Source organism: Roseivivax isoporae LMG 25204, assembly GCF_000521865.1.
GTDB lineage: Bacteria > Pseudomonadota > Alphaproteobacteria > Rhodobacterales > Rhodobacteraceae > Roseivivax > Roseivivax isoporae.
On the sequence record NZ_JAME01000004.1, the window covers coordinates 111,121 to 166,811 of the forward strand.

Annotated in this window: 50 protein-coding genes and 1 pseudogene (2 of these 51 only partly in view); 26 read left to right on the forward strand and 25 right to left on the reverse strand. The window is 70.9% G+C overall.

The window, feature by feature from the left end; all coding sequences use genetic code 11:
• Positions 1-94 carry the 5' end (the start) of a TRAP transporter substrate-binding protein DctP gene (gene dctP, locus RISW2_RS03650; protein ID WP_043766774.1) on the reverse strand. Its footprint begins 917 nt before the window's first position, so the window shows 94 of its 1,011 coding nt (coding positions 1-94); the start codon lies at positions 92-94; the stop codon falls past the left edge of the window.
• A 154-nt stretch (positions 95-248) separates the two neighbouring features.
• On the opposite strand from dctP, the gene RISW2_RS23415 reads away from it, so the two are divergent.
• A complete protein-coding gene (locus RISW2_RS23415) occupies positions 249-1,613 on the forward strand; it encodes a nitroreductase family protein (RefSeq protein WP_051491774.1) in 1,365 nt (454 codons plus the stop codon).
• A 7-nt stretch (positions 1,614-1,620) separates the two neighbouring features.
• Here the strand turns inward: RISW2_RS23415 and RISW2_RS03660 are convergent, their stop codons facing one another.
• Genes RISW2_RS03660 through RISW2_RS03690 form a run of 7 tightly spaced genes read right to left on the reverse strand, consistent with a single transcriptional unit; the run spans position 1,621 to position 9,255 of the window.
• Positions 1,621-2,514 carry a polysaccharide deacetylase family protein gene (locus RISW2_RS03660; protein ID WP_043766777.1) on the reverse strand — a complete coding sequence of 298 codons (894 nt, stop codon included), beginning with the start codon at positions 2,512-2,514 and terminating at the stop codon, positions 1,621-1,623.
• 1 nt (position 2,515) lies between these two features.
• Positions 2,516-3,520, reverse strand: coding sequence for an asparaginase (locus tag RISW2_RS03665; protein WP_043766779.1), 1,005 nt, complete (start codon positions 3,518-3,520; stop codon positions 2,516-2,518).
• 1 nt (position 3,521) lies between these two features.
• Entirely contained in the window at positions 3,522-4,913 is a 1,392-nt protein-coding gene (locus RISW2_RS03670) for a dihydroorotase (protein ID WP_043766783.1), read from the reverse strand.
• Positions 4,910-6,295: an MmgE/PrpD family protein gene (locus RISW2_RS03675; RefSeq protein ID WP_051491775.1), complete on the reverse strand. Its 1,386-nt coding sequence runs from the start codon at positions 6,293-6,295 to the stop codon at positions 4,910-4,912. The genes RISW2_RS03670 and RISW2_RS03675 overlap by 4 nt, the downstream gene beginning before the upstream one ends.
• Entirely contained in the window at positions 6,292-7,665 is a 1,374-nt protein-coding gene (locus tag RISW2_RS03680; RefSeq protein ID WP_043766786.1) for an FAD-dependent oxidoreductase, read from the reverse strand. The genes RISW2_RS03675 and RISW2_RS03680 overlap by 4 nt, the downstream gene beginning before the upstream one ends.
• Before the next feature lie 41 nt (positions 7,666-7,706).
• Positions 7,707-8,399 (reverse strand): isochorismatase family protein, encoded by a 693-nt coding sequence (locus tag RISW2_RS03685; RefSeq protein ID WP_043766789.1) that lies wholly within the window; start codon positions 8,397-8,399, stop codon positions 7,707-7,709.
• A complete protein-coding gene (locus RISW2_RS03690) occupies positions 8,389-9,255 on the reverse strand; it encodes an isocitrate lyase/PEP mutase family protein (RefSeq protein WP_043766792.1) in 867 nt (288 codons plus the stop codon). Before RISW2_RS03690 ends, RISW2_RS03685 begins: the two co-directional genes overlap by 11 nt.
• A gap of 225 nt (positions 9,256-9,480) precedes the next feature.
• Between RISW2_RS03690 and RISW2_RS03695 the strand changes: the two genes are divergently transcribed.
• Entirely contained in the window at positions 9,481-10,134 is a 654-nt protein-coding gene (locus RISW2_RS03695) for a GntR family transcriptional regulator (protein ID WP_043766795.1), read from the forward strand.
• 13 nt (positions 10,135-10,147) lie between these two features.
• Here the strand turns inward: RISW2_RS03695 and RISW2_RS03700 are convergent, their stop codons facing one another.
• A complete protein-coding gene (locus tag RISW2_RS03700) occupies positions 10,148-11,209 on the reverse strand; it encodes an AbrB family transcriptional regulator (protein ID WP_043766797.1) in 1,062 nt (353 codons plus the stop codon).
• A 28-nt stretch (positions 11,210-11,237) separates the two neighbouring features.
• On the opposite strand from RISW2_RS03700, the gene RISW2_RS03705 reads away from it, so the two are divergent.
• Genes RISW2_RS03705 through RISW2_RS03725 form a run of 5 tightly spaced genes read left to right on the forward strand, consistent with a single transcriptional unit; the run spans position 11,238 to position 16,525 of the window.
• Positions 11,238-11,954 (forward strand): GntR family transcriptional regulator, encoded by a 717-nt coding sequence (locus tag RISW2_RS03705; RefSeq protein WP_244437500.1) that lies wholly within the window; start codon positions 11,238-11,240, stop codon positions 11,952-11,954.
• Positions 11,951-13,357, forward strand: a complete 1,407-nt coding sequence (gene tcuA / locus RISW2_RS03710; RefSeq protein ID WP_051491777.1) for an FAD-dependent tricarballylate dehydrogenase TcuA — start codon at positions 11,951-11,953, stop codon at positions 13,355-13,357. Before RISW2_RS03705 ends, tcuA begins: the two co-directional genes overlap by 4 nt.
• On the forward strand, positions 13,347-14,453 hold the full coding sequence (gene tcuB, locus RISW2_RS03715; RefSeq protein WP_043766801.1) for a tricarballylate utilization 4Fe-4S protein TcuB: 1,107 nt from the start codon (positions 13,347-13,349) through the stop codon (positions 14,451-14,453). Before tcuA ends, tcuB begins: the two co-directional genes overlap by 11 nt.
• Complete coding sequence (locus tag RISW2_RS03720; protein ID WP_043766804.1) at positions 14,450-15,529, forward strand: isocitrate/isopropylmalate dehydrogenase family protein; 1,080 nt, start codon at positions 14,450-14,452, stop codon at positions 15,527-15,529. The genes tcuB and RISW2_RS03720 overlap by 4 nt, the downstream gene beginning before the upstream one ends.
• A 39-nt stretch (positions 15,530-15,568) precedes the next feature.
• The gene (locus RISW2_RS03725) at positions 15,569-16,525 is read left to right on the forward strand and encodes a D-2-hydroxyacid dehydrogenase family protein (RefSeq protein WP_043766806.1); all 957 of its coding nucleotides are present in this window, start codon (positions 15,569-15,571) and stop codon (positions 16,523-16,525) included.
• Here the strand turns inward: RISW2_RS03725 and RISW2_RS03730 are convergent.
• The 3 genes from RISW2_RS03730 to RISW2_RS03740 form a co-directional block, all read right to left on the reverse strand.
• On the reverse strand, positions 16,522-17,607 hold the full coding sequence (locus RISW2_RS03730; protein ID WP_043767004.1) for a 4-oxalomesaconate tautomerase: 1,086 nt from the start codon (positions 17,605-17,607) through the stop codon (positions 16,522-16,524). The two genes, RISW2_RS03725 and RISW2_RS03730, sit on opposite strands and share 4 nt — an antisense overlap.
• Positions 17,608-17,619: 12 nt before the next feature.
• Positions 17,620-19,626, reverse strand: coding sequence for a tripartite tricarboxylate transporter permease (locus tag RISW2_RS03735; RefSeq protein ID WP_043766809.1), 2,007 nt, complete (start codon positions 19,624-19,626; stop codon positions 17,620-17,622).
• Between the two features lie 100 nt (positions 19,627-19,726).
• Entirely contained in the window at positions 19,727-20,827 is a 1,101-nt protein-coding gene (locus RISW2_RS03740; RefSeq protein ID WP_043766812.1) for a Bug family tripartite tricarboxylate transporter substrate binding protein, read from the reverse strand.
• Positions 20,828-21,003: 176 nt separating this feature from the next.
• Between RISW2_RS03740 and RISW2_RS03745 the strand changes: the two genes are divergently transcribed.
• The gene (locus tag RISW2_RS03745; RefSeq protein WP_043766815.1) at positions 21,004-21,669 is read left to right on the forward strand and encodes a response regulator transcription factor; all 666 of its coding nucleotides are present in this window, start codon (positions 21,004-21,006) and stop codon (positions 21,667-21,669) included.
• A complete protein-coding gene (locus RISW2_RS03750; protein WP_043766818.1) occupies positions 21,666-23,048 on the forward strand; it encodes a sensor histidine kinase in 1,383 nt (460 codons plus the stop codon). The genes RISW2_RS03745 and RISW2_RS03750 overlap by 4 nt, the downstream gene beginning before the upstream one ends.
• 19 nt (positions 23,049-23,067) lie before the next feature.
• On the opposite strand, the gene RISW2_RS03755 is transcribed toward RISW2_RS03750, so the two are convergent.
• The 5 genes from RISW2_RS03755 to RISW2_RS03775 all read right to left on the reverse strand — a co-directional run bounded on the left by RISW2_RS03755 (position 23,068) and on the right by RISW2_RS03775 (position 28,673).
• Positions 23,068-24,021 carry an ABC transporter ATP-binding protein gene (locus tag RISW2_RS03755; RefSeq protein WP_043766821.1) on the reverse strand — a complete coding sequence of 318 codons (954 nt, stop codon included), beginning with the start codon at positions 24,019-24,021 and terminating at the stop codon, positions 23,068-23,070.
• The gene (locus tag RISW2_RS03760; RefSeq protein WP_043766823.1) at positions 24,018-25,004 is read right to left on the reverse strand and encodes an ABC transporter ATP-binding protein; all 987 of its coding nucleotides are present in this window, start codon (positions 25,002-25,004) and stop codon (positions 24,018-24,020) included. Before RISW2_RS03760 ends, RISW2_RS03755 begins: the two co-directional genes overlap by 4 nt.
• 1 nt (position 25,005) lies before the next feature.
• The gene (locus tag RISW2_RS03765; RefSeq protein WP_043766826.1) at positions 25,006-25,914 is read right to left on the reverse strand and encodes an ABC transporter permease subunit; all 909 of its coding nucleotides are present in this window, start codon (positions 25,912-25,914) and stop codon (positions 25,006-25,008) included.
• Positions 25,914-26,921 (reverse strand): ABC transporter permease subunit, encoded by a 1,008-nt coding sequence (locus tag RISW2_RS03770; RefSeq protein ID WP_043766829.1) that lies wholly within the window; start codon positions 26,919-26,921, stop codon positions 25,914-25,916. Before RISW2_RS03770 ends, RISW2_RS03765 begins: the two co-directional genes overlap by 1 nt.
• A gap of 159 nt (positions 26,922-27,080) precedes the next feature.
• Positions 27,081-28,673, reverse strand: a complete 1,593-nt coding sequence (locus tag RISW2_RS03775; RefSeq protein ID WP_043766832.1) for an ABC transporter substrate-binding protein — start codon at positions 28,671-28,673, stop codon at positions 27,081-27,083.
• Between the two features lie 397 nt (positions 28,674-29,070).
• Here RISW2_RS03775 and RISW2_RS03780 point away from each other — a divergent pair, with 397 nt between their 5' ends.
• The 9 genes from RISW2_RS03780 (at position 29,071) to RISW2_RS03820 (ending at position 39,987) form a co-directional block, all read left to right on the forward strand.
• Entirely contained in the window at positions 29,071-31,890 is a 2,820-nt protein-coding gene (locus tag RISW2_RS03780) for a xanthine dehydrogenase family protein molybdopterin-binding subunit (RefSeq protein ID WP_043766835.1), read from the forward strand.
• On the forward strand, positions 31,887-32,456 hold the full coding sequence (locus tag RISW2_RS03785) for a (2Fe-2S)-binding protein (RefSeq protein WP_043766838.1): 570 nt from the start codon (positions 31,887-31,889) through the stop codon (positions 32,454-32,456). The genes RISW2_RS03780 and RISW2_RS03785 overlap by 4 nt, the downstream gene beginning before the upstream one ends.
• Positions 32,453-33,754 carry a c-type cytochrome gene (locus tag RISW2_RS03790; RefSeq protein WP_043766841.1) on the forward strand — a complete coding sequence of 434 codons (1,302 nt, stop codon included), beginning with the start codon at positions 32,453-32,455 and terminating at the stop codon, positions 33,752-33,754. Before RISW2_RS03785 ends, RISW2_RS03790 begins: the two co-directional genes overlap by 4 nt.
• 66 nt (positions 33,755-33,820) lie before the next feature.
• Positions 33,821-35,524 carry an ABC transporter ATP-binding protein gene (locus RISW2_RS03795; protein ID WP_043766844.1) on the forward strand — a complete coding sequence of 568 codons (1,704 nt, stop codon included), beginning with the start codon at positions 33,821-33,823 and terminating at the stop codon, positions 35,522-35,524.
• Positions 35,525-35,599: 75 nt separating this feature from the next.
• Positions 35,600-36,421 carry an ABC transporter ATP-binding protein gene (locus tag RISW2_RS03800; protein WP_051491778.1) on the forward strand — a complete coding sequence of 274 codons (822 nt, stop codon included), beginning with the start codon at positions 35,600-35,602 and terminating at the stop codon, positions 36,419-36,421.
• Positions 36,418-37,401, forward strand: coding sequence for a FecCD family ABC transporter permease (locus RISW2_RS03805; protein ID WP_043766847.1), 984 nt, complete (start codon positions 36,418-36,420; stop codon positions 37,399-37,401). The genes RISW2_RS03800 and RISW2_RS03805 overlap by 4 nt, the downstream gene beginning before the upstream one ends.
• Positions 37,398-38,444, forward strand: coding sequence for a FecCD family ABC transporter permease (locus tag RISW2_RS03810; protein ID WP_043766849.1), 1,047 nt, complete (start codon positions 37,398-37,400; stop codon positions 38,442-38,444). The genes RISW2_RS03805 and RISW2_RS03810 overlap by 4 nt, the downstream gene beginning before the upstream one ends.
• A complete protein-coding gene (locus RISW2_RS03815) occupies positions 38,441-39,400 on the forward strand; it encodes an ABC transporter substrate-binding protein (RefSeq protein ID WP_156943776.1) in 960 nt (319 codons plus the stop codon). Before RISW2_RS03810 ends, RISW2_RS03815 begins: the two co-directional genes overlap by 4 nt.
• A gap of 107 nt (positions 39,401-39,507) precedes the next feature.
• The gene (locus RISW2_RS03820) at positions 39,508-39,987 is read left to right on the forward strand and encodes a hypothetical protein (protein WP_043766852.1); all 480 of its coding nucleotides are present in this window, start codon (positions 39,508-39,510) and stop codon (positions 39,985-39,987) included.
• Between the two features lie 63 nt (positions 39,988-40,050).
• On the opposite strand, the gene RISW2_RS03825 is transcribed toward RISW2_RS03820, so the two are convergent.
• A complete protein-coding gene (locus tag RISW2_RS03825) occupies positions 40,051-42,219 on the reverse strand; it encodes a TonB-dependent siderophore receptor (RefSeq protein WP_051491779.1) in 2,169 nt (722 codons plus the stop codon).
• 71 nt (positions 42,220-42,290) lie between these two features.
• Complete coding sequence (locus RISW2_RS03830; RefSeq protein WP_051491780.1) at positions 42,291-43,229, reverse strand: helix-turn-helix domain-containing protein; 939 nt, start codon at positions 43,227-43,229, stop codon at positions 42,291-42,293.
• 205 nt (positions 43,230-43,434) lie between these two features.
• On the opposite strand from RISW2_RS03830, the gene RISW2_RS03835 reads away from it, so the two are divergent.
• Genes RISW2_RS03835 through RISW2_RS03855 form a run of 5 tightly spaced genes read left to right on the forward strand, consistent with a single transcriptional unit; the run spans position 43,435 to position 46,312 of the window.
• A complete protein-coding gene (locus tag RISW2_RS03835) occupies positions 43,435-43,866 on the forward strand; it encodes a hypothetical protein (RefSeq protein WP_043766854.1) in 432 nt (143 codons plus the stop codon).
• Positions 43,863-44,528, forward strand: coding sequence for a MotA/TolQ/ExbB proton channel family protein (locus RISW2_RS03840; protein WP_043766856.1), 666 nt, complete (start codon positions 43,863-43,865; stop codon positions 44,526-44,528). Before RISW2_RS03835 ends, RISW2_RS03840 begins: the two co-directional genes overlap by 4 nt.
• 25 nt (positions 44,529-44,553) lie before the next feature.
• Entirely contained in the window at positions 44,554-44,910 is a 357-nt protein-coding gene (locus RISW2_RS03845; protein WP_043766860.1) for a biopolymer transporter ExbD, read from the forward strand.
• Entirely contained in the window at positions 44,907-45,308 is a 402-nt protein-coding gene (locus RISW2_RS03850) for an ExbD/TolR family protein (RefSeq protein WP_043766862.1), read from the forward strand. The genes RISW2_RS03845 and RISW2_RS03850 overlap by 4 nt, the downstream gene beginning before the upstream one ends.
• Positions 45,308-46,312, forward strand: a complete 1,005-nt coding sequence (locus RISW2_RS03855) for a TonB family protein (RefSeq protein WP_043766866.1) — start codon at positions 45,308-45,310, stop codon at positions 46,310-46,312. The genes RISW2_RS03850 and RISW2_RS03855 overlap by 1 nt, the downstream gene beginning before the upstream one ends.
• Before the next feature lie 18 nt (positions 46,313-46,330).
• Here the strand turns inward: RISW2_RS03855 and RISW2_RS03860 are convergent, their stop codons facing one another.
• Positions 46,331-46,789, reverse strand: a complete 459-nt coding sequence (locus tag RISW2_RS03860; protein WP_051491781.1) for a hypothetical protein — start codon at positions 46,787-46,789, stop codon at positions 46,331-46,333.
• A 191-nt stretch (positions 46,790-46,980) separates the two neighbouring features.
• Here RISW2_RS03860 and RISW2_RS03865 point away from each other — a divergent pair, with 191 nt between their 5' ends.
• Together RISW2_RS03865 and RISW2_RS25795 are read left to right on the forward strand one after the other, a co-directional pair.
• Positions 46,981-48,201, forward strand: a complete 1,221-nt coding sequence (locus RISW2_RS03865; protein WP_043766869.1) for a GTP-binding protein — start codon at positions 46,981-46,983, stop codon at positions 48,199-48,201.
• Positions 48,198-48,434, forward strand: a pseudogene (locus RISW2_RS25795) (DUF6525 family protein); the annotation flags it as partial. The gene RISW2_RS03865 and the pseudogene RISW2_RS25795, both read left to right, overlap by 4 nt.
• A gap of 77 nt (positions 48,435-48,511) precedes the next feature.
• On the opposite strand, the gene RISW2_RS03870 reads toward RISW2_RS25795, so the two are convergent.
• Both RISW2_RS03870 and RISW2_RS03875 read right to left on the reverse strand, forming a co-directional pair.
• Complete coding sequence (locus tag RISW2_RS03870) at positions 48,512-49,507, reverse strand: Gfo/Idh/MocA family protein (protein ID WP_043766872.1); 996 nt, start codon at positions 49,505-49,507, stop codon at positions 48,512-48,514.
• Positions 49,508-49,517: 10 nt separating this feature from the next.
• Positions 49,518-51,131: a GMC family oxidoreductase gene (locus tag RISW2_RS03875; protein WP_043766875.1), complete on the reverse strand. Its 1,614-nt coding sequence runs from the start codon at positions 51,129-51,131 to the stop codon at positions 49,518-49,520.
• Positions 51,132-51,276: 145 nt separating this feature from the next.
• Between RISW2_RS03875 and RISW2_RS03880 the strand changes: the two genes are divergently transcribed.
• Complete coding sequence (locus RISW2_RS03880) at positions 51,277-52,983, forward strand: ABC transporter substrate-binding protein (protein WP_043766879.1); 1,707 nt, start codon at positions 51,277-51,279, stop codon at positions 52,981-52,983.
• 13 nt (positions 52,984-52,996) lie between these two features.
• Here the strand turns inward: RISW2_RS03880 and RISW2_RS03885 are convergent, their stop codons facing one another.
• The 3 genes in view from RISW2_RS03885 to RISW2_RS03895 are tightly spaced (at most 17 nt apart) and all read right to left on the reverse strand, a layout consistent with a single transcriptional unit that may run on beyond the window.
• The gene (locus RISW2_RS03885; protein ID WP_043766883.1) at positions 52,997-54,124 is read right to left on the reverse strand and encodes a Gfo/Idh/MocA family protein; all 1,128 of its coding nucleotides are present in this window, start codon (positions 54,122-54,124) and stop codon (positions 52,997-52,999) included.
• A 17-nt stretch (positions 54,125-54,141) separates the two neighbouring features.
• A complete protein-coding gene (locus RISW2_RS03890; RefSeq protein WP_043766886.1) occupies positions 54,142-55,656 on the reverse strand; it encodes a sugar ABC transporter ATP-binding protein in 1,515 nt (504 codons plus the stop codon).
• A protein-coding gene (locus RISW2_RS03895; RefSeq protein WP_051491782.1) for an ABC transporter permease crosses the window boundary here: on the reverse strand, positions 55,653-55,691 show its final stretch. It continues 930 nt past the right edge of the window; 39 of the gene's 969 nt are visible here — the last part of the coding sequence; its start codon lies beyond the right edge, outside the window; its stop codon occupies positions 55,653-55,655. The genes RISW2_RS03890 and RISW2_RS03895 overlap by 4 nt, the downstream gene beginning before the upstream one ends.

A 55,691-nucleotide genomic window follows, 5' to 3' on the forward strand; every position in this document is an offset into this window, starting at 1 on the left:
AGTGGCCCCAGTTGAGCCGGAATTCCTGCGCCTGGGCCGCGCCTGCGCCGAGCGCCGTCGCGAGGAGCGTTGTCGTGACCAACCTGTTGAGCATCTAGTGACCTTTCATTCTGATGGGGTGCCCGTTTGCGGGTTCTTGGAGCGGTCCGGCCTCGGGGGCCGATCCTGCAATCTGCGATCTGTTAACAGTTTACATTAGAGCCCCGCCCTGTCAATAAATGCAAGAGCCAAGCGCAAGGGAAATCGTGATGCATCCGCAAACCCCCGGTGCCGCCCAACATTTTGGCACCGATGCCGAGGTCCAGGCGATCCTCGACCGCCTCGCCGCCCGCCATTCCTGCCGGGCCTTCGACGGGCAGCCCATGGACCAAGAGGTGATCCGGCGCATCGTGCTGGACGGCACGCAGGCGCCGTCGTCCTGCAACCAGCAGCAATGGCATTTCGTCGTGGTCACCGACCGCGACACGCTCCGCCAGGCCCGCGACATCGCCGGCGGAAACCCGCATTTCGCCGAGTGCAGCGCCCTCATCTACCTCACCTTCCAGAAGGGCTGGGCGCACCGGAACTACTCGGTCGTGCAATCGGTGGGCGCGGCCGCCTACCACATGCTCCTGAGCACGCATCTGCGCGGCTATTCCGGCATCTGGAACGCCGGGGTCGGCGAACATGCCGAGTTGCGCGAGATGCTGGGCATCCCGCAGATCTTCGAGATCCTGGGGGCACTCGCCATCGGCCGCGCCGCCGAGACCGCGCCAGGACTGAAGGCGCCGCGCCGGCCCGACGACACCATCCTGTCCTTCGAGCGGTTCGATCGCCCCGCGCACACCGTCTACCCGGTGAAGCCCGCCGACAGCTACCCGGCCGACCGCATCGCCAACCACGACAACCCTTTCGCCGAATGGGATCCGGTGCGCTGGAGCTGGGACCAGCTCGGCGACCTGCGCGGCTATTCGGTCTGGGCCAAGTCCCCGACGGCGGGCGTGTTCGTCTCGGCCCGGCACGGCGCGGCGACCGCGCGCGAGATGGATGTCCTCGGGCCCGTGGCGCCCGGCGCCCGGGTGGCCGAGATCATGCCGTGGGGCGGGACCACGACGGTCGACCTGCTGCGGCATTTGCCCGAGGACGTGCGGCTCGACGTGGTCGAGCTGTCCGACCACAACCTGTCCTTCATCCGCGAACGGCTCCGGCAGGAAGGCCTGACGCGCGAGGGCACGGCTTTCCTGCGCGCGGACGGCGGCCGTCTGCCCTTCGAGGACGGCAGCCTCGACATCGTGTACTTCCCCCAGTCGCTGGAGCAGGTGCCGGATCTCGGCGGCATCCTCGACGAGGCGCGGCGGGTGCTGAGGCCCGGTGGCACGCTTCTTGCCGGCGTGCGCAACATGACCTCGCGCTACGGCCGCGAGTGGCGCGCGGTGGAGAGCCGGGGGCAGGTTCCGCTGCAGGGGCCTTTCGTTCCGCTTGCGGCCCGCACGGTCCGCGATGCCGTCGCCGCGCGGTTCGCGATCGAGGACGAGGCGGGGATCGGCCTCGCCGCGGGTCACGAGGCCGACCTGGTGCGGGGCTGGGGACGTCATCGCCGCCGCATCTACGTCGTGCGCGCGCGCAAGGACTGACGGGCGCTCAACTGCCCGGCACGATGCCGGGCGCGAGGCCCGCGCAATGATCGTGCACGCCGCCGACCGTGGTGATCCAGAGCGCGTCGCGGTGCTGCAGGATGTGGGTCAGTGCCCGGCGCAGCGCCCTGAGGCGGTAGGGCTGTCCGAACACGAAGGGGTGCGTCACGAGCGTGAAGACCAGCGGCCGCGTGCGCGACTGGTGCAGCATCTCGTCGAACTGGTCGACGATCATGCGCTCGAAGGACATGGCGCTTTCCTGCCGGAAGACCATCGAGGGCGAATCGTTCAGCTCGACCGAATAGGGCACCGACATGATCCGCCCCGCGCGCGTGCGCATCCAGAACGGCTGGTCGTCGGCGGGCCAGTCCAGCATGAAGCGGTAGCCCGCCTCGGCGAGGAGGTCGAGCGTCACCTCGCTCTGGGCGAAGTACGGCCCCATCCAGCCCTTGGGCTGGTAGCCCAGATGCGCGATCAGCTCCTCGGTCGCCTCCGCGATCAGCGTGCGCTCCTCGGCCTCCGGGCGGTCGTCCTGCCGCTCGCCGTTGGTGCGCCCGTGGCCCACGACCTCGTCGCCGCGCGCCACGATCCGCTCGAGGATCTGCGGATGGGCGGCGAGCAGGCCGGAATTGGTGTTGTGCGAGGCGGGCAGGCCCAGCTCGTCGAGGAGGTCGAAGAGATACCATTGGCCGACGCGGTTGCCGTAGTCGCGCCAGGCATAGTTGCGGTGGGTCTGCGGCGCGCCGAGGACGGCGCTGTCCGATCCGAGACCCTCGCGGTAGCCGAAGATCTCGAGGTTGTTGCAGAGGCAGAAGGCAAGGCGCTTGCCGCCCGGCCAGGAATAGTCCGGGCGGTCGGGCAGGGGGATGTAGTCGTAGCGGCCGTGCGTGCGCAGTTTCATGTCAGACCTCGTCGAAATCCTGTTGCAGGCGCTCGGGATCGGCGGTGCGCGTCAGGCCGAGCATGAGAAGGATGCGCGCCTTGTGCGGCGGCAGGTCGCCGCCGGCGATCCACCCGCCACGGGCAAGCGCGTCGCGCCGGGCGACGCGGCCGCTGCCGGCGCGGCTGCACTGGACCACGGCCACGCCCTGCCGCGCGGCATCCGCCAGCGCGTCGCGTTCGGCGGGCGAGGTCATGCCGGGCGCGAAACCTGCGGAGACGAGGCCGCTTGCGCCGGCCGCAAGGCAGGCGCGCGCCATCACGTCGTCGCCGCCCGCCACCGCGTAGAGGACGTCGACCCGCGGCAGCGCCTCGATCCGCGCCGGATCGAAGCGGAGCCCCGCGCGGTCCGGGCGGCGACGGAACACCACCCGGTCGGCGTCGACCACGCCGATCGGCCCGTACGCGCCCGACACGAAGGCCTGCAGCCGGTACGTCGAGCGCTTGGAGACGTCGCGCGCCGCGTGGACCTCGTCGTTCAGCACCACCAGCACGCCGCGGTCGCGGGCCTCGGGGGCGATCACGGTCCGGAGCGCGGCGGCGGCGTTCGAGACCGCGTCGCTGCCGGCGGTATGCAGGGGACGCTGCGCCCCGACCAGCACCACGGGCCGGTCGCTCTCTACCGTCAGGTCGAGGAAGAAGGCGGTTTCCTCCAGCGTCGCCGTCCCGTGAAGGATCATCACCCCGGCAAGCTCCGGATCGGCATCGAGCGTCTCCTGCACGGTGCGGGCGAGGGCCAGCCAGTCATCGGGGCCGATCTTGCTGGACCCGACCTCGCGGAACGGAACCGGGCGAAGATCTGCGAAGGCGGCGAGCTCGGGCATCTCGGCCAGGACCTCGGCGGCGGCAAGCTTGGTGCCGGTCTCGGGATAGTCGAGCGTGTCGAACGGCCCCGACACGACGGTCGAGATCGTGCCGCCGCACCCGATCAGCGCGACCCGCGGCAGCGATGTCCCGGGAGCCGCCATCTCAGTGCCTCAGCGTGCGGTGCTGGTAGCGGCCTGTCCCGGCCGCGTCCGGCACGAGCGCGCCCGCGCGCACCACGCCCCGGCCCCGCACGAAGGTGTCGGTGACCTTGCCCTGGAACGTCCAGCCCTCGTAGATCGAGTAACCCGCCGAGGACACCACGTCCTCGCGCCGCAGGGTGTACTCGGCATCGAGGTCGACCAAGGCCAGGTCCGCGTCGAGCCCGACGGCGATCCGCCCCTTGCGGTCGGACAGGCCCATGAGTCGGGCGGGGGTCTCGCACAGCAGCGCGACGATGCGTTCGAGCGGCAGGCCGCGGTTGCGGTATCCCTCGGTCAGCATGACCGGAAGCAGCGTCTCCATGCCGGGGCAGCCGGGCGAGGCCTTCCAGATGCCGCCGTCCTTCGAGGTGATGTCGCGGTGCACGTGATCGGTGGCGACGGTGTCGATGTCGCCGTCGTGGATCGCCTGCCAGAGCCGCTCGCGGTCTTCCGGGTGCCGCAGCGGCGGGTTTATCTTGCCGACGACGCCGCCCTCCCACGTCACGTCGTGCGTCAGGTAGTGCGGGCAGGTCTCGAGGTGCACCACGTCGCCCGCCAGTCGCCGGGCAAGCGCGGCCTCGAGCGCCGCGGTCGAGGACGTGTGCACGACGTAGAGCGGCGCGCCCGCCTGGTTGGCGAGGTAGGCTGCGCGCTGCACGGCGTCGCCTTCGACGAAACCCGGACGCGTCGCGTCCCACGCGGCCAGCCCGCCCGTCCCCTCGGGATCGGCGCCCATCACGCGCGCGCGGAAGGTCCAGGCGACCTCGATGCTTTCGGGGTGGGGATTGACCATGCCGCCATGCTCGGCCGCAAGCTCGGCCAGCCGGTACAGGAACCCGTCGTCGATGTCGGGCAGGCCCAGCCGTTCACCCTCGCCGCCCCGGTTGTTCATGAAGGTCTTCAGCGTCGGGGCGCCGTATTCGGTGATGTAGCGCGGGACCTCGGCCAGCTGCTCCTCGGTCGACACGATGGGGTGGTAGCCGAAGTCGATGCGCGATCCTGCCTCGGTGACCGCCACGACCTCGTCGAAGATGCCGGAATAGGGTCCGGTCGACATGAGGTAGGGGATCATGCACGTCACGCCGCCAAGTGCCGCCGAGGCGGATTCGCGGTCGGCATCCTCGGGCACCTGCGGGCGCGAGATGTCCTTGCCGTGTCCGAGGTGCAGGTGCGCGTCGATGACGCCGGGAAGGATCACCCGGCCGTCGGCCGCGACCGTTTCGTCGGCCTCGGCGCCGTGTCCGGGCGCCAGGATGGCGGAAATCCGTCCGTCGGTCACCGCGATGTCGCACCGCGTGCGGCCGGTTCCGGGCAGGATCGCCTCGCCCCCGGTGATCAGCAGGTCGTGTCTCATGTCTGTGCCTCCTTCGCGGAAATGCCGGCCAGCAGCGTGCGCACCTCGCCCAAGTCATCGAGACGGGCCAGGTGGCGCAGGGCGTGGGCAAGCCGCTCCGCGGCTTCGGGATCGGCAAGGTCGCCGAGGTTGTCCATGAACTTGCCCCGGACCGCGTCCTCGGAGGGCGGACGCGAGGCATTGCCGTAGACGTCGTCGATCCGGCGCGTGAGGACCTCGCCGCCGACGGTCTCGATCTCGAGCAGCGCGTCGAACCGTTCCGGAAAGCGGCTGTCCGCAAGCGGGCGCCATGTCGACCGCGCGGCGACTTCGAACACGGCAGCCTCCGGCGTGCGCTCGAAGCTCTCGAGTCCGACGCGCCCCTCGACGATCTGCATCGCGACGACGACCGGAAGGCTCCACCGCGCGGCATGCCCCGAGGCGCGGCATTTCGCTTCCCACGGCGCGCAGACGATCGGCGCAGCCCCTTCCGGCACGTGCAGGCGGATCGCGGCGATCCCGTCCGCGCCCGGCCGTCCGGCGGTCAGGTCCCGCGCAGCCTCGACGAATGGATGGATGTAGTGGCAGCACGGCACGAACTTGTAGGCCACGTCCGGCAGGTGCCACCGCCGGCCGAGGTCGGCGACATGCCCGGCAAGACGTCCCGCGCCCTCGGCGTCGCCCGCGAAGACGCGGAAGAGGCCGAACGTGTCGTCGAACGGCCGGTCGGGCCCGGTCAGGCCGGCCGATGCCAGCTCTGCCGCGGTGATGCCCGCATGGGCGGCCCAGCCCGGATGCATCGACTTCACCGTCGCGCCGTTCGACAGGAACGCGAACACGCCCGAAGCCTGGCTGAGCGCGATCCCGACCGCGTGCGCGACGCCCTCACGGTCGAGGCCCTTGAGCGTGGCCGCGATCCCGGCCGCGCAGAGCGCGCCGCCCACCGAGGTCAGCTGGAACCCGCGGGCCTGGAACCCGCCGGCGGCCGAGAGGCCGAGGCGGATCAGCACCTCGTACCAGACCGCGTAGGCGCGCAGGGTCGCGCAGCCGCTCCGTCCCTCGGCCTCGGCCACCGCGAGCGCGGTCGCGGCCAGCACCGCGGACCCGTGCGCGATGGCCCCGGTATGGGTGTCGTCGTATTCGAGGCTGTGCATCAGGCCGCCATTGACCAGCGCGGCATCGGCCGGGCGCGCCCGGTGCCCGGTGCCGATCATCGAGCTCCGGCCGGCATCCGCCGCCACGGTGGCGGCGTGCCGCACCCACGGCGCCCCGGCCGAGCTGCGGGCCGCCGCGGCGGCCACGCCCACGATGTCCAGGAGGTGGCCGGACGCTGCCGCATCGACCTCGGGCGGAAGCGTGTCGATGGCGTCGAGCGCGGTCAGCAGGTCCTGCAACAGGCTCATGGTTCCGCCTTCGCGAGGTCCCGGGCGGCGGCGAGCGCCGCGAGGCGGCCAAGCGCGACCGCCGTCAGCAGGCCGTTCCCCGAGGCGTAGCCGTTCGCTCCGGCCCGCCCGCTGATGCCGGCCGCCGCGCCGCCGCCGGCAAAGAGGCCGGGGATCGGCGATCCGTCCGTGCGCAGGACCCGGCCATGCGCATCGACCTTCAGGCCGCCCTGCGTGTGGAAGAGCGCCGGCACCGTGCGGCAGGAATAGAACGGCGCCCGGAGCGGCGCGTGACCGAAGGCGGTGCGGCCGAACCTGTCGGGGCGCCCGGCTTCGGCGGCGGCGTTGTAGTCCGCGACGGATGCCTCCGCGGCGTCACCGTCGAGGCCCTGCGCCCGGGCGACGTCCGCGACGCTGTCGCCCGTCTTGAGGCCGCCATGCGCGTGCAGCTCGGCGAACTCCTCCTCCTGCATGGCGATCTCGAAGATCCGCTGGTCGAAGACCGCATATGCGTAATCGCCCTGCGCCAGGACGTGCCTGGCAAAGCCCGAATACCCGAGGCTCTCGTCGCCGAAGCGGGCGCCGTCCCCGCCCAGAAGGACGCCGCCCTTCTCGATCGTGGTCCAGGACAGGATGCTGCCGTGCGGGTCGGCCACCGCGGCATAGCCCTGGTAGGCCGCCATGTTCACGAGTGCGGCGTCGAGGGCCTCGCCCCATTCGACCGCCTCGCCGTCCGAACCGGGGGCGCCGAAATACTGCGCGCCCGCGATCTCGGGCGTGAAGCGTTCCACGAGTGTGCGGTTCGCGCCGAAGCCGTTGAGCGCGAGCAGGGTCGCGGCGGCCCGGAACTCGACCTCGGCGCCGTCGCCGGTGTCGATCACTGCGCCGGCCACGCACCCGTCCTCGACGATCAGGCGGCGGACGGTGTTCCCCACCGCGAGGGGGATGTCGCGTTCCTCGACCGCGCGCACGAGGTCGTCGACCAGGTCCCGGCCCCGGCGGGATTTCGGCGCGTGCAGCCGCGGGACCGAATGGCCGATGTGCTTGTAGGCGGTGACCAGTTCGATCCGCGCCTTGACCGCGTCCACCAGCCATTCGACCGTCTCGGCCGACACGGCGGTCATGCGGCGCACGAGGTCCGGATCCTCGGTCTCGCCCGCGATCGACATGAGGTCGCGGAAATATGTCTCGGCGTCGTCCTCGATGCCGGCCTCCTTCTGGAACCGGGACCCCGCCGCCGGGACCGACCCGGTGCTCAGGGCCGAGTTCCCGCCGGGGCGATCGGTCTTTTCCACGATGGCCGCGCTGAGGCCGGCATCCGTGGCCGCGATGGCGGCGCAGAGGCCGCAGGCGCCCGCCCCGATAACGAGAAAGTCGACGTCATTGGCCATGTCGGGTCTCCTGCTGATGTGGGGGTCCGGTCGCGGCGGTCTCAGCCGACCTGCGCCAGGGCCTCGATCACGCCGTCCGTGGGCATGACGTCCGCGTATTTCGAGGCCATGTCGAACAGGTTCACCGCGTGGGACGTGCTCGAGCGGTCGTAGACCGCGTCCTGCGGCACCGTGACGTGGAAGTTGTAGGCGAAGGCATCGACCACCGAGCCCCGCACGCAGCCGCTGGTCGTGCAGCCCGTGACCACCAGCGAATCCGCGTTCAGGTCGATGAGGTAGCTGGCCAGCGGCGTGCCGAAGAAGGCGCTCGGGTGCTTCTTGGGCAGCAGGATGTCGTTGCCGGAAGGCGCCACGTCCGGCACGAACTCGTAACCCTTGGCCGAGACGCCCATCAGAGCCGGCACCTTCTCGGCGAGCCGGCCGGTATCGAAGCTCTCCTTCGGCGCGACGTAGGGGTAGATGACCGGCCAGCCATTGGCGCGGAAGACCTTGAGCAGCTTCGCGATGTTCGCGACCGCGTCCCAGCCGACCTGGCCGCAGGAGGTCGGGAATTCCTTCACCGCCTCGAAGAACGGCTTCGGTTCGGTGCCGACCGTGCGGTACTGGACGTCGATGATCAGGAGGGCAGGGCGCTTGCCGAGGCCGGTCGGGGCCCCGAATCCCGCGGCCTCGTAGGCCCGCACTTCGTCTTCGCCGATGATGCCGTCCCAGGGGCGGCGGGTCTCAGTTGTCATTGTATCGTTCCTCGAGCGCGTCCCATGTCGCCTTGTTCACGGTGGTCTGGCGTTCCTCGAACGAGGCCAGCCGGTCGCCCACCCGGTCGAGCGAGCCGTCCACCTTCAGCGCGCCCAGCACCTCGCGCGAGGCGCGCAGCGCCGCCTGCAGCGCGGCGTTCGCGTAGAGCACGAAGCCGAAGCCGTTCTCGGCCAGCACCGCGCGTCCGGGATCGGGGGTCCGGCCCCCGAACACGATGTTGGCCACCTGCGGCACGGGCAGGTCGCGGCCGATCCGGGCCAGTTCGTCGAAATCCTGCGGCGCCTCGACAAAGGTCATGTCCGCGCCGGCCTCGATGTAGGCATGGGCACGGTCGATGGCCGCATCCAGCCCCTCGACCGCCCGAGCATCGGTGCGCGCGATGATCATCAGGTCGTCGTCGAGCCGGCTGTCGACGGCGGCCCGCACCTTCTGCACCATCTCCGACCGCGCGATCACGGCCTTGCCCGAGAAGTGTCCGCACTTCTTTGGAAAGACCTGGTCCTCGATCTGGATGGCGGAGGCGCCGGCGCGTTCGAGCAGGCGCACGGTCCGCACCGTGTTCACCGCGTTCCCGAATCCCGTGTCCGCGTCGACGATGATCGGCAGGTCGACCGCGTCGGCCATGTCGGACACCGCCTTTGCCACCTCGGTGACGGTGGTCAGCCCGACATCCGGTGCCCCGAGCGACATGTTCGCGATTCCGGCGCCGGTCGCGTAGACCGCGTCGAATCCGAGGTCCTCGATCACGCGGGCAAACATCCCGTTCGCCGCTCCGGGGACGCTGATGGCCCGGCGCTCCGCGGCAAGGGCTTTCAGTCGTGTCGTGTTCTTCATCTGGGCTGTCCGTCCATTGTGTCGCCACGCGGCGGTTCGGTGCGATTGTCCCATCGGATAGCGGACGGCTCCGGCAACTGTCAACAGTTTACCGAAAACCGATTACAAGATCGACATGCCCGGCCGGATGGTGCTATTCAACTGCAAATAGTGAAAAATACCGCGCGCGCCCGTAGGTCACCCGGGGTGTCCGCCCCCCTTGAACCACATGAGGCAGAGTGCCGTATGGACAAAATCGTCGGAACTTCGCTGGCGTCCGAAGCTTTTGATCGCGTTGTCGAGGCCATCATTTCCGGCGAGTTCGAGCCGGGCCAGAAGATCTCGGAGGCCGACCTCGCCCGCCGGCTCGGCATCAGCCGCGGACCCGTGCGCGAGGCACTGCACCGGCTCGAGGGGCGCCTCGTGTCCCGTGTCCCGCGCATCGGGGTGCGGGTCATCAAGTTCGGCTCGCACGAGCTGCGACAGCTCTTCTACCTGCGCGAGGCGCTCGAGGGCATGGCCGCCCGGCTGGCCGCGGAGTTCGCGCCGGACGATTTCGTCGAGGAGCTCGAGTCGCTCCTGCACCGCGATTCCGCAGAGATCGCCCAATCCGGTCAGAGCGTCTATCGCCAGCGCAGCGCGGACGAGGATTTCCATTCCGCCATCGCGGGGGCGTCGAACTGCGAGAACATCCAGCGGATCCTGCTGAACGAGGTCTACTACCAGCTTCGCATCCACCGGCTGCGGTCCTCGCAGAAGCCCGGCCGCGCCGACCAGGCGCTGAAGGAGCATTTCGAGATCATCGCCCAGCTCAAGGCGCGCAATCCGGCCGCCGCCGAGGAGGCGATGCGCGCCCACGTCCGGGCCGCCCGCGAAAGCAGCCTGGCGGATCTTTCCTGACCCGAATGACGCCTCATTCCCGGCGTCGCAAGCGGAGGACGGCGGCGACGATCGGTGCGCCGGTGATGACGAGGATGATCCGGGTGAGGTGGTGCACCACGATGAACCCGAGATCCGCCCCAGCGACGATCGCGAGCACCGTCATCTCGGCCTGGCCGCCGGGCGCGAAGGACAGGAAGCCCTCGACGGGCGTCGCGAACCCGGCGAGGACGACGATCTCGGTCACCACGAAGGCGAGGACCGCCAGGATCAGCACGTAGACGACGCCGGCCAGGACATCCTTGCGCAGCTCGTGCAGGGTCACGCCCACGTAGCCCACGCCGATGCCGATCCCGATGAAGAACTGCGCGGCGAGGATCGCCTCCCGCGGCGGGCGCTGGTCGATCAGGCCCGCGAGGGACAGCGCCGCGGTCAGGAGGAGCGGGCCGATGATGGTCGCGCCGAACAGGCCGATGCGCTCGCCCCCCTTCCAGCCCACGAGCGCGGCCACCGCCATGAGCGCCATCTGCTGAAGCGGCAGGTCCGAGGCTGGCGCGCCGATCGGCTGCGTGAGCGGCCGGTCGAAGAGGTGCACCAGGAGGAACGGCACCACCGTCACGATCACCAGCACGCGGGTCGCGTGGATCAGCGACAGCGCCCGCACGTCCGCGCCGGCCTCCTGTCCGAAGACCACCATGTCCTGCAGCCCGCCGGGCATCGCCGCGTAGTACGAGGTTGCCATGTCGAACCCGCAGACCTTGCGGAAATAGGGCACGCCGATCGCGCCGATGACGATGACGTAGAGCGGCACGAAGGCGACCGAGGCCGCCATCGCCGGCAGCTGGCCCAGCACCTCCGGCGTGACGGAGGCGCCCACCGCCACGCCGAGGATCGTGCGTGCCGCCTTCGACACCGGCCCCGTGCCCCTCAGCGGCGCGCCGAGCAGCGCGGCGATGAGGCAGGCCGACATCGGGCCGAAGAGGAACGGCAGCGGCAGGTCGAGCACCCAGAACAGCGCCGCACCGCCAGCGGCAAGGCCGAGGGTCGCGAGGCGCCGGGTGCCGGTCGGGGCGGGGGTGGGGGCGTGTTGACTCATGTGTATCCAAGAGTATACACATGCACACATGAATCAAGACAAAGAATCCATGGCGCGCGTGCAGGACGGTGCGGGCGGGGCCTCGCAGGGGGAAAGCGTCTACGTGGCGCTCCTGAACGACGTGCGCTCGGGCGTGCTGGCGCCGGGCGCCCGCCTGCTCGAGACCGAGATCGCGCAGCGGCTCGACGTCAGCCGGACGCCCGTGCGCGAGGCGATCCGCCGGCTGGAGGCGGACGGGCTCGTCAGTCACATGCCGCGGGCGGGCGCCACCGTGCGCCGGCTCTCCTACCCGGAGATCATGGAGCTCTACGAGATGCGGACCGTGCTCGAGGGCACCGCGTCCCGGCTCGCGGCCCGCAGCGCGTCGGAGGTGGAGCTCGACGAGCTGCAGAGCATCAACGACGAGATGGGTGCCTGCGGTGGGGACGGTGCGCGGCTCTTCCAGCTGAACCAGCTCCTGCACCGCACGCTCATCGACGCCGCGCGCAACCGCTTCCTCGTCAAATCGGTGAACGCGATCCACACCACGCTGCTGATCCTCGGGCCCTCGACGCTCGGCCGGCCCGACCGCGCACCCGAGGCGGTGATCGAACACCAGGCCGTGCTCGACGCGCTGCGGTCCCGCGACGGCGACGCCGCCGAGGCGGCCATGCGCCGCCACATGGAGGCCGCGCAGCGGACCCGCCTGCGCATGCTGCGCGATATCGGCATCCTCGACGACAGCTATCCGGAAGACGCCCTATGACCGACGATCTGAACCGCCTGTCCGCCACCCGATGGGACGTGGTGGTCGTGGGGGGCGGCAATGCCGCCCTCTGCGCCGCCATCGAGGTCGCCGAGACCGGCGCCAGCGTGCTGATGCTCGAAGGCGCGCCCGAGACCTATCGCGGCGGCAACTCGCGCCATACGCGGAACTTCCGCTGCAAGCACGACGCGCCCCTGTCGGTCCTCACCGACGCCTACGAGGAGGACGAGTTCTTCGACGACCTGATGCGCGTCACGAAGGGCAAGACCGACGAACACCTCGCCCGGCTCGCGATCCGCAAGTCCGAGGAGGCGCTGCCGTGGATGGAGGCGCACGGGGTGCGGTTCCAGCCGTCGCTGTCGGGCACGCTGTCGCTCGGCCGGACCAACGCCTTCTTCCTCGGGGGCGGCAAGGCGCTGGTGAACGCCTATTACAACACTGCCGCCGATCTCGGCGTGCGCGTGGTCTACGAGGCGCAGGTGCGTCACGTGGGCATCGAGGGGCGCCGCTTCACCCATGTCGAGGTCGAGAAGGACGGCGTCACGCACCGGATCGAGGGCCGCGCCATCGTGCTGGCCGCCGGCGGCTTCCAGGGCGACATCGACTGGCTGGCCCGCGCCTGGGGCGAGAGCGCGCGCAACTTCCTGATCCGCGGCACGCCCTACAACAAGGGTGTCGTGCTCCGCGACATGCTCGACCAGGGTGCGGAAAGCGTCGGCGACCCCACCCAGTGCCACGCGGTCGCGATCGACGGCCGCGCGCCGAAATACGACGGCGGCATCGTCACCCGGCTCGACTGCGTGCCGTTCTCGGTGGTGGTGAACCGCGACGGCGACCGCTTCTATGACGAGGGCGAGGACGTCTGGCCCAAACGCTACGCGATATGGGGCCGCCTCGTCGCCGCCCAGCCCGAGCAGGTCGCCTACTCGATCATCGATTCCCGGTCGATCGACCTTTTCATGCCCTCGGTCTACCCGCCCGAAAGCGCGGACACGATCGACGGGCTGGCACAGAAGCTGGGCCTGCCCGGCGCGAAGCTGCGCGAGACCGTGGAGCGGTTCAACGCGGCCTGCACCGACGGAAGCTTCAGCCCGCAGGAGCTCGACGGGCTCGCCACCACGGGGATCGAGCCGGCCAAGACCAACTGGGCCCGCCCGATCGCCGAGCCGCCGTTCTACGGCTACGTGCTGCGCCCCGGCGTGACCTTCACCTACCTTGGCCTGCGCGTGGACGAGACCGCGCGGGTCACCGGCCCCGAGGGCCGTTACGACAACATCTGGACCGCCGGAGAGATGATGGCCGGCTCGATCCTGGGGCAGGGCTACCTGGCCGGGTTCGGCATGACCATCGGCACCGTGTTCGGCCGCATCGCAGGCCAGGAGGCCGCAGCCCATGTCGCTTGACGTCACCCTTCAGACCGACCCCGAAAGCTTCGGCGCGGACGCCACCGACGAGGCGCGGCGCCAGGTCGAGATCTGCAATGCCTGCCGCTATTGCGAGGGCTACTGCTCGGTCTTCCCCGCGATCACGCGGCAGAAGGTGTTCGCCTCGGGCGACATCACCCAGCTCGCGAACCTCTGCCACAATTGCCGCGGCTGCTACTACGCCTGCCAGTACACCGAACCGCACGAATTTGCGCTGAACCTGCCGCGCGCGCTGGCCGAGGTGCGGACCGAGAGCTGGGACCGCCTCGCCTGGCCCGGCGGTCTCAGCGAGACGTTCCAGAAGAGCGGGGTCGCTCTCGCCGGCGCGCTCGTCGCGGGCTTTGCCCTCATGTTCTTCGCCATCTCGGCCCTGCCGAGCGGCGGAGAGGGGTTCTACGCGCATCTCGGCCACACGGCCATGGTGGCGATCTTCGCCCCGGCCTTCCTGCTGCCGCTTGCCGCCATGGGGGTGAGCCTGACGCGGTACTGGCGCGAGGTCGGCGGCACGCGGGTCACCTGGGCGGACCTCCGCGAGGCCGGCGCCTCGGCCGGCCGGCTCCGGAACCTCTCGGGCGGCCAGGGACAGGGCTGCAACTTCGAGGAGGGCGACCGCTACACGGACCGGCGGCGACAGATGCACCAGCTCGTGCTCTACGGCTTCCTTCTGTGCTTCGCCTCGACCTCCTCGGGCACGATCATGCACTATGTCTTCGGCATGGAGGCGCCCTATGCCTGGTACGCGCTGCCGAAGCTCCTCGGCGTGCCCGGGGGCGTGATGCTGACCGTCGGCGCGCTGGGGCTCGCCTGGCTCCGGACCAAGGCCGATCCGGAGCTCGGCGCCCCGGACGTGAAGGGTGGCCAGATGGGTTTCGTGCTGCTCCTCGCCTTCGTGGGCCTGTCGGGGCTCGTTCTTTATGCCGCGACCGGAACCGCGGCGGTGCCGCTCCTGCTCGCCCTGCATCTCGGCAGCGTGCTCGCGCTCTTCCTGCTGATCCCGTATTCCAAGATGGCGCACGGCTTCTACCGTTTCGCGGCGCTCGTCCGCGAGGCCCAGATCGCGCGGGCCGCGTCATGAGCGGCGCAAGGCTCCTGATCCTCGAGGGCGACGGCATCGGGCCCGAGATCGTGGCGGCGACGCGCACGGTGCTCGACGCCTGCGACGCGGCCTACGGCCTCGCGCTGCGCCTCGAGACGGCGGAGATCGGCTTTTCCGCCCTCGACGCGCACGGCACGACCATTCCCGACACCGTCGTCGCGGCTGCGCGCGCGGCGGACGGCGTGATCCTCGGCCCCGTGTCGCACAACGACTATCCCCCGGTGGCCAAGGGCGGGCTCAATCCCTCGGGCGTGCTGCGCAAGTCGCTCGACCTCTATGCCAATATCCGTCCCGCCCGCACGCCCGAAGCCCTCGGTTTGCCGGGTCGCGCAGTGGACCTCGTGACGGTGCGGGAAAACACCGAGGGCTTCTATGCCGATCGCAACATGTTCGAGGGCCCGGGCGAGTTCCGTCCCGATCCGGACATCGCGCTCGCCATCCGCAAGATCAGCCGCCGGGCCTGCCGCCGCATCGCCGAGGCCGCATTCGCCCTGGCCGAAACGCGCCCCGCCCGCCACGTGACCGCCGTGCACAAGGCGAACGTGCTGCGGATCTCGGACGGGCTGTTCCTCGAGGAATGCCGCGCGGTGGCGGCCGACCATCCGGACCTGCGCTACGACGAGGTGCTGATCGACGCGATGGCGGCGCATCTTGTGCGTGACCCCGGCCGCTACGACGTGATCGTCACCACCAACATGTACGGCGACATCCTCTCGGACCTTGCCGCCGAGCTGTCCGGCAGCCTCGGGCTTGCCGGGTCCCTCAATGCGGGTGCCGATCACGCCATGGCGCAGGCGCAGCACGGCTCGGCCCCCGACATCGCTGGGCAGGGAAAGGCGAACCCGGTGTCGCTGATCGCCTCGGTCGCGATGCTGCTCGACTGGCTGGCCCAGCGGGGCACGCTGCCCGAGGGCGCGGCCGCCGCCGCCGCGATCCAGGCGGGCATCGCCGCGGCGCTCGCCGATTCCGCCACGCGCACGCCGGACCTGGGCGGGACCGGTACCACGACCACTCTGGCGGACGCCGTCGCGGACGGTGTGCGCCGCGCCGCGTAACGGCCGGTCGCGCCACGGTGCGGATCACGGGACGGGAGGATGCAGATGCGGATCGCGGTTCTGGACGACTGGGCCGGCGTGGCACGCGGGATGGCCGTGTGGGAGACGCTCGGGGACGTCACCTTTTTCACCGACCCTGTGCCGCGGGACCGGCTGGCCGAGACGCTGGCCCCGTTCGAGGCGATCTGCCTCATGCGCGAGCGCACGCCGTTCCCGCGCGAGGTGATCGAGGCGCTGCCGAGGCTCCGCCTCCTGGTCACGACCGGGCCGCGCAACGCCGCGATCGACCTCGACGCGGCGAAGGCGCGCGGCATCGTCGTGTCCGGGACGCAGTCGCGCAAGACCTCGACGTCTGAACTGACGCTCGCCCTGATCCTGCACCAGCTGCGCGGGATCGGAAGCGAGGCCGCGCGGCTTGCCGGCGGCGGATTCCAGGGTCCGCCGGGCCGCGACCTCGCGGCGCTGCGCGTGGGAATCGTGGGCCTCGGCAACATCGGCCGGCAGGTCGCGACGCTGGCAAACGCCTTCGGCTCCGAGGTGGCGGCATGGTCGCCCAACCTGACCGAGGCGCGCGCCGCGGATGCGGGCGTCGCAGCGGCCCCCTCGCTCGCGGCTCTCGCCGCGCGCTCGGACGTGCTGACGATCCACATGGTGCTGTCGGAAACGAGCCGCGGCCTTGTCGGCGCGGAGGCGCTGGCGCGCCTGCCCGCGGGGGCGCTCGTTGTGAACACCTCGCGCGCGGGCCTTCTTGAGCGCGAGGCGCTCTTCGACTGGCTCGACCGCGATCCCGAGGCGCGTGCCGCCATCGACGTGTTCGAGGCCGAGCCGCTGCCGCCCGCCGATCCCTGGCGCGGCGCCGCCGCCCGGTTCGGTGACCGGCTCCTGCTCACGCCGCACCTTGGATATGTCACCCGGGCGACGTGGCAGCTGTTCTACGAGCAGACGGTCGAGGCGGTGGCGGCCTACCAGGCCGGCACACCGATCCGGACGCTCTAGGCCCAGACGCGGGCCGGCACCATCAGCGACCCCTTCGCGAGAAGGCGCGCGGTCCGCAGGAGGCCCGCGGTCTCGAGCCGGAACGCGCCGTCGTCGATACCGTAATCGGCGGTGACCTCGATCCGCCCGGAGGCATGTTCGATGGTGACCAGCGCCTCGCCCGGCGCCGGGCGGTCGACGAGGCCGTCCGACACCGTGCCCGGGATCAGGGTGCAGGAGGCGAGGCATTGCGCGCCGGTCACGGCCATGGACGGGTGCGTCTTCCACGGCATGAAGTAGCGCGCGGTGACCGTGCCGCCTTCGCGGGCCGGCGCCAGGATGCCGAATTTCGGCATCACCGATTTCGTCACGTCGCCAAGCCCCATGCGCCGTCCCGCCTCGATGCGGATCGGCTCCATCCGGGCGTAGAAGTCGCTGTTGGCGTCGAGCTCCGCCGCGCTCTCGTAGCCGGTCAGGCCGAACGCGTCGGCGCGGGCGATGACCATGGGCATCGCCACGTCGAGGCAGGTGACCTCGATGCCGTCGATCTCGTCCCGCAGGTTCCCGGTCGGAAGCAGGGCCCCGGTCGCGTTGCCCACCACGTCGCGGAAATTCAGCATGACGGGCGCCGCCGTCCCCGGCACGCCGTCGATCGCCGCGTCGCCGTCGTAGTCCACGGCCCCGCCGGGCGTGCGCACCACCGCCTCGACCCGGGCCTCGGTGTTCACCGCGCGGATCCGCACCCGCGTCTCGTCGCCCTGCGGTGCCACGAGGCCCATCTCGATCGCGGCCGGGCCGACGCCCGACAGGATGTTGCCGCAGGTGGGCTTGAAGTCGACGAGCGGCTCGTCGACCGCGACCTGCGCAAAGAAGTAGTCGACATCCGCCCAGTCGTCGTCGGACTTCGACAACATGGCGACCTTCGTCGTCACGGCCGCCCCGCCGCCGATGCCGTCGATGTTGAGCGGATGGCCCGCCCCGATCGCCGCGATCAGCACGCGCGCGAGCGTGTCGCGGTCCTCGGGCAGGTGGTCGCGGCGGATATAGGGCCCGCGGGACGTGCCGCCGCGCATGAAGAGAAACGGGATTTCGGTCTGGGTCATGTGGGTCTCCATTCAGCCGAACGGCCAGGGCAGGCTGACATAGGTCTGTAGCAGGCCTTCGGGGAACCTCAGGTTCAGCGCGTCCGACAGGAGCAGCACGAAGGCCGCCGCGCCGGCGGTCAGCAGGATCGTGCGCAGCGGACGGGTGCGCGCGCGGATGGTCAGGAACAGCACGAAGAACACCACCATCGCCGCGAAGAACCCGAGCAGGGCCGACAGCGCGACGAGCGAGGCGATCCAGAACATGCCCGACCAAAGCGATCCCGCCTCGGAATCGCTGGCATACTCGCCGAGCACCTCGGTGTCCTGCGAGACGTTGTGGCGGTTGCCCTTGGTGACGAGCTGCCAGGTCAGCAGCGCGACGGACAGGAAGCCCGCGCTCGCCATGACCAGGGGAAAGACGCGGCCGAGGAACGAATGCTGGAGCGAGTCCACGAAGGCCGCCGCGAAGCAGGCGCCGGCGAAGAGGGCGAACAGGATTTGCGGCATGCGCACCCTGAGGCCCGCGCGCCCCTCGGACGGCAGGTCGTCGATGTCGGCGCGCAGTTCGTCGCCGGCGGTGTCGTCGACCCGGTTCCGCATCCCGAACCAGACCGACAGCAGGATGAAGGCCAGGAGGATGAGGCATCCCGGACGCAGGATGAATTCCCAGCCGTAGAACTGCACCGCCTGGTAGAGATAGGTCTCGGACTGCGCGGCGAGCACGAACCCGATCAGCAGGGCGGGCCGCGGCCAGCCGAAGCGCCGCATGAACACCCCGATGACGCCGATCACCAGGAGCGCGACGAGGTCGGCCAGCGACCGCGTCGCCTGGAACGCGGCAAAGCTGATGACCGCGATCATGAAGGGCGCAAGCTGCGGGAACGGGATAGTCGTCAGGCGCGCGATGGGCTGCGCGAGGATGATGCAGAGCCCCGCGCCAAGGACGTTGGCCAGCGCCAGCGACCAGATGATGGTGTAGGTCACGTCGAGGTTCGTGGTGACCATCGAGGGCCCGGGTTCGATGCCGATCAGCACCATGCCGCCCAGGAAAACCGCCATCGAGCCCGAGCCCGGGATGCCGAACATGAGCGTCGGCAGCAGGCCGCCGCCTTCCTTGGCGTTGTTCGCGCTCTCGGGCGCGATCACGCCGCGGATGTCGCCCTTGCCGAAGTTCTCTGTGTTGCGTTCGGACTGCATGGCGTGCCCGTAGGCCAGCCAGTCGACGACGGAGCCCCCGAGGCCCGGGATGGCGCCGATGATGGTGCCGAGCCCGGCGCAGCGCAGGCTGAGCCACCAGTTCTTCCACCAGTCGCGCAGGCCCGTGAACCAACCCGCGCCGAGCCCGCCCTCGGACGAGATCGACTGGTCGCGCCGCAGGAGGTCCACGATCTCGGGCACCGCGAAGAGGCCGAGGCCGACGATGACGAGCGGGATGCCGTCATAGAGGTAGTCGGTGTTGAAGATCATGCGGAACTCGCCCGTCGCCGGGGCGCCGCCGATCGACCCGATGACGAGCCCGAGCCCGCAGGCCCCGAGGCCCTTGGCAAGCGAGCGTCCGGCAAGGACGCCGACCATCGACAGGCCGAACACCGACAGCATGAACAGCTCGGCCGAGGTGAAGAGCAGGATGAGGGGCCGCGCGATCAGCACGAAGCCCGTGAGGACGATGGCGCCCACGAGCCCGCCGAAAAGCGAGGAGACGAACGCGGCGGACAGTGCCCGCGCGGCGTGGCCCTGCCGCGACAGCGGAAAGCCGTCGAGGACGGTGGCCTGACTGGCCGACGAGCCGGGGATGCCCATGAGGACGGAAGCGAAGGTGTCCGAGGTGGGGATGACCGCGACCAGCCCGATGAGCATGGCGAGCGCGGAGGTCGGATCCATGCCGTAGATGAACGGCAGCAGGAGCGACAGGCCGGCGATGCCGCCGAGACCGGGAAAGACCCCTACCGAGAGGCCGAGCGTGACGCCGACCAGCATGTAGAGGAGGTGCTGCAATGTCAGGAGGTCCGACAGCGCCGAAAGCATCGCGTCGAGCATGGGCTATACCTCTTTTGGACAGGGATCGACCCGCGTGCTGCCGGCGGCAGACGCGCAAGCGGGCGGCCCCGGATTCCGGAGCCGCCCGAAGGTACGGACGTCAGTCGAGGGTGACGTCGTACTCGCTGGTCAGCAGGTCGACGACCGACCGGCGCACCTCGTCGCTGACGCGCGTGCCCTGCTCGTAGAGGTTCTGCGCCGAGTCGCCGGTGGCCAGCTGGTAGTCCCCGATGGCCGGGCCCTTCTGTTCCTGGAATTCGGGATCGTCCTGGATGTCCACGAAGGCCTGCTTGTAGGCGTCGATGATCGCCTGGTCGGTGCCCTCGGGAAGGAAGACCATCTTCTGAGCCGGGAACCCGGCCACGAAGAACGCCTTGTAGGCCTCGAACTCGGCGCCCGACGGTGCCTCGCCGTTGATCGCCTCGTAGGCCTCGACGTAGGACGGCAGGTCCGGGAAGGTCGGGTCGCGGACGATGTTGCCCTCGTCGTCGAGCGCGCCCCACGAGAAGAGCGGTACGGCCGAGCCTTCGTCGACGAGCGGCTGCACGTTCTGCAGGTAGCCGGACGAGGTCTGGTAGTCGATGTTGACCTCCCCGCGCTCGAAGGCGAGCCGGCCGTCACCGCGGCCCTGGAAGCCGAAGACGTGCCGCACGTCGAGGCCCATCAGCCGGAAGCCGAGGAGCGGCACGAGGTCGAGCGACGTGGCGCCCTGGCTCGCATAGACGAGGTCCTGGCCCGCCAGCTTGTCGATCTGGTCGGCGCTTTCCACGCCGGTGTCGGGGGTCGTGTAGACGACGCCGCCGGTCGGCGTCGCCATGACGACGTTCCAGTCGGCATATTCGTAGCGCACGCGCGGATCGCCGAGCAGGTAGGGAAACTGCGTCGAGCCGGACGTGCCGAGGATGGTCAGGCCGTCGGGCCGGGCGCGTGCCGCGAAGAGGTTGGCGCCCTTCGTGGAGCCGCCGCCGGGCTCGTTCACGACCTGGACGCTCGGATTGCCCGGCAGGTGCTTCTGCAGGAACGGGGCGAGGAAGCGCGCCCAGGTGTCGGACCCGCCGCCGGCCGAGAACGGGATCATGAACTCGATCGTCTCGCCCTCGAAGGTGACGTCCTGCGCCGACGCGGGCAGCGCCGCCGTGAGCGCGGCACCGGCAACGCCGAGAGCCATCGCGGCCCGGCGGGTGAATCTGGAGACAGTCATGTCTTTCCTCCCATTCGTGGTCATTAAGGTCCCGATCCGGCCCTCCTGCCGGACGGTGGACGGCGCCCCGCAAGGGGACGGCCGTCGACAAGGCGCCCTGTTAGCATGGTAACCTGTCCGATTGCTGTCACCCGAAAATTCTTTCACTCTGCGGGCGCCACAAGGAGGAGCGGGCAGTGCGGGTCGTGATCGCCGAGGACAACAGGGACCTGTCGGATGCCATCGCCCGCGTTCTGAGGCAGGCCGGCCACGCGGTCGACCAGGTCTTCGACGGGATCGAGGCGGACGAACACCTGGCGGGGGCGGGCGCGGACCTGCTCATCCTCGACATGAACCTCCCGCGGCTGTCGGGGCTCGAAATCCTCGCCTCCCTGCGCCGGCGCGGGCATCTGGACCCGGTCCTCATCCTCACCGCGCGCAGCGGTCTGTCGGACCGTGTCGCGGGGCTCGACGCGGGCGCGGACGATTACATGGTGAAGCCGTTTCCCATGGAGGAGCTGCTGGCCCGCATCCGCGCGCTGTCGCGGCGGCGGTCGCAGATCGCGCCCACGGTGGAACGGCTCGGGGCGCTCGAGCTCGACCGCGGATCGGGGACGCTCAGCCGTGACGGCACGGTCATCGACCTCGCCCCGCGCGAGCGCGCGCTCTTCGAGCTGCTTTTCGACCGCGTGGGCTCCGTCGTCACGAAGGCGCAGATCGTCGACACGCTCTATGGCCACGGCGCCGAGGTCGAGGCGAACGCGGTCGAACTCGTGGTGTCGCGCCTCCGGCGCAAGCTCGGCGACGCGGGCGCGATCCGCACCCTGCGGGGTCTCGGATACCTCCTGGAACGGCCTGCATGAACGCGCGCCGCGTCCCGTCACTGCGCACGCGCCTCTTCGCGACGATCCTGAGCGCGCTGCTCGTGACGGCGATCTTCGCCTCGGCGGTGCGACTGTCGATCGCGCGCGAGATGTCGATGCGCCTCTACGACAACACGCTCGAGGTCGTGGCGCTGACGATCTCCCGGGACACGATCCTGACCGATGGCGACATGCTGGCCGAACAGCTGCTCGACCGCCTGGTGCAGTCGCTCGGGGACCCGGTCTACTACCGGATCATCGGCCCCGGCGGACGCTTCGTCACCGGCTATTCGCGGGGTCCCGACGGCTCGCCCGCCCGCGGCACCGAACTGCCGACGGGCGAGGCGGTGTTCTACGACGGGACCTATTTCGGCGACCCGGTCCGGGGCGTCGTCCTGCGCGAATTCGTGGCCGACACCGAGCTTCAGGGCTGGACGACCGTCGAGGTGTGGCAGACGGTGACGCAGAGGCACCATCTCGCGGTGCGGCTCCTGAGCCAGACGCTCATGATCCTCGCGGGCGTCATGGCGGTGGTGGCGGCCGCGCTCGCGGTCGGCATCTGGTACGGTCTCGGCCCGCTGCATGCCCTGTCCGAGGCGGTGTCCCGGCGCAGCCCGCGCGATCTCGCGCCGATCAGCGGTCCGGTGCCCCGAGAGCTCGACGCCCTCGTGGCCGCGCTGAACGGGCTCATCGCCGAGATGCGCGAGGCCATCGACAAGCGGGACGCCTTCATCTCGGATGCCGCGCACCAGCTGCGCAACCCGATCGCGGCGGTCGCGGCGCAGCTCGACGCGGGCATTGTGGCCACGACCGACGCCGACCGGCGCGAGATCCTCGCCGAGGCGCATCGCGCCATGGCGCGCGTGCGCCGCATGACCACGCAGCTCCTGAGCCTCGAGGCGCTCGACGGCGCGGCCCGCATGTCGACCCGGACCGCCGATCTCGCGCGGCTCGCGGCCGAGGCGGCGGCGGGCGCCGCGCCGCGCATCCTCGCCGCCGGCGGCGACATCGACTTCGACGCGCCCGAGGACGGGCTGGCGGTGACCGAGCGCAACGGGCTTCTGACCGAACTTATCGACAACCTTCTCGACAATGCCTGCAATTACGGTCTGCGCCGCGGCGGCCGGATCTCGATCCAACTCGCGAAGGTCGGCGGCAGCGCGCGACTGGCCGTGACGGATGACGGCCCGGGGGTTCCCGAGGAGGAGCGTGCACGGATCTTCGAGCGTTTCCACCGCGGCACGGAGGACGGTAACCGGGGCAGCGGCCTCGGCCTCGCCATCGCGCGCCGCATCGCCGCGACGCATGACGGCACGCTCGAACTGGAGCCGAGCGCCACCGGTGCGCGGTTCGTGGTCGTCCTTCCCCTTGCCGCGTAGCCGCGGGCGGCGACGGCCGCTAGTTCTCCGGAAAGAAGCAGGCGGCGGGGTGGGGCGTGCCTTCGAGCTGGGGGCGTTCGGCGGTGCACTTGTCCTGCGCCTTCCAGCAGCGCGGGGCGAAGGGGCAGCCGGGCGGGACGGCGAGCGGCGAGGGCAGCTCTCCGGCCAGCTTGATGCGCTGCTTGGCGCGGCGCGGGTCGGCGCTCGGCGTCGCGGACAGGAGCGCCTTGGTGTAGGGATGGCGCGGGGCGGCGAAGACCTGGTCCTTGGGGCCAGTTTCGACCGGGCGGCCGAGATACATGACGACGATGTCGTCCGCCACGTGTTTCACCACCGACAGGTCGTGGCTGATGAACAGGTAGGCCAGGTCCATGCGCTCCTGCAGGTCGAGGAGCAGGTTCAGGATCTGGCTCTGGATCGAGAGGTCGAGGGCCGACACCGGCTCGTCGAGGACGAGGAGCTTCGGCTCGAGCATGAGCGCGCGCGCCACGGCGATCCGCTGGCGCTGGCCGCCCGAGAACATGTGCGGGTAACGGTCGTAATGTTCCTTGCGCAGGCCGACGAGGCGCATCATCTCGCGCGCCTTGGCGGCCCTGTCTCCGGCCGACAGGTCGGGGCGGTTGATCTTCAGCGGCTCCTCGAGGATCGCCCCGACCCGCTGGCGCAGGTTGAGCGAGCCGTAGGGGTCCTGGAACACGATCTGGACATCCGCGCGCAGCTCGCGCCACCGGTCGCGCGTCACGGTCTTGCCGCCGATGGTCAGCGTGCCCGAGGTCGGCTCCTCGATCATGGTGACCATGCGGGCGAGCGTGGACTTGCCGCAGCCGCTTTCACCCACGACGGCGAGCGTCTTGCCGGGCTCGATGCTGAAGGACGTGCCGGCCACGGCGCGCACGATGCCCGGCTGCGAGAAGAGGCCACCGCCCACGTGATATTCGCGGGTGAGGTCCTCGGCGATGACGACGGGGTTCATGCGCGCTCCTCCTCGGCCCCGGCCGGGACGTTCAGCGGGTAGTGGCAGCGGGCGAGCCCGATGGGACGTGGCTGCACCGGCGGCGGCACCTCGCGGCAGCGATCGTCGGCGAATTTGCAGCGCGGCGAGAAAAGACAGCCCCGCGGCCGGTCATGCTGGCCCGGCACGACACCCGGGATGGTCGGCAGCCGCCGCTCGGTCGCGCGCTCGGGCAGCGCGGCCAGCAGGGCGGAGGTGTAGGGATGGTGCGGCCGGTCGAAGAGGTCGGCCACCTTCTGGTCTTCGACCTTCTGGCCGGCATATTGCACCGCCACGCGTTCGGCGGTCTCGGCCACCACGCCCATGTCGTGGGTGATCAGGATAAGGCCCATCCCGGTATCCTTCTGGAGATCCGTCAGCAGGTCGAGGATCTGCGCCTGGATCGTCACGTCGAGCGCGGTCGTGGGCTCGTCCGCGATCAGGAGGCGCGGGCGGCAGGCGATGGCCATGGCGATCATCACCCGCTGGTTCATGCCGCCCGAAAGCTGGTGGGGAAACGCCTTCAGCCGCCGCTCGGGGTCGGGGATGCCGACCATCTCGAACAGCTCGACGGCACGCGCCTGCCGCGCCTTGCGGTCGAGGTCGAGATGTTCCTTCAGCGCCTCGCGGATCTGGAAGCCTACGGTAAAGCAGGGGTTGAGCGACGACATGGGCTCCTGGAAGATCATCGCCAGGTCCTTGCCGATGAGCTTGCGGCGCTCCCGCCCCGGCATGGTGCGCAGGTCGCGCCCCTCGAAGCTCATCTCGTCCGCGGTGATCGTCGCGGTCCAGGGCAGGAGGCCCATGGTCGCCAGCATCGAGACCGACTTGCCCGAGCCGCTTTCGCCGACGATGGCGAGGATCTCGCCCTTCTCCACGTCGACGTCGACGGAATCGACGGCGCGGAACGGGCCCGTGGCGGTGGCGAATTCCACCGAGAGGTTGCGGATTTTCAGGAGTGACATGTCAGCTCCGCTTGAGCTTGGGGTCGAGCGCGTCGCGCAGACCGTCGCCCATCAGGTTGATGGACAGGACGGTGACCAGGATGGCGAGGCCCGGCAGGGTGATGACCCACCATGCGCGCAGCACAAACTCGCGCGCATCGGCCAGCATGGTGCCCCATTCGGGCGTGGGCGGCTGCGCCCCCATCCCGAGGAAGCCGAGCGCCGCGGCATCGAGGATCGCCGTCGAGAAGGACAGCGCCGCCTGCACGATGATCGGAGCGAGGCAGTTGGGCAGCACCGTCTTGAACATGAGCCGCGGCAGGCCCGCGCCCGCGACCTGCGCCGAGATGACGTAGTCCTTGGTGCGTTCGTTGATGACGCTCGCGCGGGTGAGGCGCACGTAATGCGGCTGCAGGACCAGCGCGATCGCGATCATCGCGTTCAGCAGCGACGGCCCGAGGATCGCCACGAGCGCGAGCGCCAGCAGCAGCGACGGGAAGGCCAGGATGATGTCCATGAGCCGCATGATGATCGTGTCGAGCCACTTGGGCGCGAAGCCTGCGATGAGCCCGATCAGGATGCCGCCCGTTGCGGCGACGACCACGACCACCACGCCCACGAAGAACGAGAAGCGTGCGCCGTGGATCAGCCGCGAGAGCATGTCGCGGCCGAGCGCGTCGGTGCCGAGCGGGAATTCCCAGGTACCGCCGCTCTGCCAGAAGGGCGGCTGCAGCGCGTGCTGCCGGAACTGGGCGGCCGGGTCGTAGGGCGCGAGCAGGTCCGCGAAGACCGCCACCAGGAAGACCGCGAGAAAGACCCAGAAGCCGATCACCGCGCCGCGGTTCTCGCTGAAGTAGCGCCAGAACTCCTTGAACCGGCTCGGCCGGCGGGTCGGAACGGTGCGGGCGATTTGCGAGGATGCGTCGGCCATCAGCGTTTCCGGATCTTGGGGTTGATGAGGCCGTAGAGCACGTCGACGGTCAGGTTCACGAGCATCACGATCAGCGCGATCAGCAGGAGCCCGCCCTGCACCACGGGGTAGTCGCGCCGGAAGATCGAATCGACCATCCACTTGCCGATGCCGGGCCAGGAGAAGATCGTCTCGGTCAGGATCGCGCCGGCCATCAGCGTGCCGACGCTGAGCCCGATCACGGTGATCACCGGGATCATGGCATTGCGCAGGGCATGGAGGCCGTTGACGCGGCCCGAGCTCAAGCCCTTGGCGCGCGCCGTGCGGATGTAGTCCTCGGACAAGACCTCGAGCATGGCCGAGCGGGTCTGGCGCGCGATCACGGCAAGAGGGATCGTGCCCAGCACGATGGACGGCAGGATCAGGTGCTGCACCGCCGAGCCGAACGCGCCGTCCTGTCCCGAGAGCAGCGAGTCGATCAGCATGAAGCCCGTGACGTCGTCGAAGTAGTAGAGCAGGCCGATCCGCCCCGAAACCGGCGTCCAGCCGAGCCAACCCGAGAACACGATGATCAGGAGCAGCGCCCACCAGAAGATCGGCATGGAATAGCCGACGAGCGCGGTGGACATGAGCGCCCGGTCGAAGAACTTGCCGCGGTAGACGGCGGCGATCACGCCGGCGGGGATGCCCAGCACCATGGCGAAGATGATCGCGCAGAGCGACAGCTCGAGCGTCGCCGGGAAGAGGGTGAAGAACTCGTCCCAGACCGGCCGGTTCGTCACGAAGCTGTTGCCGAGGTCGCCCTGCACCACGCCCGTCAGGTAGTCCCAGAACTGCTGCCAGAGCGGCTGGTCGAACCCGAAGCGCTGCACCAGCTCCTCGTAGCGTTCCTGCGTCAGGCCGCGTTCGCCGGCCATGACGATGATCGGATCACCCGGCAGCACCCGGATGAAGGCGAAGGAGATCAGCGTGACACCGATGAAGGTGGGCACGAAGGTGATCAGGCGGGACAGGAGGTATCTGAGCATCGGGCGGCGACCAATATCCCCTTCGAGGTGAAGGTCAAGGGTGGGGGAGCGGAAACGCGCAAACGCTACGTGACGTCGCCCGGGCGGATCGGGCGGGGGCGCCCTCGCGCAGGGCCCGGACGTGAAGCGGGGCCCGCATGGGGCCCCGCCGCGACAGCCTTACTGCGAGAGGCTGACCTGGTCGAAGATGTGCCCGCCGAGCGGGTGGACGATGTAGTCCTGGACCTCTGCACGCACCGGCATGAACACGGTGGAATGCGCGATGGTGACCCAGGGCGCCTGCTCCTTGAAGATGACCTGCGCCTCTTCGTAGAGCGCTGCGCGCTCGTCCTGGTCGGTCAGCGTCTTGGCCTCGGCGACCAGCTCGTTGAACGGCTCGTGGCACCACTGGGCGCGGTTCGCGCCGCCGACGGCGTCGCAGCCGAGGAGCACGGACAGGAAGTTGTCCGGGTCGCCGTTGTCGCCGGTCCAGCCCAGCAGGACCGCGCCGTCACGATCCTCGGCGCTCGACCGCTCGAGGTATTCGCCCCATTCGTAGGACACGATCTCGACGCTGATGCCGACCTCTGAGAGGTCTTCCTGGATCAGCTCGGCCATGCGGCGGGCGTTCGGGTTGTAGGGCCGCTGCACCGGCATCGCCCAGACCTTCATCGACAGGTCGCTGACGCCTGCCTCCTCGAGCAGCTGGCGCGCCTGTTCGGGATCGTGGGGATAGTCCTCGACCGCGTCGTTGTAGGACCACATGGTCGGCGGGATCGGGTTCTTGGCGACCCGGCCGGTGCCCTGGAAGACCACGTCGATGATCGCGTCACGGTCGATCGCGAGGTTGACCGCGCGGCGGACGTCCGGGTTGTCGAAAGGCTCCTGCGTGGTGTTGAACGCGAGGTAGCCGACGTTCAGGCCCTCCTGCTCGAGCAGTTCGAGGTCGCCGTTCGAGCGGATCGATTCCACGTCGGCCGGGTTCGGATAGGGCATCACGTGGCATTCGCCGGCCTGCAGGCGCTGCAGGCGCACCGAGGCGTCGGGCGTGATCGCGAAGACCAGGTTCTCGACCTTCGGCAGGCCCTCTTCCCAGTAGTTCTCGTTCGCCGCGTAGCGGATGACCGCATCGGTCTGGTAATCCTGGAAGGTGAACGGACCGGTGCCGATGGGCGCCTGGTTGATCATCTCCGGGGTGCCGGCCTCCATCATGGCGTCGGCGTATTCCTTGGACATGATCGAGGCGAAATCCATCGCGAGGTTCGCGATGAAGGGTGCCTCGGGCCGCGTCAGGTTGAAGCGCACCGTCATGTCGTCGACCTTCTCGATCGACTCGATGAGCTCGCCCATGCCCATGGCGTTGAAGTATTCCCAGGACCCCGCATAGGTGTGGAACGGGTTCTCCTCGTCCATCTGGCGCTCGAACGTGAAGATCACGTCATCGGCGTTCAGCGGCCGCGACGGCGTGAAGCTGTCGTTCGCGTGGAACTGCACGTCGGAGCGCAGCGTGAACGTGTAGCTCAGCCCGTCCTCGGAGGCCTCGTAGCTCTCGGCGAGGCCGGGGACGACGTTGGTCGTGCCGGTCTCGAACTCGACGAGCTGGTTGTAGACCGTGTGGGACGAGGCGTCGAAGGTCGTGCCGGAGGTGTAGAGCGCCGGGTCGAAGCCCTCGGGCGACCCTTCGGAGCAGTAGACCAGCGTTTGTGCCCCGGCGGTCGTGGCGGCGAACGCGGCAGCCATGCCGGTCGTCGCGATGAGATGACGGAATTTCATTCCACTCTCCCTGTTGGTTGCGGTGTCTCGGGGATGCCCGGCAACGTGGACTGGACGCCGGAGGCCGAAGCTCCCACCGTCCGGACGGGACGTCCTGACCCGCGTTGCCGCGGTCCGCTCGTACTCCCCGCCCTGTCGCAACCGGGCGTCCTCTGAGGTGCATGAAACAGCAAGCGCACCGCTGTCGCAACAGATGCCCTAGGGTCAGCGCCGGGCGATCAACCTTTCCGGGAACGCGATCCCCGCGCATCCCTCGGGAACCGGGCCGCTCCGGGCCTTCACGGAAACTGCCGGGACCATCCCCCGCGGCGCCGCACCGACCCCGTCCCTGGGCGGTGGAACATCGGCCGCATCGGCCTGTTACGGGGCCTGTCCGGATCAAGACGGAGGGGCTTCCATGCGGCCCAGAGACCTGTCCCGCCGCGAATTCCTGCAGGCCGCCGCTGCCGCCGGCGTCGCCGCCTCGGTGGTGCCGCTGGACCAGGCGCTCGGCGCGATGCAGGGCGGCACGGTCACCCAGCCGCCCGGCTGGATCGAGGGCGGGCGCGTGCGCTTCCGCAGGGACGGCATCCCCAAGGTCGCGGGCGAGAAGGTCTTCGCCATCGACGTGCGCGCCCGCGACATGCCCGGCTGGCCCGACACCCAGTCGCACGGCCTGTTCCTGCGGGTGGCCCGCGCCGACCGGGTGTTCGAGGGCATCGACCTGTCGGTCCTGGACGAGGGGCTGGCCCCGGACGTGGCGGTGACCGCGGGGACGCTCGCGCGCGACGGCGTCTCCATGCCCGAGGAGGATTTCTACGGGGCGCTGCTCCTGCCGGCGGGCGAGACGCCGGTCTTTCTCGGCCAGCCGGTCGCGGTCCTGATCTACCACGATTACGCGCGGTTCCGGCTGGCCAAGCGCCGGCTGCAGTTCACCGAGGACGCGATCCGCTACGGTGCCGAGACGGGGTACCTGCCGCGCGATCCCTATGGCGGGGCGCGTTTCGTGCGGGTCGGCGGCCCGACGCCCGACGCGCCCGACGACTTCTCGCCGCTGAAGGACGCCACGGTCTTCGCCCGCGTGGCCAATCGTAGCACCGAATGGCCCGAGGGTGCTGCCGAGGGCGATCCCGACCAGCAGGCCCTGCATCATGCCGCGCGGATCCGCGCGGAGCTCGAGGCGCCACCGGCGGACTGGGCCGTCTACCGCCGGCAGTACCGCTCGCAATACGTGGACCCCGCCGCGCTCGAGACCGACAACGGGAACGCCTGGTACGATGGCGACACCGGGCAGCTGCACGTGGTCACGGGCACGCAATCGCCCTACACCAATGCCGACCACATCATCGACATGGTCCGGAACAGCCGTTTCGACTTTGCCGCGCTGTCCTTCCACCCGGGCTATACCGTCGGCTACGGGCAGAAGGAGCACCATTCCTTTCCCTATTACGTGGCGATGGCCGCGCTTTACGGCGACGGGCGGCCGGTCCGGCTGGCCCTCGACCGGTGGGAGCATTTCCAGTCCGCGATCAAGCGGCATCCCTTCGACATCGACACGACCATCGCGGTCGACCGCGAGACCGGCCTCTTCACCTCGCTCGCGGCCGACCTCGTGGGGGACGGCGGCGGGCGCAAGAACTTCAGCCCCTCGGTCGGGCAGGTCTCGGCGTCGGCGCTGCAGTCGATCTACTACTTCCCGAAAAGCGACCTCGCGGTGACGATGAACGCCTCGCGCGCGCCGACGGCGGGGTCGATGCGCGGCTACGGCACGCTGCAATCCATGGTCACGACCGAGATGCTGGTGGACGAGATCGCCGGCGATCTCGGCATCGACGCCATCGACCTGCGGCGGCGCAACGTCCTTCGTGCGGGCATGAAGAACACGCAGGGCGCGATCCCGGGCGGCGCGATCCGCGCGGACGAGCTGCTGCAGGCCGCGGCCGACGACCCGATCTGGCGCAACCGCGCGCGGCGCAAGGCGGAGTGGGAGGCGGCGCATCCCGGCCACCTCTACGGCGTGGGATTCGCCGCGGTGCACAAGGATTACGGCACCGGCGCCGAGGCCGCGCTGGTGCAGATGGAGGTGGCGCCCGACGGCCGCATCCGCATGCGCCACGTGGTGTCCGAGATCGGCTGCGGCGCGACGACGGCGCAGATGCTGATCCCGGCCGAACATCTCGGCCGGCCTGCGGACGACGTGGAGTTCGCGGCGGTCGACTGGCCGAGCCTGCCGCTCACCTCGAACAACGAACCCTACACCATGTCCCAGGAGGAGCAGGACCGCCGCGCGCAGGACCCGCACTGGGTGCCGCGTATCACCTCGCCGCGCAGCGCGTCCAATTCCGCCTACTACCAGTCGCATGCCACCCGCGAGGCCGCGCGGCTGCTCTTCGAGCTGGGCCTCTGGAAGGCGGCGGTGTCGATCTGGACCGAGGGCATCGGCGGGGGACAGGCGGCGCCGCTGGTCCTGCGGCGCGAGAACGCGGAATGGCGCGACGGCCTCCTGGTCTGCGGCGGGCTCGAGCCGCTGTCGCTCGAACGGCTCGCGGACCGCGCCCACCGGCGGGGCGAGATCACCGGCGTCACCATCCACACCTTCAACCGCTGGGCCTGGACCGAGGCGGAGTTCGACGTCGACGGCGCGCGCCTGCGCGCGCCCATCGACGCGCTGTCGGTGCAGTGGGGCAGGGGGGCGTCGCAGGCGCGCAGGGCGCGCATGACCGACGCGGGCTACGCGTTCGTGCCGCGAACCAGCGTGTCCTACCCGCCGGTGCAGCGCAACAACGCCGCGGTCGTCTACTACGCGCCGAATGCCGCGCTGGTCGAGCTGTCGGTGAACGGCGGCACCGGCGAGGTCACGCTGCTGTCGCACCGATCGTGGATGGAATGCGGCACCCAGATCGTGCCGGAACTGGTGTCGGGGCAGCTGCAGGGCGGGATCGCCATGGGCATCGGCCACGCGCTGTTCGAGGACATGCCGCGCTACGAGGACGGGCCCGGCAACGGCACGTGGAACTTCAACCGCTACCGGCTGCCGCGCGCGAGTGACGTCGCCGTGTGGTCGCAGACCGGCACCGTCCTGCCGCCGCTGTCGGACACCGACCCGCCCAAGGGCATCGCCGAGGTGGTGATGATCCCGATCGTCGCCGCCATCGCCAATGCCGTGCACCACGCCACCGGCCACCGGTTCTACGACTACCCGCTCACGTCCGAACGCATCCAGCAGGTCCTGACATGACGCCCGAAACACTTTCCGTCCGCATGACGATCAACGGCGCTCCGGTCGGACCCGTGGACATTCCCGAAGACCTCATGATGCTCGAATTCCTGCAGGAATACGTGAACCTGACCGGCACGCGCTACGGCTGCGGACAGGGCGTGTGCCTTGCCTGCGGCATCATCCTGGACGAGGACGACGGGACCTCGCGGCTCGTGCCCGCCTGCATCACCGGGGCGGCCTATCTCGACGGGCGCTCGGTGCGCACCGTCGAGGGCCACGCCGCGCGCGGACCCGACGGACAGGTGACGCGGCTCTCGCCGATCCAGCGCGCCTTTCTCGAGCATTTCTCGTTCCAGTGCAGCTATTGCACGCCGGGCTTCGTGAACGCCGCGACCGTGCTCGTGGAACGGCTGGAACGCGCGCCCGTGCCGCGGGACGAGGTCGAGGCCACGGTGCTCGCGGCGATGGACGGCAACATCTGCCGGTGCACGGGCTATGTGCGCTACCTGACCGCGGTGCGGGACGTGATCCTGTCGACGCCCGGACTGACCCGCGGCAGCGACCCGGGATCGCGCGCGTCATGAAACGGCTCGCCCTCATCCTCGCCGGCGCGGCCGCCGCCGTCCTCGCGGTGCTGGCCGTCGTCTACCTGGCTTTCACCGGGCCCGGGGACATCCCGCCCGCGACGGTCGATTTCGACGCCCTCGGCGACGAGGAGCACGCCGACCTGGTCGCGCGCGGCCGCTACGTGGCGCGCGCCGCGGACTGCGTCGCCTGCCACAAGTCCGAGGACGGGCTGGCGCTCGCCGGCGGCCTGCCGCTCGAGACGCCGTTCGGCACGCTCTACGGCACCAACGTGACCCCGTCCGACGATCACGGCATCGGCGACTGGTCGGCGGACGACCTCTACCGCGCCATGGTCTGGGGCATCAATCCGGACGGATCCCGGCTCTACCCCGCGATGCCCTACGCGTCCTACCACCACGTCGCGCGCGCGGATGTGGACGCGCTCTGGCTCTACCTCATGGCCGAACGGCCGGTGGACAAGCCGAACCGCCCGGCCGAGCTGACGTTCCCGTTCAACATCCGGCCGGCGATAGCGTTCTGGAACCTGCTTTACCGCCCGGACGACCCGGGCCTGGCCGAGGTCGCGGGCAAGTCCGAGAGCTGGCACCGCGGGCGCTACCTCGTGGACGTGCTCGGCCATTGCGGCGAATGTCACACGCCGCGGAACCTCGCCTATGCCCGCACGGACGCCCATCTCGAGGGCGAAGTGATCGAGGGCGCTCTGTCGCCCGACATCTCGCCCGAGGGCCTCGTGCGGCGGGGCTGGACACCGGAGGACCTCGCGCGGTTCATGCGCGAGGGGCTGTCGCCGCAGGGCACGATGACCTTCCGCATGTATCCCGTGCTCGAACATTCCTCGCGCTACCTGACGGACGCGGACATGACCGCGATGGTGACCTACCTCTTCGACGGCGCCCCGGGGGACGGGCAGCGCGACCCGGCGCTCGCCGCGGACGCGCCGCCTCGGCAGGAGGCAGACCTCCCCCCAGAAGGCCGCCGCCTCTATGTCGGGCTCTGCGCGGGATGCCACGGCACGGAGGGCGAAGGGCACCCGCACGCCTCGGTCCCGCTCGACACCAACACCACGGCAATGCTCGACGATCCGCTGAATCTCGTGCGGATCATCCGCGAGGGCGTGCCCGCCCGCACGCTCGCGGGCGAGGAGCGGATGCAGGCCATGCCGGGCTTCGCCGACAGGCTCGACGCCGCGGAGATGGCAGCGCTGGCGAACTACATGCGCGTCCGCTGGGGCGGCCGGCCGGGCGACGTGACCCCCGAGCAGGTCGAAGACATCGCCGAGGCGCACGGCGGCTAGCCCGGACTGGCGGCCGGGCCGCGACCGTGCTAGGCGCGGGCCGGCCCAACAGCCCGGCATGCGCCCATGATCCGAGAATTCGCCGCCTATTACCGACCGTGGAAGGGCCTGTTCTGGCTCGATTTCGGCAGCGCGGTGCTGTCGGGTCTGCTCGAGCTCGCCTTTCCCTTCGCCATCAAGCTCTTCATCGACGTGCTGCTGCCGCGCGGCGACCTGACGCTGACGATCCTCGCGGCGCTCGGGCTCGTGGTGGTCTACGCGGTCAACACCGGGCTCATGGCGGTGGTGATCTACTGGGGCCACATGCTCGGCATCAACATCGAGACCGAGATGCGCCGCCGCGCCTTCGACCAGCTGCAGCGGCTGTCGTTCTCGTATTTCGACCGCATCCGCACCGGCAAGCTGGTGGCGCGGGTGACGCGCGACCTCGAGGAGATCGGCGAGGTCGCCCATCACGGCCCCGAGGACCTGTTCGTGGCGATCATGACCTTCGTCGGCGCGTTCCTCATGATGGTGGCGATCGACGTCGAGCTCGCGCTGATCACCGCGGCCATCGTGCCGGTCTGCGTCGGCATCGTAATGGTCTTCGGCGGGCGCATGACGCGCACCTGGCGGTCGATCTACGCCCGCGTCGCCGACTTCAACGTCCGGCTGGAGGAGAACGTGGGCGGCATCCGCGTGGTGCAGGCCTTCGCCAACGAGGACCACGAGAAGCGGCTCTTTGCCCGCGACAACGCGCGCTACCGCGACACCAAGCTCTCGGCCTACCGGGTCATGGCGGCCTCCTCGACGCTCAACTACATGGGCATGCGCTTCGTGCAGGTGGCGGTCATGGTGGTGGGCGCGGCATTCGTGCTCGACGGCGCGCTGACCACCGGCGGCTACGTCGCGTTCCTGCTGCTCGTCGGACTGTTCTTCCGTCCGCTCGAGAAGATCGCCGCGGTGATCGAGCTCTATCCCCGCGGCATCGCGGGCTTCCGCCGCTATCTCGAGCTCATGGCGATCCGTCCCGATGTCGAGGACCGCCCGGGCGCCAGCGAGGCGCCGCCATTCTCGGGCCGCGTCACCTTCGACGACGTCACCTTCGGCTACGATCCCGACCGCCCCGTGCTGGGATCGGTCACGCTCGACGTGGCGCCGGGCGAGACGGTGGCCTTCGTCGGCGCCTCGGGCGCCGGCAAGTCCTCGCTCCTGTCGCTGGTGCCGCGCTTCTACGAACCGCAATCGGGCCGCATCCTGATCGACGGGCGCGACGTCGCCGACATGACCCTGCGCTCGCTGCGCCGGCAGGTCGGGATCGTCAGCCAGGACGTGTTCCTGTTCGGCGGTACGCTGCGCGAGAACATCGCCTACGGAAGGCTCGACGCCACCGAGGCCGAGATCCGCGAGGCCGCGCGCAAGGCGCGGCTCGCCGAGATGATCGAGGACCTGCCCGACGGGCTCGACACCGTGGTGGGCGAGCGCGGCGTGACGCTGTCGGGCGGGCAGAAGCAGCGCGTCGCCATTGCCCGCATCTTCCTGCGCAACCCGCCGATCCTGATCCTCGACGAGGCGACCTCGGCGCTCGACACCGAGACCGAGCGGCGCATCCAGGCCTCGCTCGCCGAGCTCTCGCGCGGCCGCACCACGCTCGTCATCGCGCACCGGCTCGGCACCGTGCGCGAGGCGACGCGGATCGCGGTGATGGACGCCGGGCGCATCGTCGAGATCGGCACGCACGACGATCTCATCGCGCGCGGCGGCCGATATGCGGGCCTCGCCGCCGCCTGAGCGCAGCGGGGTCTTGCAGCCCGGGCCAATGTCTGGGACACCAATCCTGAGCGAACTTATCGGGATTGCGCCGCCATGGCCGACGCCGCTACAGCCACATCCACAGCTTCCGACATCTCCGGCCGGATCGCCGTCCGCGGTCTGAGTGTGCGGCGCGGCGACACGCAGGCGCTCCGGGACGTGGACATGGACGTGGCACCGGGCGAGATGACGGTGCTTCTCGGGCGGAACGGCTGCGGAAAGTCGACGCTCCTGCGCGCCATCGCGGGCGTGCTGCGGCCGGGCGCGGGGACGGTCGAGATCGGCGGCGTGCCGCGCGCGCGGCTCTCCGCCCGCAAGGCGGCGCGGCGCCTGGCCTTCCTGCCGCAGGCGCCGATCCTGCCCGAAGGCATGCGGGTGCGCGATCTCGTGGCGCAGGGGCGCCATCCGCACCGCGGCCTCGTGCGCCACTGGTCGGCGGCCGACGACGCGGCCATCGAGCGTGCGCTCCGCGCGACCGACGTCGCGGATTTCGCCGACCGGCCGCTCGACGCGCTGTCAGGCGGGCAGCGGCAGCGCTGCTGGATCGCCATGACGCTGGCGCAGGAGACGCCGATCCTGCTGCTGGACGAGCCCACCACATGGCTCGACCTCGCGGTGCAGCTCGACATCATGCGGCTCCTGGCTCGTCTCGCGCGCGAAGGGCGCACGGTTCTCGTGGTGCTGCACGACCTGAACCTGGCCGCGGCCTTTGCGGACCGCATCGTCATGCTGCGCGAAGGCCGCGTCGACGCCCGCGGTACGCCGACCGAGGTGATGACCGAGGCGACCCTCGGGCGCGTCTTCGGGCTCGACGCGCAGGTGATTGCGGATCCGCGCACCGGGCGGCCGGTCTGCCTGCCGCGGATCGCCGCATGACCGGCCGGACGCTCGCAGCTCCCGCCGCACTGGGCCTCCTGCTGCTGGCGGCGCTCGGCTGGCACGTGACGGCGGGCGCGCACGCGGTGCCCATCGGCGCGGCGCTCGACGCGCTCTGGTCGGGGGGCGACAGCTACGAGGCGGCAGTGGTGACCCAGATCCGCCTGCCGCGGGCCCTCGGCGCCGTGCTGGCGGGCGCCGCGCTCGCGGTGGCGGGCGCCCTGATGCAGGGCGCGACACGCAATCCGCTGGCCGAGCCGGGCCTCTTCGGGCTGCTCGCCGGCGCGGCGCTCGCCGTCGTCGCGGGGCAGGGGCTCTTCGGCATCGACACTCCCGCGGCGCTGCCGGTGCTCGCCGCCGCGGGCGCCGCGGGCGGGGCCGCCATGGTGCTGGTGCTCACGCTGGCCGCCGGCGGTGGCGCGGGTCTCCTGACACCGATCCTCGCGGGGGCGGCGGTCACCGCGTTCCTCGCCGCGCTCACCATGCTCCTGAACCTTCTCGACGCGCGCAGCTTCGAGGACCTGCGCGTCTGGCTCTCGGGCTCGCTCGCCGGGGTGCGGATGCCGCTCGTCGCCACCGTGGCGCCGGCCGTCGCGGTCGGAGGCGCGCTGGCGCTCGCCGTCGCGCCGAAGCTGACGGTGCTCGCCCTCGGCGACGAGACCGCGCAGGCACTCGGCGTCCGCGTGGGCCGCACCCGCGCGGCGGCCTTCGCTGCCGTCGTCGCGCTGACCGCGGGCGCGGTCGCGCTCGCCGGGCCGCTCGCCTTCGTGGGCCTGACCGTGCCGCACGCCGCGCGGCTCGTCTTCGGCACGGGCTACGCGCGGCTCGTGCCCGCCAGCGCCCTGCTCGGCGCGGTCTACCTCCTCGCCGCGGACACGCTCGGGCGCACGCTGCTCGCACCGGCCGAGGTGTCCGCGGGCATCCTCACGGCACTCGTGGGCGCGCCCGTCTTCGTCGCGCTGATCCGGGCGCGCGCATGAGGGTGCTGCGCGTCTCCACCCTAGGGCACCGCGTGGCGCTGGAGGTGCCGGCACGCGCCGCGACGGCGCTCGCGCTCCTCTGTGGGCTCCTCTTGGTGCTGCTTCTCGCGAGCCTCGGGACCGGCAGCACCGCGATCGGGCTCGGCGAGGCGCTGTCGGCGCTTGCCGGCTCCGCCTCCGATCGCGCGACGCTCGTGGCGACCGAATTCCGGCTGCCGCGCGCGCTGACCGCGCTCATGGCAGGCGGGCTCCTCGCCGTGTCGGGGGCGCTGCTGCAGGGCACGACGCGCAATCCGCTGGCCGATCCGGCGCTCGTGGGCGTGAGCCAGGGCGCGGGGCTCGCCGTCATCGTGCTGGTCGTGCTGGTCCCGGCTGCGTCCGATGCCTGGCGCGCGCCCGCGGCCTTCGGCGGCGGGCTCGCGGTGGCCGGCGTGATCCTCGCGCTGTCGGGCGGCGAGGCGCGCGGCGCGCAGGTGCGGTTCCTGCTGACCGGGATCGGGCTCGCGGCCTTCCTGGCCGCCGCGACCACGGCGATCCTGACCTACGGCCGGATCACCGAGGCGCACGAGGCGCTCGGGTGGCTCTCGGGATCCGTGCGCGCCGCCGCCTGGGACGAGGTGCGGCGCCTCGTGCTGGCGACGCTCGCCGCCGCGCTCCTCTGCGCCATGGCCGCGCGTCCGCTCGCGGCGCTGCGGCTCGGCGAGGACGTGGCGACGGGGCTCGGCCACCGGGTGGCGCGGGTTCGCACCGGGCTCCTCGTCGCGTCGGTCGCGCTCGCCTCGGCCTCGGTCGCGGTGGCGGGTCCGGTGACGTTCGTCGGGCTCCTCGCCCCGCATGCCGCGCGGCGGATCGCGCCGTCGGGCCCGGGCCTGCATCTCGCGCTGACCTGGTGCGTGGGCGCGGCGCTGGTCATGGGCGCCGACCTCGCCGGCCGCGCGGCCTTCGGGACGGCGCACGTGCCCGCGGGGCTCGTGACCGCGCTCGTGGGCGCGCCGTGCTTCGCGCTCCTCATGCTTCGCACGCAACGAAAGGACGGATCGTGATCCTGCGCCTTCTCTCCCTCGTCCTGTTCCTCGCCGCGCTGGCGCTGCCGGCGCGCGCGCAGGACTTCCCCCTGACCATCGCGCACAAGTTCGGCGAGACGGTGATCGACGCGCCGCCCGAGCGCGTGGCGACCCTCGATTTTGCCGGCGCCGACGACCTTCTCGCGCTCGGCATAGAGCCGGTGGCGCTGCGCTACTGGTACGGGGATTTCGACGGCCCGCTCTGGCCCTGGGCCGCGCCGCGCCTGACGAGCGATCCCGTCGTCCTGAGCGGCGAGATCGATTACGAACGTGTCGCCGCCGCCGATCCGGACGTGATCCTCGCGCTCTGGTCCGGCATCACCGAGGCCGATTACGCCCAGCTGAGCCGCATCGCGCCCGTCGTGGCGGTGCCCGAGGGCGTCGGCGACTACGAGCTGCCGTGGGACGAGCGCGCCCGGATCGCCGGCCGCGCCACGGGCCGCGCCGGCGCAGCCGAGGCGCAGGTGCGCGCCATCGAGGCGCGGCTGGCCGCGATCGCGGCCGCGCATCCGGACTGGGACGGCCGCACCGCCAGCGTAGCCTACGCGATGGCCGGCACGCCCGGTGCCTACACCTCGGCCGACCTGCGCGCGCAGCTCCTGGCGCAGCTGGGCTTCGAGACGCCGGCCGCCATCGACGCGGCGGCGGGCGGCGGCAATCCCTTCGCGGTGACACTGAGCGAGGAGGCGCTGTCGGTGCTCGACGCCGACCTCATCCTGTGGCTCTCGACCGACGGCGACCACGCGGCTGTCGAGGCGCTGGTGACCCGCGGCTTCCTCGGTGCGACGCGGGCGGGGCAGGAGGTGCTCGCGGGCAGGCTCCTGTCGGGCGCGCTGTCGCATGCCTCGCTCCTGAGCCTGCCCTACGCGCTGGACCTACTCGTCCCGGCGCTCGAGACCGCGCTCGCGGGCGAAGGCCCGGTGGTGACGGAGTGACCTTCGCCTTCACGCTCGCGACCACGGGTCATGTGGCGGACGACCTCGTGGCGCTGAACGCGGGGCCGATGCCGGCGATGTCGCGCCGCGACCACGCAGCCTAGGTGATGAACGTGCTCGCGCATGTCGCGGGGCCGGTGCTGGCCCGCTGGGATGCCGAGGGACGTTCGCTCGCGCGCGTCGACGCGGAGGCGGTGGCGCTGACGGCCCGCCTCGGGCCGGAGGGGTTCCTGACGCTCGACCTCGACGCGACGCCGCCGCCAGTCACGGCGGCCGCGACCGGGCCGGGCGCGAGCTTTGCCGTGGCGCGGCTCCTTGCGCCCTCGGTCAACGCGCTGGCCTATGCCGGCCCGCTCGCGCCGCGTGCGCTCTGGCGGATCGCGGGTGACGGGCTTGCGTGGGGCTGGATGCAGGCCGGGGCGCCCGACCGCGCGGCCGAGGTCCTCGGCCGGTACGGCGCGCCCTTCGCGAACAGGCAGCTCCGGCTGTCGGCCGACCGGATCGCGCGACGCGGCGGCTGCTGCCGCTACCTGTCGGTGTCGGGTGCGGCCTGCCTCAACTGCCCGCTGCGCAAGGATGCGGCGTGATCCCCTGACGCGACACGGGCGCCCCCGAGGGGACGCCCGTCGATGCCTGCGGCGGCGCGATGCTCAGAACGACCGGGTGATCCCTAGGCTGACCACGCGGCCCTCGCCCTGCCAGCACGAGGAGACGCCGAACGAGGTCTGGCAGCTCGCGGTGTAGCGCTCGTCGGCAAGGTTGGTGACGTTCAGGTCGGCGGTCCAGTTCTCCGCGAAGTCCCATGTCGCCCCGGCGTCGAAGAGCCACGCGCCGTCCACCGACAGCGTGTTGGCGTTGTCCGCCCAGCTGTCCCCGCGGTAGCGCGCGCCGAGCCGCAGCTCGAGCTCGGGCAGGGCGAGCGGCGTGTAGGCGAGCTGCAGCGACCCGAACTCCTCGATCACCGATTGCGGCGTCTTGCCCTCGATTGTGGTGTCGGGAGAATAGTCGTCGATCGTGACGTCGAGGTCGGTATAGGCCGCGCGCAGCCGGAACGCCTCGGAAAGCGCCACGTCCGCCTCGATCTCGAACCCGCGCGAGCTGACCTCGCCCAGGGTGCGGGCGTCGATCGTGCCGTTCGCGACCAGCGACTGCGACACGTTCTCGCGCTGGATGTCGAACAGCGCGAAGGTGACCAGCGACGACGGGTTCGGCTGCCATTTCACGCCCAGCTCCACCTGCCGGCCGGTTTCGGGATCGGCGTCCTCGGAATTGGCGGAGAACGCGTCGAGCACCTGCGGATTGAAATATGTGCCGACCGTCGCGTAGGGCGTGACGCTGCCGAATTCCCGCGCGAGCGCGAGTCGCCACGTGAACGCGTCGTCCACGCGGTCGAGGTCGCTGTCGGCCGGCCCCTGGTCGTCGAAGGAGGACCAGACCCGGTCGTACCGACCGTTCACGGTGGCGATCCAGCCGTCGCCCCAGCGCAGCTGGTCCTGCACGTAGAGGCCGATCTGGTCCTGCACCCGCACGCCGTCGATATAGGTGTTGTTCGTTGCCGGCAGGTCGATGTCGCGGTCCGGATCCGTGGGGTCGATCGGCGGCAGCGGGTTGGCCGCGTCGAAATAGCTCGACTGCTCCTCGTCGAGCCGGTAGCGGCGCGCGTCGAGACCGACCAGCAGGTCGTGACTGACGCCGGCGGTGGCCACCTCGCGGGTGAAGCGCAGGTCGTTCTGGGCGATCGTGGCGTAGCTGTCGTGGTGAAACAGGACCGGGCTCAGGCCGTCGCCGGGCTGCGGCACCTGTCCGCTCTCGTAGCCGTTGGGATACTGGTAGAGTTCCTCGATGTCGGCGTAGCCGAGGCGGAACGTGTCGGTCATCTCCCAGCCGGCGACATCCCGGCGATAGATGCCGGTGGCGATGAGCTGCTCGCGGTCGTATTCGTCGGAGTCCGGGTTGCCCGCGTTGAAGTAGTCGTCGAACCTGCCGAACGGGGCGTCGCGCTCGGTGCCGTAATACGGCAGGAACTGCCCGCCCACGTGGTCCTCGTCCATGTCCGTATAGGACAGGTGGAAGGTCAGACGGCTGCCGTCGGCGAAGGCGCGGGTCGCGCCGCCGTAGACCACGCCTTCGAGGCCCGGATCGAACATCCCGTGTCCGTCCTGGCGCTGCAGCTTGCCGCCGATGCGGTAGGACAGGTCGCTGCCCACGAGAACCGCCGCCTCGCCCTGGACCCAGGCGCGGCCCTCGCTGTCGGCGCCGAAGCTCAGCGAGCGGCCCTCGGTCCCGTCGGGCAGTTTCGAGACGTAGTTGACGACGCCGCCCGGGCTCGATGCGCCGTAGAGCATCGAGGAGGGGCCCTTCAGAACCTCGACCCGGTCGAGCAGGAACGGATCGACGTAGAACGTGCCGAAGCCATAGGAGAACAGCGACAGGCCGTCCATGAAGGCGCCGGTGTCGAAGGCGTTGAACCCGCGGACGTAGAACCAGTTCGTGTCGCTGTCGTAGCCGTAGAGCTGCGACTGCACCCCGGCCACGTCGCGCAGCACCTGGTCGACCTTGCGCGGCGTCTCGCGGTCGAAGGTCTCGCGTCCGACCACGCTGACCGATTGCGGCACCTCGGTGATCCCGGTCGCGGTCTTCATGCCCGACAGCGTCTCGGGGTTGACCGCGTCGCCCACGGGCTCGGCGCCCTGCACCTCGAACGTGATCTGGCCCAGGTCGACCGACCCGTCCTGTGCGGCAACCGGCGCGGCGATGCCGCCGGCGAGGATGGTGGTCGCGGCAAGCGTCGCCCGTGTGACCCCGCTCCGTTTCGTCATGATGGTTCCCCTCGACATGTCCGGACCCCGCGCGCGCCCGGGGGCGCGCGGTGCCGATCGTTTCCCGCCAGCTACCGAAGCGCGGCGGGCCTGTCTTGACTGAAACTGTCGGGAATTGTGCGATCCTGCTCCGAACTCCCCCGCAGGGCGCGGCGCCAGGCGCCGGGGGTCATGCCGGTGCGTGCCGCGAAGGCGCGGGTCAGGTGCGCCTGGTCGGCGAAGCCGACATCGGCGGCAATGTCGGCGATGCTGCGGTCGCCGGCGCGCAGATGGGCCTGCGCGGCCTCGACCCGCAGGGCCTGCAGGGCGCGGTGCGGGCTTTCGCCCCGGCTCTCGCGGAAGGCGTGGGCAAAGCGGCTTTCCGACAGGCCGACGCTGTCGGCCATGTCCGACACGGTCAGGCGGCGTCCCATCTCGCGCCGCATCAGCGCCTCGACGGCGGCCAGCTGGTGGGGAGCGAGGCCGCCGCGGACCGGCGCGGGACGGGCGCTGCACCCCTCGGCCAGCACGCGGCCGGCAAGTGCGAGCCCGAGCCCGTCGCGCACGAGCGGCGAGGGTGCGTCCGACGCGATCTCGGCGGCCAGGAGCCGGGCGATCGCCGCGACCTCGGGCGCCTCGCGCAGGAAGACCGGGCGCGCGAGGACGTCGTCCGCCGCGATGCCCGCCGCGACGAGACGCCGGCGCAGGTGTTCGCCGTCGAAATGCAGGTCGAGATGGCAGAGCCCGCCGCACCGCGAGAACCGCGCTCGCACCGGGACCCCCGCCGGCACGTAGGCGACGCGCACGGGCTCCGCGCCCTCCGTCCCGTCGCAGGCGATGCGCAGCGGGCTTTCGCCCTCGTCGAGGACCACGACGAAACGCGGGTCGGGCGCGACATAGGCGCCGTGCCCGTCCTGCCCCACCTCGACGCGCCACAGGTCCGCGACCGCGCCCTCCCACGCGCCGTAGACCAGCGGCGCCGCCGGGCGGATGTCCGACAGGAAGGAGGTCACGGAGGGACGGAAGCTCATGAAGGCGGAAATCCTGATCGATCACGTCGGAAAAGGTATCCCAGACCCCGGGGCCGGGATCAACGCGAATCTCCGACAGTTTTCATCAGCTATTGCCCTCGGCCCGGATTCGTGGTGGGACTTGCCCGAAACGCATGCGCCAGCCAACGCCGGAGCGTCAGCCACGCATGTCCGGCATCGCGAGACGCACCTACGAGGAACGGACATGACCCGAACGATTGCACTGGCCTCGGCGGCACTTGTCGCCGCGTGGGCCGCAGGCCCCGCCGCCGCGCAGGAGGAGCTCGGACCCCGCCTGTCGATCGAACTCAACGCCGCCGAGACCGACGCCGGCAGCTGCAAGCTGTCCTTCGTGGTGATGAACGGGCACCCCACCGCAATCGACCGGGCGGTGTTCGAGACTGTCCTCTTCGATGCCGAGGGGCAGGTCGACCGACTGACGCTGTTCGATTTCGGCGCGCTGCCGGCTGGGCGCACCCGCGTGCGGCAGTTCGTGATCCCCGAGACCGGCTGCGACGGGCTGGGGCGCGTGCTGTTCAACGGGGCCGAGACCTGCGAGGCGGGCGATCTCGGCGCTGGAGCCTGCGAGGCGGATCTGCGGCTCGAGACCCGGACCGGGATCGAGGTGTCGGGATGACCGCGCTCAGAGATGCCCTCGCGCGGATCGCCGAGCTTGGCGGCCCGGTGGTCCTTGTCCTGATCGCGGTGTCGGTGCTGACGCTGGCGGTCGTGCTCTACAAGCTGTGGCAGTTCGGGCGCGCGGGCGTCGGGCGCCACCGGGCGTTGTCCGAGGCGGTCGCGGCATGGGATCGCGGCGACCGCGCGGCGGCGCGCGCGGCGCTCGGGCGCTCGCGCAGCTATCTCGCGCCGGTCGTCGACATGGCGCTCGACATGGCCCGGCAGGGCGGCCGCGATGCCGCGGGCCGCCTCGAGGCCGAGGCCGAGGCGCGCTTCGCCCGGCTCGAACGGGGCTTCCGCTTCCTCGATTCGGTCGCGCAGCTGGCGCCGCTCCTCGGCCTGTTCGGTACCGTGCTCGGGATGATCGAGGCGTTCCGCGCGCTGCAGGATGCCGGCGCGCAGGTGGACCCGTCGATCCTTGCCGGGGGTATCTGGGTGGCGCTCCTGACCACCGCGGTGGGTCTCGTCGTGGCGATGCCGACCGCGCTCGCCCTCAGCTGGTTCGAGGGACGGATGGACGCCGAGCGGGTGACCGCGTCGCGGGCGCTCAACACGATCCTCGCGCCGCGGGGTGCACGCGCGCAGGCGCCCGAGGCGGATCTCGCGCCGGCCCATGCGTAGGGCGCGCACCCGCAGGCGGTTGTCGATGACGTCGCTCATCGACGTGATCTTCCTGCTCCTGCTGTTCTTCATGCTGACCTCGACCTTCTCCAAGTTCTCCGAGGTGGAGCTGACCGCCGCCGCGCGCGCCTCCGCCGGGTCCTCGGACGCGCCGCCGCTTTTCCTGCAGCTTGGCGCCGAGGACGTGCGGCTGAACGGGCGCGACGTCGCCTTCGACACGCTGCCGGACACGCTCGGCTCCGAGGTGGACCCGGACGCCGCGGGGCCGCGCGTCCTGCTCATCGCGCTCCGCGACGGCGTGAGCGCGCAGCGGCTGACCGACCTCCTCGTGCAGCTTCGCGGAGTCGCGGGGCTGACACCGACCGTGGTGGGGGCGTCATGAGGAAGAACACCCGCCGCACCGGGCGCGAGCCGACCATCGCGCTCATCAACATCGTCTTCCTGATGCTGGTCTTCTTCATGGTTGCGGGCACGCTGGCGCAGCCGCTCGACGGCGATCTGAATCTCGTGCGGACCGAGGACCTCGAGGGGCGCGCGCCGCCCGACGCGCTGGTGGTCCATCCCGATGGCCGGCTCAGCTATCGCGGCGCGGACGTGGCGACCCCGGCCGACTATCTCGCGCTCGCCACGCCCGAGACGCCCGCGGGTGCCGACGGGCCGACGCTCCGGATCGTGCCCGACCGCGATCTCGACGCGACGGAACTGGTCTCTGTCGCCGGGGCGCTGCGGGCCGCGGGCGCCGCGCGGGTGCTGGTCGTGACGGAACGGGGGCTCGACTGATGCGCTCGGTGGTCTCCTCGAAAGGCGTGAAGATCGCGGCGCTGGTCGCGGCGGGCGCCGTCCATGCCGGCCTCGCCTGGGCGCTCTGGGCCGAGGAAGAACCGCAAGTCGCGGGCGGGCAGGGCGGTGCCGTCGCCGAACTCGGCAGTTTCGCCGACATGGTCGCAGGCACGATGTCGGCCGAAAGCGCGACCGACACCGCGGAGCCCGTGGAGCCGACGCCGGAAACCGCGCAGCCGGTGACGCCCGAGGCCGCCGAGCCCGCCGAGGCGCAGCCGACCGAGGACGCCGCACCGGCGGCCGAAGCGCAGCCGGCCGCGCCCGAGGCGGCGGCGCGCGCGGAACCCGACGCGCTGGCGGCGCTTCTGCCCGAGCGCGCGGACGGCATCGCGCTGGAGACGCCCGAGGCGGCAGCGCCCCCGCCGCCCGACGCGCCGGCAGAGCCGGCGGAGCCCGAGGGGCAGGTGGAGGCGCCGGAGCCCGAAACCCTGACGGCCGAGGAGCCCGACAGCGCGGCACCGCCGCGCTCTGCCCGGCCCGCGCGCCGCAGCGCCGCGTTCGAGGAGGCGCATCGCCCCGCGCCGCAGCCCCGGACCGAACCCGCCGAGGCACCCCGACGCCAGGCCGCGCCGCGCGGCAATGCCGACCAGAACGCGAGGGCGGGATCGGCGACGGGCCAGAGGGGCGCGCAGTCGGTCCAGCAGGGCACGCGCGAGGGCACCGCGCGCGCCTCGGGCAATGCGGCGGCCAGCAATTACCCGGGGCTCGTGATGCGCAAGCTCGCAAGCGTCGGCAAACCGCGCATGAACCGCACCGGCGCGACGCGCGTCAGCTTCAGCGTGTCGGGATCGGGCGGACTCGCGGCGGTCGGCGTGGCGCGCAGCTCGGGCTCGGGGGCGCTCGACCGGGCCGCGGTGCAGGTCGTGCAGCGCGCCGCCCCGTTCCCGCCGCCGCCCGCGGGCGCGCAGCGCAGCTTTGCCATCGAGATCGAGTTCCGGCGCTGAGGGCGGGCGCCCGGCCGGTCAGTCGACCGGTTCGGGTGACCGCACGATGTCGGCGAGGAGGGCGAAGGCGGGAACCGCAACATCGGGATCGTTGCCTTCGCAGAGGATCCACAGATGTGCCGCGATTCCCGCGCGATCGCCGCGCAGGGCGGCGCGGAGCGCGTTCATGAAGCTGCGTTCGTTCGCCGAGACGTAGCGTGCGCAATCCGGGCAGTTCGGGCAGTTGAAGCGGAAGGGCGAGCGGCGAACGCGGCGCAGCGTCTGGATCGCGTTCAGCGTGGCGAGCGCGAGGTGTGGGCCGTCGTCGGGCCCGCGCACGGACAGCGCGTGGCCGAAGGCCGCGATCCAGCCCTGCCGCTCGGGGTCGCAGAAGGTCTGGAAGAAATGGCGCGCGACGCGCAGCGCCTCGCGTTCCGCGGGGCTGTAGCCAAGGGTCGCGATCGGCGTGCCGCGGTCGCCGTTGTGCCGATGTGTCATGCCTGGTCCTCCGGGTCGGGCGGGTTCCGCGGCTTGGCGCACCTGGCGGGGAACAAGTCCGACAAAAACTATCAGAAAACTTGGGGCGGGCAAGGTCCGCGTGGGAGGATTGCCGCCGAAGCGTTCGGCGGGGCTTGGCAGCATGCGTCGCTGCAGCTAAACGTTATGATATAACATATGTGAGGAAAGACATGACGCCTTCCGATCCCCGCCTTCCCGTCACGGTGCTGTCCGGTTTTCTCGGGGCGGGAAAGACCACGCTCCTGAACGACGTGCTCAACAACCGCGATGGCCGGCGGGTCGCCGTCATCGTGAACGACATGTCGGAGGTGAACATCGATGCCGACCTCGTGCGCGACGGGGGCGCCGGCCTCAGCCATACCGACGAACGGCTCGTGGAGATGACGAATGGCTGCATCTGCTGCACGTTGCGCGACGACCTGCTCGAAGAGGTGCGGCGGCTCGCGGCGGAAGGCCGGTTCGACTACCTCCTGATCGAATCGACCGGCGTGTCCGAACCGTTGCCGGTGGCCGCGACATTCGAGTTCCGCGACGCCCAGGGCCGCAGCCTGTCGGATGTCGCCCGGCTCGACACGATGGTGACCGTGGTGGACGCGGTGAACCTGCTTCGGGACTATTCGAGCCACGATTTCCTGCGCGACCGGGGCGAGAGCCTGGGCGCGGACGACACGCGCACGCTGGTAGACCTGCTGGTCGACCAGATCGAGTTCGCGGACGTGATCGTCCTGAACAAGGTGACGGAGGCGGGAGAGGACCGCCGCGACGCCGCGCGGCTCATCGTGACGGCGCTCAACCCCGATGCGCGGATCGTCGAGACGGATTTCGGGCGCGTCCCGCCCGGCAGCATCTTCGACACAAGGCTCTTCGATTTCGGGACCGCGCATGACCATCCGCTCTGGGCCAAGGAGCTCTACGGCTTCGCCGAGCACGTCCCGGAGACCGAGGAATACGGCGTGTCGTCCTTCGTCTACCGCGCCCGGCGCCCGTTTCACCCGCAGCGCGTCCACGACGTCCTGAACGGACCCCTGCCGGGAGTGATCCGGGCCAAGGGGCATTTCTGGATCGCGACGCGGCCCGACTGGCTGGCCGAGTTCTCGCTCGCCGGCGCGCTCAGCACGGTCCGGCCCATGGGGCACTGGTGGGCGAGCGTCCCGCGCGAACGATGGCCGGATCATCCGCAGGCGCGGGACTATATCGCGCGCCACTGGCAGGAGCCTTACGGCGACCGCAGGCAGGAACTCGTCTTCATCGGCGCGGGCATGGACCGGGCGGCGATCACCGCCGCGCTCGATGCCGCGCTCACCGGATCGGAGGCGTCCTTCGACCCGCGTGCATGCCCCGACCTCGCCGATCCGTTCCCGGCCTGGCGGCAGGCCCCCGAGGCCGCATGAGCCGCCGAAGCGCGCAGGGCAACGGACGCAGCGCGCTGCGCCGGCGCGCCCGCCGCGGCTGTCCGATGGCGGCATACGACCGGCTGCCCAAAGAACTGCGCGGCTGGCTGCGGGACGCGGTGCTGCCCTGGTCCGCGCGCTCGGCGCTCCGCGCATGGCACTGCGCCCTGCGGCGGGCCAAGGGCGATGCGGGTCGCGCGCTCGGGATCATGTCCGCGATCGAGCAGGGGGCGCTCCGCCGCGACACGCCGCGCATCTGGGGCAGGGGCCACCCCGACGCCCCGGACGCGCACGCGGCGTCGCGGACCCCTCAGCCGAGCGCGATTGTCCGGCCGGTGCGCACGGACTCCGCGCAGGCGAGCGCGATCCCGAGGGCGCGATGCCCGTCCTCGGCCGAGGGCTCGGGCGCCTCGCCCGCGACCAGAGCATCGTGGAAGGCGTCGAGTGCGGCCGAGAAACTCTCGTCGTAGCGTTCGAGGAAGAAGTGCTTGAGCGGTGCGCGGGCCTCGGTCGCACGGCCGCTCCAGCGCACGAGGTCGTCGTCGCGGCGGTTCAGCGTCTGCAGCATCCCGTCCCGACCGAACGCCTCGAGCCGCTGGTCGAATCCGTAGGCGCAGTGCCGGGAATTGTTGACATGCGCAAGCGCGCCCGAGGGGAATTTCAGCGTCGTCATGGTCGCGTCCACGTCGCCGAGCGCCCCGATCCCGGGATCGAACAGGCAGGACCCCGCCGCCTGAACCTCGTGCGGCCATTCGCCGGCGATCCAGCACAAGAGGTCGATGTCGTGGATCGTGGCGTCGACGAAATAGCCGCCCGAGGATTTCACGTAGTCGAGGGGCGGCGGCGCCGGCTCGCGCGACCAGCTCATGAGGAAGGTCAGCGCGCCGATCTCGCCGGCGCGGACGGCGGCGCGCAGGCGCGCGTTTTCGGGATCGAACCGGCGGTTGAAGCCCAGCATGAACGGCACCGGATGCGCGTCGAGGACCGCGCGGCAGCGCTCGGTGCGCTCGAGCGTGCCGTCGAGCGGCTTCTCGCAGTAGATCGCCTTGCCGGCACGCGCGGCGGCGTCGATGTAGTCGAGATGCGTCGCGGTGGGCGTGGCGATGACCACCGCGTCGACCGCCGGGTCGGCCAGCGTCGCGGACAGGTCGTCCGACGGCGTGCCGCCATACATGGCGGCGGCGCGCGCGGCGCCTTCCGGCCGGTGGTTGTAGACCCGGACGAGGTCGAGCCCCGGATGCGCGCCGATCTTCGGCCCGTAGACATGGGCCATCCGGCCGGTGCCCAGAAGTGCGATCCCGATCATCGCGTCCCCCTCATTCCGTCGCGGCGCGGGCGCGGCAATCCTCGAGCACCATGTCGGTGCCCTTTTCCCCGATCATGATCGCGGCCGCGTTGGTGTTGCCCGACACGATCCGCGGCATGATCGAGGCGTCGATGACGCGCAACCCGGCGACGCCGTGGACCCTGAGGCGAGGATCGACCACGGCGCCGTCGGCCGCGGGGCCCATCCGGCAGGTGCCGACCCCGTGCAGGAGCGAAAGCCCGTTCGCCCGGCAATGCGCGAGCAGGTCGTCGTCGGTCCGTGCGTCCTCGCCCGGCGACAGCTCGGCCTCGACGCAGGCGGCCATGGGCTCGGTCCGGCTGATGCGGCGGCCGAACTTCAGCCCGGCGAGCGCCGCGTCGCGATCGGCCTCGGTCTCGAGGAAGTTGAACCGGATGCTCGGCGGATCGGTCGGGCGCGGTCCGCTCAGCCGGCAATGCCCGCGCGCCTCGGGGCGGATATGCTCGGCCAGGATGGTGAAACCCGAGAACGGCCGCGGCCGCAGATCCTCGCCCGTGCACCAGGCCATGAAGGTCACCATCATGTCGGGCGTCGCGATGTGCGGCGCGGTGCGGATGAAGGTGTTGGAATAGTTGCCGTTGTCCGCGAAGGGCCCGGTGCGGAACAGGATGTAGCGCAGCAGCTCGCGCCCGCCGAGGAGCGGGTTGTTGTAGATGTCGTTCACCGTCGACCGCTCGCGCGAGCGGAACTCGAGCCCGATGCCGAAATGGTCCTGCAGGTGCTCGCCCACGTCGGGCATGTGGCGCACCACGTCGATCCCGTGCCCGCGCAGGAGGTCGGCGGGCCCGAGCCCCGAGCGTTGCAGGATCTGGGGCGAGTTGTAGACGCCGCCGCACAGGACGATCTCGCGCGCGGGCCGCGTGACCCGGCGCCCGCCCGGGCCCTTCCACGTGACCGACACCGCGCGTCCGCTCTCGACGCCGATCCGTTCCACGAGCGCGCCGGTGCGGATGTCGATGTTGCGCGCCATCCGTCCCGTCAGGTAGCCGCGCGCGGTGGACCAGCGCCGCGCCCGTCGGGTCGTGGTCTGCACGTAGCCCGTGCCGAGCTGCGCCGCACCGTTGAAGTCGTCGTTGCGGGGACTGCCGAGCGCCTCGGACGCCGCGTGGAACGCCTCGCCCAGCACATGCGGTTCGGGCAGGTCCGACACGGCGACGGGGCCGCCCGTGCCGTGGAACTGGTCGGGACCGCGTTCCTGGTCCTCGCATTTCTTGAAATAGGGCAGCACCTCGGCCCAGGACCAGCCGTCGCAGCCCGCCCGCGCCCAGCCGTCGAAATCCTCGGGCTGGCCCCGCATGTAGATCATGCCGTTGATCGAGCCGGTGCCGCCCAGCACCTTGCCGCGGGGCTGGAACAGCCGCCGCCCGTTCAGGTTCGGCTCGGGTTCGGAGCGGTAGCACCAGTTGACCGTGGGGTTCGCGTAGAGCTTTGCGTAGCCCAGCGGGATGTGGATCCACGGGTTGCGGTCGCGGCCTCCGGCCTCGAGCAGCAGCACCTTGTGGCCGGCATCGGACAGCCGGCCCGCGACCACGCAGCCCGCGGACCCCGCGCCGATCACGACGAAATCGTAACTGCCCTCTTCCATCGCCTGCTCCGCTGCCGCCCTCTTGCGGTCCGACCATCCCACGGGGCAGGGCGGGTCCAGAACGGTCGAAATGTCAGAAATGGACGAAACGGCCCCTGCCGCGGATCGGGCGCGCGCGCTATGCACGGGAAAGGGAGGACAGGTCGTGACGCGCGAGGAACTTTTGCGCGTGCTCGATTTCGTGGACAGCCTGCGCGGCATCGCCGAGACGCGGACGTCGCTGGCCACGACCGATGCGCGCTGGAACATCATCTCCTACGCCATGCGCCGGCACCTCCAGGGGCGGCTCCTGACGGTGACCTCGGTCGCCTCGGCCGCGGGCGTGCCCTACGGGACGGCCATGCGGCGCATCACCGAGCTGACCGACGAGGGCTACCTGCTGCGCCGGCCGCGGTCGAAATCGGGCAAGTCCTTCTCGCTCCACCCCACCCGGCGGCTGATCGAGGAGTTCGAGTCCTACGCGCTCCAGACCAAGGCGCTGGTGGGCAAGACCTTCGGGTTCAACACAGGCGAGGGCGAACTGGGCGATTTCTACTTCGGCGGCGGCTACATGGCATCGCGGATCCTGTCCTATCCCGCGGCCATGCGCGCAGGCATCGGGTTCGAGAACAAGGTGCGCATCCTCAGTCCCGTCGATCCCACCTTCAAGACGCTCAGCGACTTCTCGTCCAACCTGAACGAGCTCTGCGGCACCGAGGTCGAGATCGTGACCATGCCGCTCGACGCGCTGCACGACGAGATCCTCGACAATCACGGGCGCGGCGCGCGACGCTACGACCTCGTCGCCGTGGATCTGCCGTGGATCGGCCAGCTGGCGAGCGCGGGCGCGATCGAGCCGCTCGACGACCTGCTCGTGCGCCACCGCTACAACGCTTCGGATTTCCATTCGGCGGCGTGGAAGGGATCGGCCTTCGACGGGCGGCATTACGGCCTGCCGATCCAGCCGACCCCGGAGCTTCTGTTCTGCCGGCAGGATCTCTTCGACGAGGTGGGCCTGTCGCTGCCGACCTCGGCCGAGGAGGTGCTGTTCGCCGCCCGCGCGCTGCACCGCTCGGCCATGAATCTCTCGGGCATCGTGATGAATTTCGGCCGCGGGCTGCCGGTCGCGCACAGTTTCGTGCAGACGCTGGCCGATTTCGGGCAGCCGGTGATCGACCTCGCCCCGGTCGTCGGCGGCGACTACGACGTGACCGCGATCCGGGGCACGAACTGCCGCCCGATGATCGACACCGAGGCCGGTCACGAGGCGGCGGACTTCCTCCTGAGCCTCCTGCCCTACGCGCACCGCGACAGCCTGAAATGCAACTGGGACCGGCGGATCGCGCTCTATGCCCGCGGCCACGCGGCGATGACCTATGGCTGGACCATCCGCGCGGGCATGTTCGAGGCAGACGCCGCCTCGCCCGCGCAGGGCCGCACCGCCTACCTGGCACACCCGCCGGGCAATGGCGCGCGCAGCGTGTCGCCCATTGGCGGCTTTTCCCTCGCGATCCCCACCGGACTCGATGCCGCGTGCCTGCAGCGGGCGTGGAAGATGCTCGAATACCTGACGCGGCCCGAGATGCTGAAATGGTACGTGCTGAACGGCAACCCGACCTCGCCGCGCTTCTCCACCTCGGCCGATCCCGAGGTGCAGGCGGCCTCGCCGGTCATCAAGCAGGTCGACGCCATGGAGCGCCGGGGCGAGCTGCAGATCTGGCCGCGGCCGCCGGTGCCGGAATTCCACGAACTCCTGTGCATCGTCGCCGAGGAGATCCATCCAATGCTCTGCGGCGAGGTGCCGGTGGCGCAGGCGCTGCGCAACGCGCAGAACCGCGGCGACGCGCTGATGCGCGCGAACGGGCGCTACTAGCGGGGCGGGTACCTCAGGGTGGCAGGACGTCCTCCCAGCCGCCCGAGGCCGAGGACCGCTGCATCGCCTCGACCGTCTCCTGCACCGCCAGCGCCTCGCGGAAGTCGGGATAGAGGACGCCTTGGCCGGCGATGCCGCGGATCAGGTCCGCCACCTCGATCACCTTGAGGTCGTTGAAGCCCAGGTGATGACCCGGCGCGGGACAGAAGGCGCCATAGGGCGGATGGTCGGGCCCCGCCTCGATCCGGGTGTAGCCCTGCCGGCCCGGCCGCGCGGACCAGAGCAGCAATTCGTTCATCCGCTCCTGCGAGAACGCGACGGCGCCGCGCGTGCCGGTGATCTCGAAGGACAGGTCCATGGTCCGACCGGTCGCCGCCCAGTTCGCCTCGATGCTGCCCGCGGCGCCGTCCTCGAAGGTGACGAGCGCGTGCGTCATGTCGTCGACCTCCACCGGCGCGCGCTCGGCGCTGCCGGGATGCACGGGCCGCGTCCGGTGGATCGTCGTGCAGGCGGCCGAGGTCCGCAAAATCGGCCCGACGAGATGGCGCGCGAGGGACACGATGTGGCTGCCGATATCCGCCGCGGCGCCACCGCCCGCGGGATCGGTGCGGAAGGAATGCGGCGCGTCGGGATCGGCCATGTAGTTCTCCGCGTGCCGGCCGCGGAAGCCGGTGATCCGGCCGATCTCGCCCGCGGCCACGATGTCGCGCGCGAGCCGGATCATCGGGTTGCGCAGGAAGTTGAAGCCGACGAGCGTGGGCACGCCCGCCGCCTCGGCGGCCTGCATCATGGTGCGCGCCGAGGCCGCGGTGGTCGACAGCGGCTTCTCGCAATAGACCGCCTTGCCGCCCGCGATCGCGGCAAGCACCACGGGTTCGTGCAGCGCGTTGGGCGCCGTCACGGCGACCACGTCGACCTCCGCGTCCGTCACGAGCGTCCGCCAGTCGCCCGTCGCGCGGGCAAAGCCCAGGGCCGCGGCACTGGCCGCTGCCGTCTCTGGCGTTGCATCGGCAAGAAGGCGCGCCACCGGCCGGCGTGGCAGGTCGAAGAGCCCCGACACCGCGCGGAAGGCATTGGCATGGCAGCGCCCCATGAAGCCCGCGCCCACGAGCCCGATCCCGATCTCCGGCTTGTCCGCCATGGTTTCCGTCCTTTCCGTCATTCCGCCGCCGAGGGCAGCGCGGCGGGGCCCGCCGACACCGCGCCGATCAGCGTTTCCTCGGTCATCTCGTCGCCGGTGAAGCTGCCGGTGATCCGCCTGTCCGCCATGGTCAGGATACGGTGGCTGACCCCCAGCACCTCGGGCATCTCCGACGAGATGACGATCACCGCGAGCCCCTGTTCGGCCAGCCCGGCGATCAGCTCGTGGATCGCCGACTTGGACCCCACGTCGATGCCGCGCGTCGGCTCGTCGAGGATCACGAGCCGCGGCTCGGCGCAGAGCCACTTGGCCAGCACGAATTTCTGCTGGTTGCCCCCCGACAGGAGGCCCACCGGCTGGTCGGGCCCGGTGGTCTTGATCGACAGCTCGTCGCGGAAGCGGTCGAAGACGCGCGTCTCCGCGCCCGGGCGCATCACGCCGAGCGTCGAGAAGCGCGCGAGATGCGGCAGGGTGATGTTGTCGCGGCCCCCGAGACCCAGCACCAGACCCTGTTCCTTGCGGCTTTCGGGCACGAGCGCGAGGCCGAGGTCGACCGCCTGTCGCGGCGTGGGCAGCGGGATCTCGCGGCCGCGCCAGCGCATCCGTCCGGCGCTGGCCCGGCGGATGCCGAAGATCGCCTCGACGAGCTCGGACCGCCCGGCGCCGACCAGCCCGTAGAGGCCCAGCACCTCGCCCGCGCGCACCGACAGGTCGACCCCGTGCACGAGGCCCGGCACGTGCAGCCCCTCGATGCCCAGCGTCTCCTCGCCGAAATCGGCGCGGGCGCGGTGGAAGTAGCTCGACAGGTCGCGCCCGATCATCATCCGCGTGATGCTGTCCACATCGGTCGCGGCAGTCTCGACCGTGCCCTGCACCGTGCCGTCGCGCAGGACCGTGATGCGGTCGGTGATCGAGAAGATCTCGTCCATCTTGTGGCTGATGTAGACGATGCCGACGCCCTGCGACCGGAGCTGCGCCACCGTCGCGAAGAGCTGCGCGCGCTCCGCCTCGGTCAGCGACGCGGTCGGTTCGTCGAAGATCACGAGGTTCGCGTTGAAGGCCTGCGCGCGGGCGATCTCGACCATCTGCTGGCGGGCGATCGACAGCGTGCCCACGCGCACGTCCGGCCCGAAATCGCAGCCGAGCGCCTCCAGCGCGGCCGCTGCGGCCTCGCGCATGGCGCGCTTGCGCAGGATGCCGAAACGGTTGGTGGGCCAGGCGCCCAGGTAGATGTTCTCGGCCACCGAAAGTTCCGGCGACAGCGACAGCTCCTGGTGGATCAGGAGAATGCCGCGGGTGCGCGCGTCGAGCGGCGAGGCGATGGCGACCTCGCGGCCGTGATGGACGATGCGCCCGGCATCGGGCTGGTGCAGGCCCGCGAGCACCTTCATCAGGGTCGACTTGCCAGCGCCGTTCTCGCCGACGAGCGCGTGCACCTCGCCGGGGCGGACGTCGAAGCTCACGTCGGAGAGCGCGCGCACGCCCGGGAAGGTCTTGGTGATGCCGGCGACGGTCAGGATCGGGGTGGTCATCGCGCGCCCTCCCGCGTCAGGAGCGCCCGGTCGAG

Bases quoted from the DNA above. Each gene is read 5' to 3' on its own strand.
- RISW2_RS03865 (WP_043766869.1), top strand. From the start codon at position 46,981: ATGACGCCTTCCGATCCCCGCCTTCCCGTCACGGTGCTGTCCGGTTTT.
- RISW2_RS03805 (WP_043766847.1), top strand. From the start codon at position 36,418: ATGACCGGCCGGACGCTCGCAGCTCCCGCCGCACTGGGCCTCCTGCTG.
- RISW2_RS03760 (WP_043766823.1), bottom strand. From the start codon at position 25,004: ATGTCACTCCTGAAAATCCGCAACCTCTCGGTGGAATTCGCCACCGCC.
- RISW2_RS03690 (WP_043766792.1), bottom strand. From the start codon at position 9,255: ATGAAGAACACGACACGACTGAAAGCCCTTGCCGCGGAGCGCCGGGCC.
- RISW2_RS03705 (WP_244437500.1), top strand. From the start codon at position 11,238: ATGAATCAAGACAAAGAATCCATGGCGCGCGTGCAGGACGGTGCGGGC.
- RISW2_RS03845 (WP_043766860.1), top strand. From the start codon at position 44,554: ATGACGTCGCTCATCGACGTGATCTTCCTGCTCCTGCTGTTCTTCATG.
- RISW2_RS03765 (WP_043766826.1), bottom strand. From the start codon at position 25,914: ATGGCCGACGCATCCTCGCAAATCGCCCGCACCGTTCCGACCCGCCGG.
- RISW2_RS03800 (WP_051491778.1), top strand. From the start codon at position 35,600: ATGGCCGACGCCGCTACAGCCACATCCACAGCTTCCGACATCTCCGGC.
- RISW2_RS03665 (WP_043766779.1), bottom strand. From the start codon at position 3,520: ATGGCGGCTCCCGGGACATCGCTGCCGCGGGTCGCGCTGATCGGGTGC.
- RISW2_RS03660 (WP_043766777.1), bottom strand. From the start codon at position 2,514: ATGAAACTGCGCACGCACGGCCGCTACGACTACATCCCCCTGCCCGAC.
- RISW2_RS03870 (WP_043766872.1), bottom strand. From the start codon at position 49,507: ATGATCGGGATCGCACTTCTGGGCACCGGCCGGATGGCCCATGTCTAC.
- RISW2_RS03875 (WP_043766875.1), bottom strand. From the start codon at position 51,131: ATGGAAGAGGGCAGTTACGATTTCGTCGTGATCGGCGCGGGGTCCGCG.
- RISW2_RS03695 (WP_043766795.1), top strand. From the start codon at position 9,481: ATGGACAAAATCGTCGGAACTTCGCTGGCGTCCGAAGCTTTTGATCGC.
- RISW2_RS03790 (WP_043766841.1), top strand. From the start codon at position 32,453: ATGAAACGGCTCGCCCTCATCCTCGCCGGCGCGGCCGCCGCCGTCCTC.
- RISW2_RS03860 (WP_051491781.1), bottom strand. From the start codon at position 46,789: ATGACACATCGGCACAACGGCGACCGCGGCACGCCGATCGCGACCCTT.
- RISW2_RS03780 (WP_043766835.1), top strand. From the start codon at position 29,071: ATGCGGCCCAGAGACCTGTCCCGCCGCGAATTCCTGCAGGCCGCCGCT.
- RISW2_RS03675 (WP_051491775.1), bottom strand. From the start codon at position 6,295: ATGAGCCTGTTGCAGGACCTGCTGACCGCGCTCGACGCCATCGACACG.
- RISW2_RS03775 (WP_043766832.1), bottom strand. From the start codon at position 28,673: ATGAAATTCCGTCATCTCATCGCGACGACCGGCATGGCTGCCGCGTTC.
- RISW2_RS03890 (WP_043766886.1), bottom strand. From the start codon at position 55,656: ATGACCACCCCGATCCTGACCGTCGCCGGCATCACCAAGACCTTCCCG.
- RISW2_RS03825 (WP_051491779.1), bottom strand. From the start codon at position 42,219: ATGACGAAACGGAGCGGGGTCACACGGGCGACGCTTGCCGCGACCACC.
- RISW2_RS03810 (WP_043766849.1), top strand. From the start codon at position 37,398: ATGAGGGTGCTGCGCGTCTCCACCCTAGGGCACCGCGTGGCGCTGGAG.
- RISW2_RS03720 (WP_043766804.1), top strand. From the start codon at position 14,450: ATGAGCGGCGCAAGGCTCCTGATCCTCGAGGGCGACGGCATCGGGCCC.
- RISW2_RS03750 (WP_043766818.1), top strand. From the start codon at position 21,666: ATGAACGCGCGCCGCGTCCCGTCACTGCGCACGCGCCTCTTCGCGACG.
- RISW2_RS03740 (WP_043766812.1), bottom strand. From the start codon at position 20,827: ATGACTGTCTCCAGATTCACCCGCCGGGCCGCGATGGCTCTCGGCGTT.
- RISW2_RS03700 (WP_043766797.1), bottom strand. From the start codon at position 11,209: ATGAGTCAACACGCCCCCACCCCCGCCCCGACCGGCACCCGGCGCCTC.
- RISW2_RS23415 (WP_051491774.1), top strand. From the start codon at position 249: ATGCATCCGCAAACCCCCGGTGCCGCCCAACATTTTGGCACCGATGCC.
- RISW2_RS03685 (WP_043766789.1), bottom strand. From the start codon at position 8,399: ATGACAACTGAGACCCGCCGCCCCTGGGACGGCATCATCGGCGAAGAC.
- RISW2_RS03785 (WP_043766838.1), top strand. From the start codon at position 31,887: ATGACGCCCGAAACACTTTCCGTCCGCATGACGATCAACGGCGCTCCG.
- RISW2_RS03885 (WP_043766883.1), bottom strand. From the start codon at position 54,124: ATGGCGGACAAGCCGGAGATCGGGATCGGGCTCGTGGGCGCGGGCTTC.
- RISW2_RS03735 (WP_043766809.1), bottom strand. From the start codon at position 19,626: ATGCTCGACGCGATGCTTTCGGCGCTGTCGGACCTCCTGACATTGCAG.
- RISW2_RS03725 (WP_043766806.1), top strand. From the start codon at position 15,569: ATGCAGATGCGGATCGCGGTTCTGGACGACTGGGCCGGCGTGGCACGC.
- RISW2_RS03670 (WP_043766783.1), bottom strand. From the start codon at position 4,913: ATGAGACACGACCTGCTGATCACCGGGGGCGAGGCGATCCTGCCCGGA.
- RISW2_RS03840 (WP_043766856.1), top strand. From the start codon at position 43,863: ATGACCGCGCTCAGAGATGCCCTCGCGCGGATCGCCGAGCTTGGCGGC.
- RISW2_RS03770 (WP_043766829.1), bottom strand. From the start codon at position 26,921: ATGCTCAGATACCTCCTGTCCCGCCTGATCACCTTCGTGCCCACCTTC.
- tcuA (WP_051491777.1), top strand. From the start codon at position 11,951: ATGACCGACGATCTGAACCGCCTGTCCGCCACCCGATGGGACGTGGTG.
- RISW2_RS03795 (WP_043766844.1), top strand. From the start codon at position 33,821: ATGATCCGAGAATTCGCCGCCTATTACCGACCGTGGAAGGGCCTGTTC.
- RISW2_RS03730 (WP_043767004.1), bottom strand. From the start codon at position 17,607: ATGACCCAGACCGAAATCCCGTTTCTCTTCATGCGCGGCGGCACGTCC.
- RISW2_RS03680 (WP_043766786.1), bottom strand. From the start codon at position 7,665: ATGGCCAATGACGTCGACTTTCTCGTTATCGGGGCGGGCGCCTGCGGC.
- tcuB (WP_043766801.1), top strand. From the start codon at position 13,347: ATGTCGCTTGACGTCACCCTTCAGACCGACCCCGAAAGCTTCGGCGCG.
- RISW2_RS03835 (WP_043766854.1), top strand. From the start codon at position 43,435: ATGACCCGAACGATTGCACTGGCCTCGGCGGCACTTGTCGCCGCGTGG.
- RISW2_RS03820 (WP_043766852.1), top strand. From the start codon at position 39,508: ATGAACGTGCTCGCGCATGTCGCGGGGCCGGTGCTGGCCCGCTGGGAT.
- RISW2_RS03830 (WP_051491780.1), bottom strand. From the start codon at position 43,229: ATGAGCTTCCGTCCCTCCGTGACCTCCTTCCTGTCGGACATCCGCCCG.
- RISW2_RS03855 (WP_043766866.1), top strand. From the start codon at position 45,308: ATGCGCTCGGTGGTCTCCTCGAAAGGCGTGAAGATCGCGGCGCTGGTC.
- RISW2_RS03850 (WP_043766862.1), top strand. From the start codon at position 44,907: ATGAGGAAGAACACCCGCCGCACCGGGCGCGAGCCGACCATCGCGCTC.
- RISW2_RS03755 (WP_043766821.1), bottom strand. From the start codon at position 24,021: ATGAACCCCGTCGTCATCGCCGAGGACCTCACCCGCGAATATCACGTG.